Annotated in this window: 64 protein-coding genes and 1 riboswitch (1 of these 65 running past the window's edge); of the genes, 34 read left to right on the forward strand and 30 right to left on the reverse strand. The window is 40.5% G+C overall.

What is annotated here, in order from left to right; all coding sequences use genetic code 11:
• Positions 1–166: 166 nt before the first annotated feature.
• The 3 genes from IIB39_04210 to IIB39_04220 all read left to right on the forward strand — a co-directional run bounded on the left by IIB39_04210 (position 167) and on the right by IIB39_04220 (position 1,497).
• The gene (locus tag IIB39_04210; GenBank protein ID MCH8927903.1) at positions 167–553 is read left to right on the forward strand and encodes a response regulator; all 387 of its coding nucleotides are present in this window, start codon (positions 167–169) and stop codon (positions 551–553) included.
• A gap of 44 nt (positions 554–597) precedes the next feature.
• Positions 598–819, forward strand: a complete 222-nt coding sequence (locus IIB39_04215; protein MCH8927904.1) for a ferredoxin — start codon at positions 598–600, stop codon at positions 817–819.
• Between the two features lie 369 nt (positions 820–1,188).
• Positions 1,189–1,497 carry a hypothetical protein gene (locus tag IIB39_04220; GenBank protein MCH8927905.1) on the forward strand — a complete coding sequence of 103 codons (309 nt, stop codon included), beginning with the start codon at positions 1,189–1,191 and terminating at the stop codon, positions 1,495–1,497.
• A 738-nt stretch (positions 1,498–2,235) separates the two neighbouring features.
• Here the strand turns inward: IIB39_04220 and IIB39_04225 are convergent.
• The 3 genes from IIB39_04225 to IIB39_04235 all read right to left on the reverse strand — a co-directional run bounded on the left by IIB39_04225 (position 2,236) and on the right by IIB39_04235 (position 4,356).
• A complete protein-coding gene (locus IIB39_04225; protein ID MCH8927906.1) occupies positions 2,236–2,634 on the reverse strand; it encodes a hypothetical protein in 399 nt (132 codons plus the stop codon).
• A 309-nt stretch (positions 2,635–2,943) separates the two neighbouring features.
• Positions 2,944–3,204, reverse strand: coding sequence for a hypothetical protein (locus IIB39_04230; GenBank protein MCH8927907.1), 261 nt, complete (start codon positions 3,202–3,204; stop codon positions 2,944–2,946).
• Positions 3,205–3,501: 297 nt separating this feature from the next.
• Positions 3,502–4,356, reverse strand: a complete 855-nt coding sequence (locus IIB39_04235; protein MCH8927908.1) for a hypothetical protein — start codon at positions 4,354–4,356, stop codon at positions 3,502–3,504.
• A gap of 192 nt (positions 4,357–4,548) precedes the next feature.
• Between IIB39_04235 and IIB39_04240 the strand changes: the two genes are divergently transcribed.
• The gene (locus IIB39_04240; protein MCH8927909.1) at positions 4,549–5,226 is read left to right on the forward strand and encodes a CADD family putative folate metabolism protein; all 678 of its coding nucleotides are present in this window, start codon (positions 4,549–4,551) and stop codon (positions 5,224–5,226) included.
• 300 nt (positions 5,227–5,526) lie between these two features.
• Positions 5,527–6,678 carry a hypothetical protein gene (locus tag IIB39_04245; GenBank protein ID MCH8927910.1) on the forward strand — a complete coding sequence of 384 codons (1,152 nt, stop codon included), beginning with the start codon at positions 5,527–5,529 and terminating at the stop codon, positions 6,676–6,678.
• Positions 6,679–6,767: 89 nt separating this feature from the next.
• Here IIB39_04245 and IIB39_04250 read toward each other — a convergent pair whose 3' ends face one another.
• Complete coding sequence (locus IIB39_04250; GenBank protein MCH8927911.1) at positions 6,768–7,028, reverse strand: hypothetical protein; 261 nt, start codon at positions 7,026–7,028, stop codon at positions 6,768–6,770.
• Positions 7,029–7,233: 205 nt separating this feature from the next.
• Here IIB39_04250 and IIB39_04255 point away from each other — a divergent pair, with 205 nt between their 5' ends.
• From IIB39_04255 to IIB39_04265, 3 genes are read left to right on the forward strand one after another with little or no spacing between them, the layout of a single operon-like run.
• Positions 7,234–8,184: a TerC family protein gene (locus IIB39_04255; protein ID MCH8927912.1), complete on the forward strand. Its 951-nt coding sequence runs from the start codon at positions 7,234–7,236 to the stop codon at positions 8,182–8,184.
• Positions 8,185–8,207: 23 nt separating this feature from the next.
• Positions 8,208–8,828, forward strand: a complete 621-nt coding sequence (locus IIB39_04260) for a hypothetical protein (protein MCH8927913.1) — start codon at positions 8,208–8,210, stop codon at positions 8,826–8,828.
• Between the two features lie 35 nt (positions 8,829–8,863).
• A complete protein-coding gene (locus IIB39_04265; GenBank protein ID MCH8927914.1) occupies positions 8,864–9,199 on the forward strand; it encodes a heavy-metal-associated domain-containing protein in 336 nt (111 codons plus the stop codon).
• A 66-nt stretch (positions 9,200–9,265) separates the two neighbouring features.
• On the opposite strand, the gene IIB39_04270 is transcribed toward IIB39_04265, so the two are convergent.
• The 7 genes from IIB39_04270 to IIB39_04300 all read right to left on the reverse strand — a co-directional run bounded on the left by IIB39_04270 (position 9,266) and on the right by IIB39_04300 (position 19,159).
• Positions 9,266–11,986, reverse strand: a complete 2,721-nt coding sequence (locus tag IIB39_04270; GenBank protein ID MCH8927915.1) for a pyruvate, phosphate dikinase — start codon at positions 11,984–11,986, stop codon at positions 9,266–9,268.
• A 229-nt stretch (positions 11,987–12,215) separates the two neighbouring features.
• Positions 12,216–13,124: a hypothetical protein gene (locus IIB39_04275; GenBank protein ID MCH8927916.1), complete on the reverse strand. Its 909-nt coding sequence runs from the start codon at positions 13,122–13,124 to the stop codon at positions 12,216–12,218.
• 93 nt (positions 13,125–13,217) lie between these two features.
• Positions 13,218–14,618 (reverse strand): sodium:solute symporter family protein, encoded by a 1,401-nt coding sequence (locus tag IIB39_04280; GenBank protein MCH8927917.1) that lies wholly within the window; start codon positions 14,616–14,618, stop codon positions 13,218–13,220.
• Positions 14,611–15,267: a thiamine diphosphokinase gene (locus tag IIB39_04285; GenBank protein MCH8927918.1), complete on the reverse strand. Its 657-nt coding sequence runs from the start codon at positions 15,265–15,267 to the stop codon at positions 14,611–14,613. Before IIB39_04285 ends, IIB39_04280 begins: the two co-directional genes overlap by 8 nt.
• Positions 15,264–17,687 (reverse strand): TonB-dependent receptor, encoded by a 2,424-nt coding sequence (locus IIB39_04290; GenBank protein MCH8927919.1) that lies wholly within the window; start codon positions 17,685–17,687, stop codon positions 15,264–15,266. The genes IIB39_04285 and IIB39_04290 overlap by 4 nt, the downstream gene beginning before the upstream one ends.
• Positions 17,676–17,777: riboswitch (TPP riboswitch) on the reverse strand. Its footprint overlaps the gene before it by 12 nt.
• 83 nt (positions 17,778–17,860) lie before the next feature.
• Complete coding sequence (locus IIB39_04295) at positions 17,861–18,220, reverse strand: hypothetical protein (protein MCH8927920.1); 360 nt, start codon at positions 18,218–18,220, stop codon at positions 17,861–17,863.
• Between the two features lie 24 nt (positions 18,221–18,244).
• On the reverse strand, positions 18,245–19,159 hold the full coding sequence (locus IIB39_04300; protein ID MCH8927921.1) for an LD-carboxypeptidase: 915 nt from the start codon (positions 19,157–19,159) through the stop codon (positions 18,245–18,247).
• A 146-nt stretch (positions 19,160–19,305) separates the two neighbouring features.
• Between IIB39_04300 and IIB39_04305 the strand changes: the two genes are divergently transcribed.
• The 4 genes from IIB39_04305 to IIB39_04320 are packed head-to-tail and all read left to right on the forward strand — an operon-like array spanning position 19,306 to position 21,437.
• Positions 19,306–19,950, forward strand: coding sequence for a nucleoside recognition protein (locus tag IIB39_04305; protein ID MCH8927922.1), 645 nt, complete (start codon positions 19,306–19,308; stop codon positions 19,948–19,950).
• Positions 19,951–19,962: 12 nt separating this feature from the next.
• A complete protein-coding gene (locus IIB39_04310; protein ID MCH8927923.1) occupies positions 19,963–20,499 on the forward strand; it encodes a spore maturation protein in 537 nt (178 codons plus the stop codon).
• Between the two features lie 8 nt (positions 20,500–20,507).
• On the forward strand, positions 20,508–21,023 hold the full coding sequence (locus IIB39_04315; protein ID MCH8927924.1) for an NUDIX hydrolase: 516 nt from the start codon (positions 20,508–20,510) through the stop codon (positions 21,021–21,023).
• Between the two features lie 27 nt (positions 21,024–21,050).
• Entirely contained in the window at positions 21,051–21,437 is a 387-nt protein-coding gene (locus tag IIB39_04320) for a DUF302 domain-containing protein (protein MCH8927925.1), read from the forward strand.
• Positions 21,438–21,440: 3 nt separating this feature from the next.
• Here the strand turns inward: IIB39_04320 and IIB39_04325 are convergent, their stop codons facing one another.
• From IIB39_04325 to IIB39_04360, 8 genes are all read right to left on the reverse strand, one after another.
• Positions 21,441–23,276: a S8 family peptidase gene (locus tag IIB39_04325; protein MCH8927926.1), complete on the reverse strand. Its 1,836-nt coding sequence runs from the start codon at positions 23,274–23,276 to the stop codon at positions 21,441–21,443.
• Positions 23,273–24,652 carry a tryptophanase gene (locus IIB39_04330; protein MCH8927927.1) on the reverse strand — a complete coding sequence of 460 codons (1,380 nt, stop codon included), beginning with the start codon at positions 24,650–24,652 and terminating at the stop codon, positions 23,273–23,275. Before IIB39_04330 ends, IIB39_04325 begins: the two co-directional genes overlap by 4 nt.
• 90 nt (positions 24,653–24,742) lie before the next feature.
• The gene (gene mdh / locus IIB39_04335) at positions 24,743–25,666 is read right to left on the reverse strand and encodes a malate dehydrogenase (GenBank protein ID MCH8927928.1); all 924 of its coding nucleotides are present in this window, start codon (positions 25,664–25,666) and stop codon (positions 24,743–24,745) included.
• A gap of 106 nt (positions 25,667–25,772) precedes the next feature.
• The gene (gene rpmA, locus IIB39_04340; protein ID MCH8927929.1) at positions 25,773–26,027 is read right to left on the reverse strand and encodes a 50S ribosomal protein L27; all 255 of its coding nucleotides are present in this window, start codon (positions 26,025–26,027) and stop codon (positions 25,773–25,775) included.
• 12 nt (positions 26,028–26,039) lie between these two features.
• A complete protein-coding gene (gene rplU, locus IIB39_04345; GenBank protein MCH8927930.1) occupies positions 26,040–26,402 on the reverse strand; it encodes a 50S ribosomal protein L21 in 363 nt (120 codons plus the stop codon).
• A 74-nt stretch (positions 26,403–26,476) separates the two neighbouring features.
• Complete coding sequence (locus IIB39_04350; GenBank protein ID MCH8927931.1) at positions 26,477–28,090, reverse strand: Rne/Rng family ribonuclease; 1,614 nt, start codon at positions 28,088–28,090, stop codon at positions 26,477–26,479.
• A 185-nt stretch (positions 28,091–28,275) separates the two neighbouring features.
• A complete protein-coding gene (locus IIB39_04355) occupies positions 28,276–28,998 on the reverse strand; it encodes a hypothetical protein (protein MCH8927932.1) in 723 nt (240 codons plus the stop codon).
• Positions 28,995–29,810, reverse strand: a complete 816-nt coding sequence (locus IIB39_04360) for a hypothetical protein (protein ID MCH8927933.1) — start codon at positions 29,808–29,810, stop codon at positions 28,995–28,997. The genes IIB39_04355 and IIB39_04360 overlap by 4 nt, the downstream gene beginning before the upstream one ends.
• Before the next feature lie 267 nt (positions 29,811–30,077).
• Here IIB39_04360 and IIB39_04365 point away from each other — a divergent pair, with 267 nt between their 5' ends.
• Complete coding sequence (locus IIB39_04365) at positions 30,078–30,626, forward strand: 3D domain-containing protein (GenBank protein ID MCH8927934.1); 549 nt, start codon at positions 30,078–30,080, stop codon at positions 30,624–30,626.
• A 50-nt stretch (positions 30,627–30,676) separates the two neighbouring features.
• Here the strand turns inward: IIB39_04365 and IIB39_04370 are convergent, their stop codons facing one another.
• Positions 30,677–30,955, reverse strand: coding sequence for a hypothetical protein (locus IIB39_04370; protein MCH8927935.1), 279 nt, complete (start codon positions 30,953–30,955; stop codon positions 30,677–30,679).
• Positions 30,956–31,459: 504 nt separating this feature from the next.
• Between IIB39_04370 and IIB39_04375 the strand changes: the two genes are divergently transcribed.
• The 15 genes from IIB39_04375 to rseP all read left to right on the forward strand — a co-directional run bounded on the left by IIB39_04375 (position 31,460) and on the right by rseP (position 45,097).
• Positions 31,460–31,927 (forward strand): Rrf2 family transcriptional regulator, encoded by a 468-nt coding sequence (locus IIB39_04375; GenBank protein ID MCH8927936.1) that lies wholly within the window; start codon positions 31,460–31,462, stop codon positions 31,925–31,927.
• Positions 31,928–31,954: 27 nt separating this feature from the next.
• Positions 31,955–33,034, forward strand: coding sequence for an Mrp/NBP35 family ATP-binding protein (locus IIB39_04380; GenBank protein ID MCH8927937.1), 1,080 nt, complete (start codon positions 31,955–31,957; stop codon positions 33,032–33,034).
• A gap of 21 nt (positions 33,035–33,055) precedes the next feature.
• Positions 33,056–33,352 carry a DUF59 domain-containing protein gene (locus tag IIB39_04385; protein ID MCH8927938.1) on the forward strand — a complete coding sequence of 99 codons (297 nt, stop codon included), beginning with the start codon at positions 33,056–33,058 and terminating at the stop codon, positions 33,350–33,352.
• Positions 33,353–33,453: 101 nt separating this feature from the next.
• Positions 33,454–33,714 (forward strand): sulfurtransferase TusA family protein, encoded by a 261-nt coding sequence (locus tag IIB39_04390; GenBank protein MCH8927939.1) that lies wholly within the window; start codon positions 33,454–33,456, stop codon positions 33,712–33,714.
• A 192-nt stretch (positions 33,715–33,906) separates the two neighbouring features.
• Positions 33,907–34,605 carry an isoprenyl transferase gene (locus IIB39_04395; GenBank protein ID MCH8927940.1) on the forward strand — a complete coding sequence of 233 codons (699 nt, stop codon included), beginning with the start codon at positions 33,907–33,909 and terminating at the stop codon, positions 34,603–34,605.
• Positions 34,602–37,019 (forward strand): outer membrane protein assembly factor BamA, encoded by a 2,418-nt coding sequence (bamA, locus tag IIB39_04400; protein MCH8927941.1) that lies wholly within the window; start codon positions 34,602–34,604, stop codon positions 37,017–37,019. Before IIB39_04395 ends, bamA begins: the two co-directional genes overlap by 4 nt.
• A 28-nt stretch (positions 37,020–37,047) precedes the next feature.
• Entirely contained in the window at positions 37,048–37,557 is a 510-nt protein-coding gene (locus IIB39_04405) for an OmpH family outer membrane protein (protein MCH8927942.1), read from the forward strand.
• A 3-nt stretch (positions 37,558–37,560) separates the two neighbouring features.
• Entirely contained in the window at positions 37,561–38,109 is a 549-nt protein-coding gene (locus IIB39_04410) for an OmpH family outer membrane protein (protein ID MCH8927943.1), read from the forward strand.
• Between the two features lie 5 nt (positions 38,110–38,114).
• The gene (lpxD, locus tag IIB39_04415; GenBank protein MCH8927944.1) at positions 38,115–39,152 is read left to right on the forward strand and encodes a UDP-3-O-(3-hydroxymyristoyl)glucosamine N-acyltransferase; all 1,038 of its coding nucleotides are present in this window, start codon (positions 38,115–38,117) and stop codon (positions 39,150–39,152) included.
• Positions 39,145–40,545, forward strand: a complete 1,401-nt coding sequence (locus IIB39_04420; GenBank protein ID MCH8927945.1) for a bifunctional UDP-3-O-[3-hydroxymyristoyl] N-acetylglucosamine deacetylase/3-hydroxyacyl-ACP dehydratase — start codon at positions 39,145–39,147, stop codon at positions 40,543–40,545. Before lpxD ends, IIB39_04420 begins: the two co-directional genes overlap by 8 nt.
• Positions 40,546–40,547: 2 nt before the next feature.
• A complete protein-coding gene (gene lpxA, locus IIB39_04425; protein MCH8927946.1) occupies positions 40,548–41,330 on the forward strand; it encodes an acyl-ACP--UDP-N-acetylglucosamine O-acyltransferase in 783 nt (260 codons plus the stop codon).
• A complete protein-coding gene (locus IIB39_04430) occupies positions 41,293–42,129 on the forward strand; it encodes a lipoate--protein ligase family protein (GenBank protein ID MCH8927947.1) in 837 nt (278 codons plus the stop codon). Before lpxA ends, IIB39_04430 begins: the two co-directional genes overlap by 38 nt.
• Entirely contained in the window at positions 42,126–42,869 is a 744-nt protein-coding gene (locus IIB39_04435; GenBank protein ID MCH8927948.1) for a hypothetical protein, read from the forward strand. The genes IIB39_04430 and IIB39_04435 overlap by 4 nt, the downstream gene beginning before the upstream one ends.
• Positions 42,870–42,871: 2 nt before the next feature.
• Positions 42,872–44,020 carry a 1-deoxy-D-xylulose-5-phosphate reductoisomerase gene (locus IIB39_04440; protein MCH8927949.1) on the forward strand — a complete coding sequence of 383 codons (1,149 nt, stop codon included), beginning with the start codon at positions 42,872–42,874 and terminating at the stop codon, positions 44,018–44,020.
• An 18-nt stretch (positions 44,021–44,038) separates the two neighbouring features.
• Positions 44,039–45,097: an RIP metalloprotease RseP gene (gene rseP / locus IIB39_04445; GenBank protein ID MCH8927950.1), complete on the forward strand. Its 1,059-nt coding sequence runs from the start codon at positions 44,039–44,041 to the stop codon at positions 45,095–45,097.
• A 38-nt stretch (positions 45,098–45,135) separates the two neighbouring features.
• On the opposite strand, the gene IIB39_04450 is transcribed toward rseP, so the two are convergent.
• The gene (locus IIB39_04450) at positions 45,136–45,507 is read right to left on the reverse strand and encodes a MarR family transcriptional regulator (GenBank protein MCH8927951.1); all 372 of its coding nucleotides are present in this window, start codon (positions 45,505–45,507) and stop codon (positions 45,136–45,138) included.
• A 207-nt stretch (positions 45,508–45,714) separates the two neighbouring features.
• Here IIB39_04450 and IIB39_04455 point away from each other — a divergent pair, with 207 nt between their 5' ends.
• The 4 genes from IIB39_04455 to IIB39_04470 all read left to right on the forward strand — a co-directional run bounded on the left by IIB39_04455 (position 45,715) and on the right by IIB39_04470 (position 47,469).
• A complete protein-coding gene (locus IIB39_04455) occupies positions 45,715–46,134 on the forward strand; it encodes a YjbQ family protein (protein ID MCH8927952.1) in 420 nt (139 codons plus the stop codon).
• Positions 46,135–46,146: 12 nt separating this feature from the next.
• Positions 46,147–46,608, forward strand: coding sequence for a phosphohistidine phosphatase SixA (gene sixA / locus IIB39_04460; GenBank protein MCH8927953.1), 462 nt, complete (start codon positions 46,147–46,149; stop codon positions 46,606–46,608).
• A gap of 19 nt (positions 46,609–46,627) precedes the next feature.
• Positions 46,628–47,176: a phosphatase PAP2 family protein gene (locus IIB39_04465; protein MCH8927954.1), complete on the forward strand. Its 549-nt coding sequence runs from the start codon at positions 46,628–46,630 to the stop codon at positions 47,174–47,176.
• 116 nt (positions 47,177–47,292) lie between these two features.
• Complete coding sequence (locus tag IIB39_04470; protein MCH8927955.1) at positions 47,293–47,469, forward strand: hypothetical protein; 177 nt, start codon at positions 47,293–47,295, stop codon at positions 47,467–47,469.
• Between the two features lie 92 nt (positions 47,470–47,561).
• On the opposite strand, the gene IIB39_04475 is transcribed toward IIB39_04470, so the two are convergent.
• The 9 genes from IIB39_04475 to IIB39_04515 form a co-directional block, all read right to left on the reverse strand.
• Positions 47,562–48,566 (reverse strand): aldehyde dehydrogenase, encoded by a 1,005-nt coding sequence (locus tag IIB39_04475; GenBank protein ID MCH8927956.1) that lies wholly within the window; start codon positions 48,564–48,566, stop codon positions 47,562–47,564.
• Between the two features lie 61 nt (positions 48,567–48,627).
• Positions 48,628–48,954, reverse strand: a complete 327-nt coding sequence (locus IIB39_04480) for a DUF3467 domain-containing protein (protein MCH8927957.1) — start codon at positions 48,952–48,954, stop codon at positions 48,628–48,630.
• A gap of 130 nt (positions 48,955–49,084) precedes the next feature.
• A complete protein-coding gene (locus tag IIB39_04485; GenBank protein MCH8927958.1) occupies positions 49,085–49,936 on the reverse strand; it encodes a pantoate--beta-alanine ligase in 852 nt (283 codons plus the stop codon).
• Positions 49,933–50,742: a 3-methyl-2-oxobutanoate hydroxymethyltransferase gene (gene panB / locus IIB39_04490; protein MCH8927959.1), complete on the reverse strand. Its 810-nt coding sequence runs from the start codon at positions 50,740–50,742 to the stop codon at positions 49,933–49,935. Before panB ends, IIB39_04485 begins: the two co-directional genes overlap by 4 nt.
• Before the next feature lie 12 nt (positions 50,743–50,754).
• Positions 50,755–51,852 carry a tRNA 2-thiouridine(34) synthase MnmA gene (gene mnmA, locus IIB39_04495; protein MCH8927960.1) on the reverse strand — a complete coding sequence of 366 codons (1,098 nt, stop codon included), beginning with the start codon at positions 51,850–51,852 and terminating at the stop codon, positions 50,755–50,757.
• On the reverse strand, positions 51,849–53,021 hold the full coding sequence (locus IIB39_04500; GenBank protein MCH8927961.1) for a cysteine desulfurase: 1,173 nt from the start codon (positions 53,019–53,021) through the stop codon (positions 51,849–51,851). The genes mnmA and IIB39_04500 overlap by 4 nt, the downstream gene beginning before the upstream one ends.
• Before the next feature lie 91 nt (positions 53,022–53,112).
• Positions 53,113–54,036 (reverse strand): universal stress protein, encoded by a 924-nt coding sequence (locus IIB39_04505; protein ID MCH8927962.1) that lies wholly within the window; start codon positions 54,034–54,036, stop codon positions 53,113–53,115.
• Positions 54,033–54,923 (reverse strand): hypothetical protein, encoded by an 891-nt coding sequence (locus IIB39_04510; protein MCH8927963.1) that lies wholly within the window; start codon positions 54,921–54,923, stop codon positions 54,033–54,035. The genes IIB39_04505 and IIB39_04510 overlap by 4 nt, the downstream gene beginning before the upstream one ends.
• Positions 54,907–55,521: a histidine phosphatase family protein gene (locus tag IIB39_04515; GenBank protein ID MCH8927964.1), complete on the reverse strand. Its 615-nt coding sequence runs from the start codon at positions 55,519–55,521 to the stop codon at positions 54,907–54,909. The genes IIB39_04510 and IIB39_04515 overlap by 17 nt, the downstream gene beginning before the upstream one ends.
• Positions 55,522–55,891: 370 nt before the next feature.
• Between IIB39_04515 and rho the strand changes: the two genes are divergently transcribed.
• Positions 55,892–57,151, forward strand: coding sequence for a transcription termination factor Rho (gene rho / locus IIB39_04520; GenBank protein MCH8927965.1), 1,260 nt, complete (start codon positions 55,892–55,894; stop codon positions 57,149–57,151).
• Positions 57,152–57,244: 93 nt separating this feature from the next.
• Positions 57,245–57,671: the 5' portion of a hypothetical protein gene (locus IIB39_04525; GenBank protein ID MCH8927966.1), read on the forward strand. Its footprint extends 230 nt past the window's final position; the window shows 427 of its 657 coding nt (coding positions 1–427); its start codon is at positions 57,245–57,247; the stop codon falls past the right edge of the window.

Genomic DNA, 57,671 nt, shown 5'->3' on the forward strand with positions numbered 1-57,671 from the left:
CCAAACGAAAAAAATTCCAGTTATAATATTTTCCAATCTGTCGCAAAAAGAAGAAATTGAAAAAGGGTTAAAATTAGGCGCCAAAGATTTCATCATTAAAACAAGCGTTACCCCGACTGAGTTGGCTGCAAAAGTTAAAGAGTATTTAAAATCTGCTAAATAAAGTATGGCCAAAAAGAGAGCAAAGATTTTAGTGGTTGACGATGAAAATTTTTTGCGTAATTTTTGGGAAACTAAACTTGACCCAACCGTCTATGAAGTGATCAAGGCGGCTAACGGTCTTCAAGGCATTGCTGTGACTAAAGCGAGGTTGCCAGATTTGATTTTACTTGATATTATAATGCCAGGAGTAAGTGGCTTTAAAGTTTTGCAAGAACTTAAAAAAAACCCTAAAACTAAAGGAATTCCGATTATTATGCTTTCCAATATTGGAAAAGAAGATGAAGTGAAAAAAGCCTTGAAGTTAGGGGCGATAGACTATATCATTAAGTCAGATGTTATTCCTCAAGAGGTTGAGGAAAAGATAAGGCAGTATTTAAAAAAGAAAATTTAAATAAATTGTTTATAAAACAAGATTAAACTTAATTTATATTATATATGTCAATTCCCTACGTAGATAAAAAGGTTTGTATCGGTTGCGGAACCTGTGAAGCAATTTGCCCACAAGTTTTTAAAGTTAACGATGAAGCCTTGGCAGATGTTATTGAAGCAGATTTTGAAGCTCATAAAGAAGCGATTGATGAAGCAATTGAAGCTTGTCCGGTTGACTGCATCAGTTGGAAAGAAGGGGCTAAGCCAGATCTTCCAGCCGAAGCGTAAATTCAACCAGCCCAAGCATAATCCGCAAGAAAAAAAGAAAAAAATAGAATGTATTATTTCAGTTTCCCGATTCTATACATCCCTGTTTTGCATTCAGGGCATGTACCCTTTACTGCATCCCTACCGTTCTTCATCTTAACGGCTTTGGGTTCTACCATATTACGTTTTGATCTACACTTTACGCAATATGCCTCCACTGTCTGTGTGATTGACATGCCTAATTCTTTGTGACTAGGCATAAAAGAACTATGACTGTAACTAGGCACACCATTTGGTCAACACTGGTCAATCATTTTCTTATCCGATGTACGTGATCAGTCCAAAGAAAACAGTGGATATTCTTAAAAATCACAACAAACTAGTCAGAGAATGGCTGAGGAACCAAAGAAAAGAACATCACGATTAACCAAAGTCATCAGAATTATGGCAATGATTATGATAATGTTGTCTGTATCATTCATAATTCTATACATTGCAGGGGCTAACGTACTGGACTGTGAGGAAACAATCAGGGTATTCATACTATATCAGGATGAATATGGATACACTGATGAGGCAATGAAAATCTATGATGCTTGGCTGAACAAGTGTGGATATATGCTAGATGAACAGGAACACAAAGCACTCAATGTTGAACTCTATGAAAACTATGACAAATGGAAAAAATGGAATCCTTAATCAATTGGTCAGCGTAGATCAACCTACTAGATGAAATATTATTTTCTTCCCATTTTAAATTATATGATAAAGAATAGTAGAAAAAATATTATCATCAAAAAGAGCAAGGTGAAAATATGAGAAGGACACTCAGTTTCAAAACTAAGAATTTTAGGTGCAATTATGGTTCTACTGGGAATCACAATACTATTCATTATTCTAAACCCTATATCCTACTTTCAGCATTATACTTCGAGGGGGTTGTCTGTATCTATCAAGGGTCTGTTTAACGAATTGTAATACTCTATATCCAAAATCTTTTTAATGATAAGATAAATATTCACATTTTTATAATCCAAAACGGAGAGGGTGACCAGCCCTCATTCTTTGGTTCACATCTTATGTTACTATTAGAATGTTTCTAAGATACAGTGATTCTGCCCATATGTCAATAAAATGAGTTAAACAGTGGAGTCTCAAAGAGAACCTCCTGAAGTTTTGATTTACGATTTTGAGTATCTTAAAAACGACCGTTTATTAAACACTTCACCACTGTCTCAAAAGCTAATTGTCAGAAACTCTCGTTTCATGAGTTTTGGCACTGCGAATTGTGTGTCATAACCAACGTTTATGGGACAGGTTTAAGGACTTTCGGTATGGGTCGACTTTTGGAGTCGGATTAACCTGCGCAAAACTTTGAATTATATTTTTATTAACTGGAAGTTTTGTAAATCTTGATTAAATCAAACGAGCAATCAGCTAATATGCCCAACCGTAACGTGTGAAATGATTGACATAAAATACGATGGTCTGATTCGACTCATCAACGGTATAAGTGGTTACTTCACCGCCTGTGCCGTCTTCCTGGATCCAGTAGATCTCTATCATATAGGGATCGCCGTCAAATCCGAGAGCGCCATAGTTCATTGTTACTTTTACGTCTACATTGAAGGTCATGCTGGGCAAAAACTCAACCTCTGCCGAGCAGGGGTTCTGGTTGTCCATACATGTAACTTCTACTGTGATCTTGGTGTTATCGTCTACCGCTCCTGCCGGTATCTCTACGATATTACCAAATGTCTTGTTTCCGCCAACCGTGCCGCCTGCAGTGACAGTAATAGTCTTGCCTGCAACTGTTGACGCGTTTAGCGATGTCATTTGCTTCCATGAAGCGGCACTCCACTTCAGGAAGTTGACGTCTGCCAGTGATCTTGCTTCACCTGTAATCGGCGCTGATGCTTTTGCTGCTTCAGGCGCAGTTGTTGCCGCATAGTCGCATGCTACTGAAAACAACAATGCAACAGCCATTAAAGGTAGAAGCAATCCACGCGTACGTGCTTTCATTGGATTTCCCCCTGTTTTGTTAGATTTAAAAATAATATGATTTGTTCTCCCAAACATTATGCGGTTAAGATACTATTTTTAGAATTCTTGACCGTGATTGGTGTCACTAAAGCTGGAAATCAACTAAAATGCCCACCCGTAACGTGTATTTTGATTGTTGTTACCACCGACCGAAGAAGTTCCGTCATCAGTTGAACTCTTCTTGCCGCCTTTTTTGGCAAATGAATCGTTATTTGAATCAATATCATTGGCTGGTGATGCATCTAATGTAGATTGTGCTTCTATTGGTTCCGGTGCTGTTACTGATGCGTAGTCACATCCTATTGAGAACAACAGTGCGAACGCTAATAAAGGTAAAAGCACTTTGTTTGTTCTTGATTTCATTGGGTTTCCCTCGGTTTCTGTCTGATTATTTAGTATGTTGTTTAAGTCTTTATACACTATATGCTCGATTTGCACGGTTAATATAGTATAATCTATATGCTTTGTCAAGGTTTTTTTAATATTATTTTAATATATGTATATTTCGGAAGAAATCTATGGAGTTAATATATTGAATATATAGAACTTAGAGTTATTAAGTTTTTTTAAATAAATTATATTAATTATCTGATTAGGGTCAATCAGATGATATTAGTATGATAACTTACTGATAATAAAATAATTAGGTGCGTTTATCAATTAAAACTGCCATCTAACGCTGAACGGCTTTTTAATCACTGAAAATTTCAATTCGTAATAGGAATGTTCTCTATTATGCTTATCGTGAGCCCTTTTTTCAGAACTGAAGCTTACTTTAATGCTTTCCGGGGCTAATAGTTCTTTTGCCTTGAACCGTTCCTTCACAGAAGAAGAGACGATAACCTGATAACCCTTAGCGAAGGAAGCAAGTCGTTGCGCATCGTTAATTCCGGGACCGAGAACGTTCCAATGGCTATTAATATCACGAAAATCAAAGCAAGTGCCTATATTTACACCATATCTGCATCGAATAAGGTTAGAGCTCTGTCCAAAATCCCGGTTATATCGTTCAAATTGGGTCTGCACCTTAAATATACATTGAAGAAGTTGGGGAATGGCGTTTGTTGCCAGCACTATTATAGTACCGTCTCCGATAGAAATCTTATGCTCAACATCAAATTCTTCTATAGCGTAGTTCAGTTCACATTGATAACGCACAAGTAAATTTAACTGATCGTTTACCGGAAGATGAGAAAACTCTACGAGATCAATAAGAAAAGCGGCTTTTTCCTTTAAAGTTCTTTTATGCTGCTCGTATTCATCAGAATTTAAAAATTCCTGGACTAACTCACCGTCAGGAATAGATATTAATGATTCAACTCCCTCATTAGAGTGCAAAGCAAAAGTTATTGTGGACAAATCATCATTCTTTTCCTGAAAATAACTGGATATAAGAAAGCCGGCTCTTAGCTGTTTCCGGAGTGTTTGCAGCTTCTCCTCGTCAACGGGAAGTGATATTGGTGGAAATGGAGTATCTTTCATCATATGAAATTTTAAGTTTGTATCTTGAATCAAAGATAATTTCGGCTTTATTGCCAATCAAGATGTTTTTTAATTATAATATTTGTAATCGCATTTTATATAAAACCCTTAAAATAGTTAAGTTCACCCGAAATATTATCTTGATAAATAACTGAGATTGGTTTAGGTTTATTTTAGGACGAAAAAATTGAGAAAATATTAAATCAAGAAGGAGCCTGAAATAATATGAATGATACTAAACTATTGGCGGATATAGACCAAGAAATCATGGAAAGAGACCTTTTAAAACATCCATTTTATCAGGCATGGTCTGAGGGCGCCCTTTCGATCGAATCGTTACGCGGATACGCAATTCAATATTATCAGTTTGTTAATATGTTCCCGCGTTTATTAAGCGCTGTCCACTCCAACTGTGAGGATTTAGTTACCAGGCAATCAATTCTTGAAAATCTTGCTGAAGAAGAAAATTTTGAAAAGCCACATCCTGTGCTCTGGTTGAACTTCGCCAAGGCTTTATCGTTATCCACAGAAGAAATAACCAATTCCAAATCTCTTGAAGAGACTGAAAAGGCTATGGAAATATTAACTGATATTTGCAGGAATAGACACTATCTCGCAGGTTCGGCGGCACTTTATGCTTATGAATCTCGAGTACCCGAAATAGCAGGTATCAAGATAGATGGTCTGAAAAAATACTATGGGATTGACGGGGAAAAGGGTTTAGAATATTTTACGCTCCATAAAGAGGTGGACATTCTGCACGCAGAAATATGGCGAAATGTCATTTCAAGCGAAGAATTGAGCGAGGATGTGAGAAATGAAATTATGGATAGTGTGAGAGAAGCTATGTCCGCATATAATATGATTCTTGATGGAGTACAGAGAGAATACGCCTCGGCATAGTACTGTCCGATCAAAAGCCGTTTTCGAGAAGTAATAGTTGTGCAAAATTGGTATATATTTCGTATTTAATTAGTCTGCTGATTATCGTAGATAGGAATTGATTTTTCTAATATTTGAGAAAATCGGCCGTAAAATATCGCCTAAGCTTGAATTCGAATCAGGTTTATCTATAATACAAATTCAGTAATATCAGCTATTTATAGCAACTAATATAGTTCTCTTCATTCACGTTAATTTATTGGCACACAAATTGTACTATTAAAGACGTAAGTATGAATGATGACAGAAATGAGGTTAAAAATGAAAAATAAAATAATAAATATCATATTAATAGTGACAATGGGATTATGGTTTGCTGCATGCAGCGAAGATGAGGCAAAGATAACCGGACCGACTTACGATGATAATGCTCTTGTTTCAATGAGCGTAACTTCTGCTCCGACAATGGATGGTAATGTGGATGCCTTATGGGCTGACGCACGGACTCTTACGTTCGAAAACGTAGTTGTCCCAAACTACTCCTTTTTCTGGAGTGATTATGTGGGCGATACATATAATGTAACGGCAAAATCCGTGTATACTGATACAGACATTTACTTTCTTTTCCAATGGACAGGGGATGCGTCTGAATCACTTCAACGCGAATCATGGTACTTTAATTCAACCGCAAATAGTTGGATGCAAATGCCAAAGAAAGAGCCGGATGAATATGGTGTAAATCCTGCGTATGAAGATAAGTTCGCGGTCATCTGGAACAATAATAACACTATCACAAATTTTAATTCTCAGGGTTGTGGAGTTATTTGCCATGGTGAGTATATGGCGACAAACGCTGATGGTGAATTGGGTGATACGTGGCATTGGAAACGAGTTAGAACAGGTCCAACCAACCTGTTAGACGATAAATACATAGAATTTTCGACCGGAAACGGCAGAAAATCCGATCCCAAAACGAGCGGAGGATACAAGAATAACAAGCAAACGCTGGAAGTGATAACCGCATTAGGCGATACGTTAACATACACTGTCCCAAAATATTGGATACCGGGTCGCACTGATTATCATTGGATTCTTGATACAGAGATCGCAGCCGGAACAGCGAAGCTGATAGTCTCCATTGATACCACAACAATGGCGCTCAGCGATGAAGACGGCAACGGATTATCACCCGGTGATTTTTCTCTTACTTCAAATATCCTCCTGCCGAGCGTATATGTATCAGCGTTCGTAGGCGACAGGGGCGATGTTGCGGCTTATCATAATTATTCCGGTGGGAAATGGAATCTGGAATTGAAGAGAAAGTTGGTAACAGGGAATAACCTAACGGACATTCAATTCGATGATCTGGATGATGAATATTACTTCTCCATTGCAGTTTTTGACGGAGCGGCGATAGCGCACGCAATTCCCGGAGGAATGATAGGGTACACATATAAGCTTCAGTTCGAATAACCTCGAAAACAACAAACCAGAAAAATAAGGCGGGCTATATTATAGCCCGCCTCTCATTTTCAGAAATATATTCTTAAATATCTAACTAATCATTCCGGATCAAGAGATTGGGTTTCGTCAATAAAATTTTTTAAAATCTCAATTGCCTTTTCAGTGGACTCTTTTATATCAGAAGCGGTTTCGCTAACGGCTTCAATGTCAGTACTGTCTTCCAAGATTAACTCGGCTCCGGTTAATATTGGGAAAAGAGTATTATTCAGGTCGTGAGCAGTTTGCCTCGCAAGCTTAAGATAAGCTTTAAAGATCTTTTCCGAACCAAATTGTTCGGCGGTATGATCAAATTTACTCAATATTATATATTTGCATAATAATCGCCTTTCATAAAAATATAAGAAATAGAAAATATGTAATCAACAATCTGAATTATTTAGTGCAAATTAAATTTATAATGATTTAATTAGTCTGCTGAATTGAAAGTAGTTTTAACAGATACCTTTGAGAAATCAAATATTCCTGTTGGAATGCGGAATAACATTTATAATTAAGGAACGGTAAGTGACGCACAGTTTATCATGGTGGGTAGGTTTTAACGTCCTAATATTGGTTCTAATAGCCCTTGACCTTGGCGTATTCCATCGTAAATCCAAAGAAATTTCTGTTAAGGCTGCTCTCTATTGGAGCTTAGGCTGGGTCGTCACTTCTTTGACATTTAATGTTGGAGTATATTATTGGTTCGGCTATCAATCCGCTCTTGAATTTCTTACAGGGTATCTCATCGAAAAGTCGTTAAGTGTGGACAATATTTTTGTCTTCGCCATATTATTCAATTACTTCGGGGTGAAAAAAAGATACCAGCATAAGGTTCTATACTGGGGTATTCTCGGCGCTCTTGTAATGAGGGGCGCTCTCATTGCAGTTGGGGCGGTACTCATCAGCAATTTTCATTGGGTCATATATATTCTTGGAGTATTTTTAGTGTATACCGGAATAAAAATGGCAATACAGGAGGGAATAAGCGTTCACCCCGAGAGGAATCCGGTAATAAAATTGGCGAAAAAATTCTTACCTATGACTAAAGATTATCATGAAGACAAGTTTATTGTAAAAATTGACGGAAAAAGATTTTTTACGCCATTATTAATTGTACTTCTTGTGGTGGAAGTGACAGATCTCGCATTTGCGGTGGATTCCATTCCTGCAATTTTCGCCATAACTAATGATTCCTTTATTGTTTACACTTCAAATGTATTTGCAATTCTTGGCTTGAGAGCTCTGTATTTTGCTTTATCCGGTGTTCTCGAAATGTTTCACTATCTTAAATATGGGCTTGGATTTGTATTATCGTTCGTGGGAGTCAAGATGATTCTTTCAGACATTTATGAAATTCCGATACCGGTCGCTCTGGGCGTTGTTGCCTTGATATTAACCGTCTCGATTGTTGCCTCAATTATGAAACCTCCCAAAATTGCCGCCGAAAGTGAAATTGAGCCGCCCTCAGCTGAATAAGCAACTCTGAATATGATTTAAAAATGATTCAACTATTTATCGGAAGTTTGGTACTGAGCGCGATACATGCGTCTATTCCCAATCATTGGCTGCCCTTAGTAGCAATCAGTAAATCAGAAAACTGGTCAAGACGGGAAACACTCACAGCCACTGCGATAGCGGGATTTGCTCATACGGCAAGCACTATTCTAATTGGCATTGCTATTGGTTTATTAGGATTTAGACTTTCGGAGGCCTATGAATCAACTTTTAGAATAATAGTACCATTTATACTTTTTGGGTTGGGAGCATTGTATATAATTTCAGGCTTAAAGCAATCTCATGCCCACAGTCACGGTGTAGAAAATATTTCCGTAAAAAACAGTAAAACCGCAATTATTATTTCTCTCAGCACTGCAATGTTTTTCTCGCCTTGCGTTGAAATAGAAGTTTATTATCTTTCGGCGGCATTATACGGATGGACGGGAATAATTACGGTTTCACTTGTTTATCTTATAGTAAGCATACTCGGAATGATTCTGTTGGTTGACCTTGGATTGAAGGGAGCAGCGAGACTTAACTGGCATTTTTTAGAACATAACGAAAAAACCGTTACAGGCGTAGTTTTGATACTTTTGGGAATTCTTGCTTATTTCGTATATTGACGTTATCTTAGTCGCTGCCGGAAAAGGAGAGTATTATGAGTAAAATTAAATTAGTTGTCCTTTCTATATTTATTATTGGTATCGGCATTCATTCAAATCAATTACTCGCTTCGGGAAAAGGTGATAGCGATATTGAGACTACAGTTATTAAAATAGAAGGTATGAGCTGCAGCTTTTGCGCAAAGACGGCTGAAAAGTCAATGACATCTGCCGAAGGTGTTGAATCCGTTAAACTCGATCTTGACTCCGGTTTAGCTACTGTTACCTACGACAAGCAAAAAACAAATCCTGAAAAAATTGCCTCTACCGTGAAAAAAGATACCCGTTTTGACAGCGAAGTAGTTACTGCGGAGAGTAAAGAAACAAAATAACACTGTTTCTCTAACTGACAGGTTTTAAGATATAAGCCCAGCAGAGTATGCCGGGCTTATATTATTTCATTTATTCTCTTTTAAGACAGCTTGTGCCGCTGCAAGTCGAGCTACTGGAACTCGATAAGGAGAACAAGATACATAATTAAAACCAAGGCTGTGGCAGAATTCAACGGATAACGGATCACCGCCATGTTCACCGCATATACCGATCTTTAGATCAGGTCGCGTTGAGCGTCCCTTTTCCACACCAATCTTAATCAGTTCACCCACACCGTCGAAGTCTATTGTCTGAAATACATCTCGCTCATAAATTTTCTTCTTTTCATATTCACCAAGAAACGTTCCCGCATCATCACGACTGAATCCGAATGCCATCTGAGTGAGGTCGTTGGTTCCGTAAGAGAAAAAATCCGCTTCTTTTGCGATCTGGTCGGCGGTCAGGCACGCCCTTGGAAGTTCAATCATTGTTCCTATCATATAATCCAATTCAATATCGCTATCGGATAGAATTTTATCTGCCACTTCTTTAACCACGGCTTTCTGGTCTCGTAGTTCTTTCCAATGTCCCACCAGCGGTATCATTATTTCAGGTTTTACGTCTATTCCTGATTTCTTAACCTCTACGGCGGCTTCTATGATGGCACGAGCTTGCATCGCCGTAATTTCGGGGTATGTAAGCCCCAAACGGCATCCTCTATGCCCAAGCATCGGGTTTGTTTCATGCAAAGAATTTACCTTAGCCTGAAGATGTTCGTAACTGACTCCCATTTTTTCCGCAAGATCACGGATATCCTTTTCATCGTGCGGCAGGAACTCGTGAAGCGGCGGATCAAGCGTTCTGATTGTTACAGGCAATCCATTCATCGCTTTATAAATGCCGATAAAGTCCTCCTTCTGCATAGGGAGCAATTTATCAAGAGCTTTTTCTCTGCCTGCTAAATCATCCGCAAGGATCATCTCCCGCACGGCGTCTATCCTATCGCCTTCAAAGAACATATGCTCGGTCCGGCAAAGTCCTATACCCTCGGCGCCGAATGCGACAGCTACTTCAGCATCATGTGGTGTGTCGGCATTAGTACGAACATTAAGTTTTCTCACATCGTCAGCCCACTTCATCAATTTTTCAAATTTTTGGAATATAAGAGATTCTTCCGGTTTCATACTCTTTGTGGCGAGAATCTGAACTATCTCAGACGGACTGGTCTTTATGACACCGAGAATCACGTCGCCTGTATTACCGTCGATGGAAATTTCATCGCCTTCTTTGACCACCGTTCCATCAACACTAAATTGTTTTTTAGAATAATCAACGGTGATTGCGCCGCATCCAGCCACACAACATTTCCCCATACCTCTTGCAACTATTGCGGCGTGTGAAGTCATACCACCTCTGGCAGTTAAGATTCCTTCGGCGGCATACATCCCTGAAATATCCTCAGGGGAGGTTTCTGTGCGGGTTAAAATAGTTTTTACTCCCTGCTCTTTGAGCCTAACAGCTTCAGCCGCTGTGAATACCACCTTACCCGAGGCTGCTCCCGGACCGGCGTTTAGCCCGCGAGCGAGAACTCTATTGTCGGTTTTTGCCTGAGCCAGGTCATTGATGTCAAAAATGGGGAAGAGAAGCTGGTTAAGTTGTTCAGGATCGACTCTGAGCAATGCTTCTTCCTTTGTAATCAGACCTTCTTCCACCATATCCACTGCGATATTGAGAGCTGCCAGAGCCGTCCTTTTCCCCATGCGGGTCTGAAGCATCCAAATTTTACCTTCTTGAATTGTGAACTCGATATCCTGGGTATCCCGATAATGAGTTTCCAGTTTGTTTCGTATATCGTTGAGGTCTGAATAAAGTTCAGGCATTATGCTTTCTAACGTTATCTGCGAATCGTCGGATTTTATCTCTTCGTTGATAGGTTGTGGAGTCCTGATACCCGCAACTACATCCTCACCCTGAGCGTTAACGAGATATTCCCCGTAAAATATATTATTGCCCGTGGCGGGATCACGGGTGAATGCTACGCCCGTAGCGGATGAATCGCCCATATTGCCAAAAACCATCGCCTGTACGTTTACGGCTGTTCCCCAATGGTCAGGAATATGATTTATTCTCCGATATTCGATAGCTCTCGGCAGGTTCCACGACTTGAAAACTGCGTTGATAGAACCCCAAAGCTGATCCATAGGATCTTCCGGAAATGGACTGGCGGTGTCGGTTTTAATTAGCTGGCGATAGCTGTCGACGAGTTCTTTCAGGTCATCCGTGGTAAGGTCTGTGTCCATCTCCGTTCCACGGTCATTTTTCATTTTTTCAATAAGATGCTCAAATTTACTGGGTTCCACACCAAGGACAACGTTTCCATACATATACAGAAACCTGCGGAAAGAATCCCAGGCAGTCCTTTCATTTCCGGTTTTTTTCACGAATCCTGCAAGAGTGCCTTCGTTCATTCCGAGATTCAACACCGTATCCATCATTCCGGGCATCGATTGCCTTGATCCTGAACGCACGGACAAGAGAAGCGGATTATCCGCGTCACCGTATTTGGTACCCATAATTTCTTCGACTTTTTTCAAATGCTCCAGCACCTCAGAATTAAATCCATCAGGCAACGATTCATCATGTTCCATAAAGTAAACGCATGCTTCTGTAGATAATGTAAATCCCGGCGGAACGGGAATACCCAAATTACTCATTTCTGCTAAATTTGCTCCTTTTCCACCAAGCAGATTTTTCATTTCACTGGCGCCTTCAGATTTGCCGCTCCCAAAAGAATAAACATATTTCATCAATTAAGTCCTGTTTTAAATTTTCTTATATTAAACTCGCCTGAAATTTTATTTTCATAAATTTCGATGCGAAAGATAGGCACTGCTGGTTCTAAATGCAATCTGTCTATGCGATAATTCTACTAATATGGATTACTATATTTCAGGCGGGAAGGGATGAGGGTGAATTTTAAGGATATTTGAAAACGGGATAGAATCAGACATCTATCCCGTTTTCAAAATAAATCACTTAGGACCTTACTTCATCTAATATCCTTATTAATGGAAGATTAACATTCAGACCAATTTTCACCTGAATGTCTGATAGTTCTGTTTGGGAATAATAATATCTCATTGCCGTATCAAGAGAAATAAAATCGTGCATAAAATATCTAAGTCCCCATAATACCAGCATATCCTCTCTCAAACTTATAGACGGCGTCCTGGCATCCAAGTGTAATCTTGGAACGGTAGTTACGTCGAATATCATCATTGTGGATGAATTTACCATATTCGTAAATCCAATAAATCCTCCTGTCCTGACTCTTGAACGTTCTTTAGTATCAAAGAATGAATTTGAATCAAAAAACGAAAGGGATAAGTTCCTGTACCTAAAATCTGATATAATCGGTCCAAAATGAAAGGTTGCGTTTTTATACTTTATAGTGCTGATAAAATAAAAAGATGCGAAGCGGGTTTCAAATCCGGCAGTGCGAAGATTTGCACCAGATAATAAGCCATCTGCTGCTATATAAATTCTGTTACTTTCCTGCCCTGCCCAATTTGAACTACGAACCAACCCGGAAAAAGACATTGAAATTGATTTACCGAAATTCACATTTGGAATCACCGCGATTTTCAGAGATTTAGTATCCAATGTAGTGCCGCTGGGGAATATATTGGTGAAAAGTACCTGCTGCGAAATCGCCAACTCCCCGACTCCGCCAAGACCCAATCTGAAATGACTTCTTCCGCTACCCCTGCTATCTACTCCAAACACTCCTCCACCCGATACATTTAGAGAAGCAGATTCTAACATCGAAGCAGTTGGTGATATGAACAAGCGTTGAAGCTTTGCTATATTATTATCTTCTGCCACTGCTTCTACATTAAAAAAAATGAATAATATTGATGTAGCTAAGACTGAACGGACAATCATAAGATTTCCTCCCAACTTTTGATTTCAACTAATATATCTTAAAAAAGTAGTACTGATTTAACTACTGAATCATCCTCTTAGTTCCATATCGAATTAAGAATGTTCCTTTAATAAAAAGAGAAAGTATAGAGCGGATGATAGGGCAAGCCCCGGAAAGATAGGCTCAATAGCGAAGGGATATAAAGGTTCTGCCTGTGAGCCGTTTAAATAACCTAAGGTCAGTTGAATTGCAGCGGCTGTAAAGGAGAGCAGCATAAGCCAGAATGTGGAACGTCCATTCAATTGAAAACGAGGGAAATAACTCGTCACAACAGGGATAAGCAAAGCGGGAATAAACAGGCTTCCAAATGTGTACCATATACCAACGACACTCGGCAGGAAATACGCAATTGTCAGAGCGATGAAAAACGTGGCTATAACTCCAAAACGTAAATAATAAATATCAATATTGAGTGGAACATTTTTTCCGAGCCTACCAATAATATCTTTGCTAATAGTGACTCCAGATATGAGGGCGAGACTATCAATAGTTGACATTATTGTTGAGAGTAAACCGATGAAGAATATGCCCTTTATAAAAGGGGGTAACAAAAGTTCAGCCAGGAGAGGATAAGCTTGTAAGGGTTCAATACCGGGTAAAACCGCTCTGGCATAGAGACCCGCGCTAACAGTCATTAGATCGAAGAGGAACCAAAACGCTATAGAAATAAAAATTCCTTTTCGCGCTGTTGACGAGTTTTTAGCCGCTGCGCACCGCTGATGGAAAGAAGGGTCAACGATCGTCCAGAGTGCGATGAAAAACCATACAATAATATAGGAAAATGATTTGCCGCCACTTAATGTCATATGCTCTGACGGAAGCGTAGAGGTCAAAAATTCTATTCCGCCATATTCATTAATAGCGAACGGCAGCAACAAACCGAACCCAAAAAACATAAAAACGAATTGGAGTTTGTCAGTGGCAACGATCGCGTGAAACCCGCCTGAAAAAACGTATGCCATTGAAAACAGCGCGCCGATAAGAATAGAGAGACCTAAACTCCACCCGAACAGTAGATTTAGTAATACACCGAGCATCAGCACGTGTGCAGCAGGTGAGGAAATAATGAAAATCAGCAGACCGCCGAATAAACCGGAGGCTTTCCCAAAGTTTTCGTAAAGCATTTCAGGGACTGTGAGCGAATTACCTTCGCGTATTCTTTTGGATAGAAAAACAGCAAAAATTGCAGCAAAAAGATAGTATGGAAGCCCAAATATAAGCCAGGTTGATAATCCGTTTTGATAAGAATATTCACCAATCCCGAGAATCCCCCCGTACCATGTCGCCACAAGTGTTGCAACGAATCCGGGAATTGTCAGCCGTCTTCCGGCTAAAAAATAACTTTCGGCAGTATCGTTCTTTTTTTTACCGGCCCGAATCCCCAAAAAAATAACTAAGCAGAAATAGCCGGCGATAATAAACAGATCTATCGAGCTGAATGTTATGCTATTCAAGTAAAGGCGATCCGTCGTTCATTTCGAATAGCCTGAATAAAAACGCGCCATCTCCCTCAATGTCTAAAATCACCGGTGAACTCATTACTTCGTTACTTACTCCGAATGGGCTGAAATCATACGATTCTCCGTTAAGTTCCCATTTCAATCCTTGAGATGTTATTGATGAAATGCCGCTCATAACCATCAGAGATATTTTTCTGCCTATTGGAGATTCAAATGTGAATGATTTTCTAATATAATCAACTTCAGCAAAAGTATTGAGTATGGAAATTTCAACGATTGGCGCATATATCTTCAGCAAGCTGAAACTCGCCATAGTATGATCGGACCTGTTGCCCGTTACTCCTAAAAATATTATTCTGTCTATACCGATAGATATTTCATGGTCTACAGCTTTCATTAAGTCGGTAGTTTGCTCGCTTGTATCCTTTAAGAATTCGATGTCATTATATTTTTTTTGAGTAACGGGGAGCAGAGAATCCATATCCCCTATAATCAAATCAGGAGTGAAGCCTGTTGAAACTAAATGATTTGCGCCTCCGTCAGCGCATATAATTCTATCGGCAGATTTAAGAACACCAGTTATCCTTTCCGAGGCAGTAAAATCTCCGTTGGCGATAATAACCGATATCTTTTTATCTGTCACAATTTGATAACCAGAGTTAAATATGCGTTCCTGAGCGCTGCCGGAATGAAAAAACCTATTCCACTATCCACTGCGCCATGTGTTTCATATTTTCTGTTGAAGAGGTTATTAACGTTTAACTGCAATGAAAGGGGAATTTTGGAGTCAGTGCCGGAAAAATCATAGTTAACAGAAAAATCTGTCACCCGGTAACTATTAATAGATAAATCATCGGACTCTGAATTATCCAGATATTGTTTTCCCACGAATCTCACGTAAACAGAAGAGCTGAACTGTTTTTTTCTCTGACCAAATTTAAAACCGCCAAGATATGAGGGAAACCCTCCAATTTTATTACCTGAACGGTCAATGGGAAACCTGTCGTCAGAGAAAAAATTACCTACTTCATTATATGAAACGAAATAATTATCGTTAAGACTGAAATTTCCTGACAGATAATATCCGGCGCTGAAATTCATTGAGGCATCAAATTCTATTCCTCTGTGAATGGATTTATCAGCGTTAAAATAAACAGGTAAACCAATTTCATCTACCTGTCCGGTAGGAACAATTTCGTTTCTGAAATCCATCCAGAAAAGATTTGTCTTAAGATATGCTGTTGAAGTGCGCCATGTGCTCCCTAACTCGTAATCATATAACGTTTCTTCGGTTACTAATGGAGTATCGAAGTCGAGACTGTTATCAGCGTTGACTCTGAATAACGGCAATATAAACGGATTATCGGCATCATAGATGTCCGCATCTCTCGGCTCACGTTTCGCAATCGAAAAATTTACGAAGATAGACAATTCGTCATTAAGAATTCGATTAATGCCGATACGTGGAGAAAGAAAAGTATAATTCAGATTATATTCATAATTATTTTGAAAAGCGCCTACAACTTCCTGATCAAAATGATTCCTCAAATGCTGAAATTGGAAATCAAGCATCAATTCGGTGAGCTCGTTGAGACCATAAACTCCATGGGCGTAAACGGTGGAGGATGATTTATCCGCCTTGTAGCCGTAATATCTGTTATCGGGAAGAGACTGATTACTTTCTTTTGTCCACACGACTTCGCCCCAATGATCGGAATTGAAAAAACTGAATTCTCCTCCTACCGAAAGAGACCAATTCTCCTTTGTAAGCGTAACACGAGGCAGCCATCCCCATTGAGATTTGTCCACAATCTGTTTACGGACAAGATCGGAAGGATTTTTGTCATTGAGATTATATTGGAAGGGATTTCCGCTTGATTTGTAATCCTGAAAGAATCCGTCTCCCTTGATATGGAACAGCGTATTTTCTATTCTCAATTCATCAGACGCTTTATAATCATTCAAAATTTGATAATGACTTTGAAGGAAATCATCAACCTGATTCTCAAAAAAACCATTATGATCCGCAGGCGAATAATAGTTTGCACGACGACTCTTTTCATCAGCCAGCTCATCTTTCGTGATGCCGAACCATGCGAATTTCGCGACTAATGGTCCGCCGAAAATATTTACGGTGGTGCTCATATCTTTGTCATAGCGTGTGCCGGAAAGGAAGTACGACCAGGCATCCACGCCGGAATCTCTTCGGTAGCCATCTGTTTCTACTTTCGAAAACCTTCCATAGGCAGAGTAATTATTATTAACTATTCCGGTGCCGTAAGAAAAATTCAATCTGCGAGTATTATAATCACCCCATGTGCCAGAAAAGTTCATTCCCGGTTCCACGCCTAAACCTTTAGTCTGAATATTTACGGAGCCTCCGATTGCGGCAGTTCCATAAAGCGAATTTCCTACTCCTCTTTGTACCTGAACATCACGCACATTCGCCGAAAGATCCGCGATGTCATAAAAATAAGTTACGTGATCTTCCGGATCGTTCAACGGAACATTGTTCAGAGTGACGGCAACCCGGGTCGGATCGAACCCTCTAATTTTGATTTCAGAATATCCCATCCCGTTGCCGGTCATTGAATATGAATAAAGACTGGGAACTTCGTTAAGAAGCAGAGGAAGTTCCTGAGATGAATATTTTTCTGATAATGTTTTAGAATCAATATTGCTGAATGCGATTGGCGTCTTGCCGCTGATAGCTCTTGAAGCAGTTATCAATACCTTTTCGCCGGGCAAAATTATAGGAGTTAACGAAAACGATAGAAACGTCTTATCAGGCATGACGCTGATTTTGAGTTTTTTAACTCCGTATCCTATAACACCGGCGCTGATAGTGTATTCGCCAACAGGTACGTTTGGAATGACGAAATCGCCATTCTCATCTGTGGCGGCTCCTAAGAATGTGCCCTCCACGAGGACATTAGCTCCAACTATGGGTGTGTCGTTTTCCGAGTTTAATACGCTGCCGTTGATATCACCTGTGAGTTGTCCTATTGATACTTTCGGGAACGTGATTATGATTATAGATAATAGAATTGCGAGTTTTTTCATTATACCTCCCTCCGCTGGTATTATCCAGATCAGGTTTAAAGGGTATGTTCTCAGGCGAATTAGGCAAATCCGTCACCCCTGTGTCATATTTACAGTATAATATTAATTATTGCGAAGAGCAATAATTGAGAGGTTTTTTTGTGGGAAAAGAGTTAAGGAAAGGTTATTAAATATCAGTGATTATAAACGAAAGTAATAACCTCGGGCGTGAGCTTGAAAAACATAATTAATCCGTAAGCGGTCCAGAGAGCAATTTTAGCCCAGTTCTTTTTCTCCGTTTTCGGTTCTAATGAAATTCCTTCACCGCCGGCTTCACCTTCATCTTTTTGCGTGCGACCATATTCCATATAATATGCCGCACCTAACAGCAATATAGTTGCCGTAACATTGTAAGGCCTGTTTTCGGCAAACCATGGACCTATATTAAATCCGGCAAGACCTATTACATTAAGCGTCGCCGGACCGACGCAGCATAGTGTTGACATAAAACCTGTACCGATTGCAGCGAACGATGCGAGAATACTCCAAATCAAAATTATTTACTCCACATATATAGATTATTTTATTAATTCAAATTGAGGCGGATCAGTGCTGATCTTGGCCATTGCCCCGAAAGGAAGCGTTACTCTTCTGTTGATATGTCCATACGCGAGATTCATCAGGACAGGGAAATCATAATCTTCAAGTGTTGAATCAAGTATTTCCTTTAGAGATTCAACAGAATCTTTATCATTTGGGAAACAGTCCTCGAATTTTCCGAGAACCAAGCCCGAAATCTGATCAAACACACCCTGAAATTTCAAATGATGGAAGTGCCTGTCTAATCTACCTGGATTTTCACCGATGTCTTCCAATACCAAAATAGCTCCTTTAAGGTTCGGCATATAAGATGTACCCAAAAACGGAAGTAAAACTGTAAGCGTACCTCCAATTATAAATCCCTCCGCATTCCCTTTCCGATAAGCAATCAGAGGTTGTTTTGAAGGATTAGGAATCTTAGGATAGCCCATAAGTGTTCGCCAGAGCATTTCTTCCGAAAATAGATTGAAATTTTCGCCCATATCACTTGCTACCATTGGACCGGAGTAAGTAATTAAATTGGATTTCGCCAGAATAGAGCAAGACAACGCGGATATATCGCTGTATCCCACCAATATTTTCGGGTCTGAGCGAAACAAATCATAATTAAGATCGGGCAATATTCTATGTATTCCATATCCGCCTCTGACGCAAAAAAGAGCTTTCACTTCCGGGTCAGCCCAGAAATCGTGTAAGGAATCTATCCGTTCTTCTTTAGTACCAGCCATATTTCCGTTCGCATTTGATAGATTATTGGCAATTTTTACTATAAACCCCTTATCCGTAAGATAGGCAAGACCTTCTTCAACTTTATCTTTCTGTGCAGCTGAACAGGGAGCAATAACAGCGATAGTATCTCCAATTTTGAGAGGAGGAGGGAATTTATAATTCAAATAGCACCATTTGTATACTTACAATAATAGTGAGGAAAATAACTTGGAAGAAATATAATCTCAACAGAAATCGTCTTGCACGTAGAAGATAAAGGTTTTACTTTTGGAAGTAATTCTGTTTGCTGTAACAACAATTTGGAGGGAAGATGATAAATATCGTATGGCTTGGTCTGATTGTAATCGGCATTAGCGTGGCGATAATTAATTCTATAGTGAACGGTGATCTTGAGCCTCTACGGGAAATTACGGCAGCGGCATTTAATATGTCTAAAACATCCATTGAACTTGCAATTGGATTGATTGGTCTTATGATGCTCTGGCTTGGTCTTATGAAGTTGGCAGAAGAATCCGGCTTGATAAATATCATTGCGAAGCTTCTTAGACCAATAATGGTACGCCTTTTTCCTGATGTTCCGGCTGATCATCCGGCAATGGGCGCAATGATAATGAATATTTCAGCGAATATGCTTGGTTTGGCAAACGCCGCGACTCCACTGGGGCTAAAAGCGATGTTAGAACTCCAAAAATTAAATAAAAATGAAGAAACGGCAACTAATGCGATGGTGACTTTTTTAGCTCTGAACTCTTCAAGTGTTACGATAATACCATCAACGATTATAGGAATCCGTGTAGCCACAGGTTCGGCTGACCCCGCGCGCGTTATCGGAACCATACTATTTGCTACAACCTGCTCAACAATCGTAGCGATTACTTTAGCGATGCTGCTGTCCAAAATGAAACGATTTCGCCTGGCAAACGCGATTTCTGAACCGAATGAACAAAAAGCCTAAGGGGAGGGGATAATGTTCCAAAGTATCATTGAAGGAATATCAGCTGTTGCTATACCATTAATAATATTACTTATTCCTCTTTACGCATATTTTAAAAAAATAAAGGTCTACGAGGTATTTGTGGACGGGGCTAAAGAAGGTTTCAATGTTGCTGTAAGGATAATGCCGTTTCTGGTGGCGATATTGGTATCGGTAGGAATATTCAGAGCTTCGGGAGCTTTGAGCTACCTGACTGTTTTGCTGGGTCCGATAACAAACTTAATAGGGATGCCCCCGGAGACCATACCAATGGCATTTATGATGCCGCTTTCAGGAAGCGGAGCAATCGGAGTTATGAGCGATCTGCTTAATACTTACGGACCGGATTCTTTTATCGGACTCGTGACTTCAAGTATGATGGGTTCCACAGAAACAACGTTTTATATCCTCGCTGTTTATTTAGGTTCTGTTGGTATAAAAAACGGAAGACACGCGCTTCCCGCTGCGCTTGGCGGAAATGTCGCCGGAATTCTGGCTGCCGTTTTCATAAGTAATATTGTGTTTAGATAATTTTTAGTATGATAAATAAATTTAAATATTGTCCCTACTGCGGGCATGACGAAATCGAACTGAGTCAAATAGACGGGCGGAAAAGAGAAAAATGTCCAAATTGCGGTAGAGTGTTTTATAAGAACCCTGTTCCATCCGTAGTCGGTATTTCATTCAACGATAAAAAGGAAATTCTTCTTGTAAAGCGGGGAGTGGAACCCGATATTGGTTCATGGTGTCTACCGGGGGGATTCATTGAAATGGGTGAGACCTCGGAGCAGGCTGTTAAAAGAGAGCTGCTTGAGGAGACCGGAGTAAACGTCAACCCCGGAGAAATTATTACGGTAGATACTACAATAGGTGGATTTTACGGGGATGTTGTAGTAATCGCTTATAAGATAGAAATTCGGAAAGGACAGGATTTTATACCGGGTGACGATGCTCTTGAAGTACAGTATTATCCGAAAGAAAAATTACCGAAGCTAACATTCAGAAGCCATGAGCAGATTATTGACACGGCTTATACGATGTTAGAGAATAGTTAAAGTTTAAAAAGAAGGGAGTTTGAAACGATGGAGTACTATATGACAAAAACTGTGGATATGTCATACGATGATGCAATTGAAAAAGTCAGTGAAGAGCTGAAAAAAGTGGGATTCGGAATTCTCACAACCATAGACGTAAAAAGTACCTTGAAAAATAAATTAGATGTGGATTTTCAGAAATATATGATATTGGGCGCATGTAATCCAAGTCTTGCGCATAGCGCACTTCAAGCGGAGATTGAAATAGGTCTTTTGCTTCCGTGTAATGTGATAGTTTATGAGGAAGATGACAAGACCGTAGTATCGTTTCTTAATCCGGAAATAATGGTAAATGTGGCAGAGGATTCGGAGGCATTGACTGAAGTATCTTCAAAAGCGAAGGAACTTCTGACAGAAGTGTACAATAACATTTAGAAATTATTTAAGCACAACAAATTTTTTCGAAAAAGTCCTGCTATTTAATATTAATTTCATAAAATATATTCCTGAGGCAACCTTATGTCCTGAATCGGTTTTATGGAGCCAGGATTCCGTATAGGGTGTAAATCTTGGAAGCAATATTCCCTCGTTTACGGTGGCTATTTTTTGGCCCAAGATGTTATATATTAGAAGACGAAAATCCACTCCGTTGCGAAATTCGGGATTGTCGGGGATTGCAAACCGCAGTGTTGATATACCGGAATACGATGGATTCGGGAATACATTTTGAACCGAAATAATTGTTCCAAATGTAGAATCACATCTCGTTAATCCGCTGAAGTTAATTGCCGCCAAAACATCAATAAGTCCCCAACCGATTTCGTTATTCGGGAATCCGGAGTTGTCGGCAGTGCTCTTCAGAGCGTTTTTTACATCCGCAGGCGACCAACAAGGATTGGCTTCAATGACCAGCGCAGCAGCGCCTGCTGCTAAAGGCGTGGAAAGAGAAGTACCGTTAGAAACTCCGAAACTCGAATCGTTTGAGCTTGAAGCCGATGAAACTAAAACTCCTCTTGCGACAACATCAGGTTTGATCCTTCCATCAGCGGTCGGTCCACGCGAGCTAAAGGGTGCAGGAAAACCGGAGGAGGTAACCGCTCCAACGGCTATAACATCATCACCATCGGCAGGCATCCAAAGAGAAGTGGCTTTCGGACCCTCATTTGCCATTGCCGTAACGACTATAATTCCTTTCGAAACGGCTAAATCAGCAGCAATTGTAATCAAGCCGGTATTTCCGTCAAGGTCAGAAACTGAATAATCATCGTCTGTTCCGTCGAAATCCAGGTAAGCCAAAGATGAGCTGATTACGTCAGCGCCGAGTTGTTCTACCCACTCAGCGGCGGCTATCCAATTGTCCTCCTCCATTTTTGTTTCAGAGGCGATATTTTCGGTTTTCGCAAGGATGAAACTTGCGCCGTATGCAGCTCCTATAAGAGTACCCTCCTGAAAACCGCCTACGGCCGACCATGTGCTTGTACCGTGCCAATGATCGTTTTCCGAGCCCTCATCCTGTACATTGTTATCTCCGCCCACAAAATCTTTTTGGACAATGAGCCTGCCGGAATCAAAAATGTGGCTAAAAGCATTATGAGAGAGCAGGAATCCACTGTCAAACATCGCAATAATAATATTTTTGCCCGTATAACCCGCATTGTGGGCTTCAACAACATTTATCTGATTAAGCTGGTCGAACGAAATTCCGTAATCCAACATCACGGATGAGGAATTCTTCCTGAAATGAATTTCACGTTCGAGATTAATTTTTTGAATAGAATGGCTTAACCGCTGAAGAGGCTGAATGCGGGATATAAATTGGAGCTGATTTAATCTTTCAAGGTTTGCTATCGGCAGCTCCACGCTTACCGCATTAAACCATCTGCTCACCTGCCTGATTTTAGAAATATGAGTCGATATTTCTTTCAAATACGAAGGTTCAACGGGTAAATCAGTGAAATCAAATGTTCTGTTCGGTTTTTTTCGTTTAGAAAGGCTCAAACTGTTTCTGTTAAATTCGTAATCACGAAGCTTTTCGTTTAGGGTTCTGTTATCTCTGATTCCCTTATCGGTGAAAAACAACCAAACGGTGATTGATTCCTTATTATTCGAAACATACTTATTTAGAGAAACGTTTGAATCAGACAAATTTTTAGCACGACCGAGTTCTTTTTGTACATAAGCGAACGATGAGCTTTTTTGGCCGTAAGAAAAATCATTGAAATAGAGAAACAGGAGGCACCAAATGAAAAGGACACCAAGGCGGGATCCATTCAATCTTGGACTTCCTCGAGCCGGGCGGTGAAATGTCTCAATACCGGAGCTTCATAAGTAATTTTCAAGCCTTTTATTTTATCTCGATTCTTGAATAAACTTATCAAAGACTCGGCAACATAGTTCATTTGCATATTAGTATAAACTCTCCTCGGAATCGCAAGTCGTACGAGTTCAAGATCGGGATAAATCGTTTCGCCGGTTTCCGAGTCCGGATGAGCAAACATAAGACTCCCGATTTCCACGGATCTCACGCCCGCCTCCATATAAAGGGCAGCAGTCAAAGCTTGAGCGGGGAATTGGTCCCGAGGAATGTGCGGCAGGAAACCGAGAGCGTCTATATAAATTGCGTGTCCCCCCGGCGGCAGGACAATGGGAATTCCCTTATCGGTCAACATTTCACCAAGATTTTTCACCTGATTAATTCTAAAAGAAAGATAATCTTCGTCTGTAACTTCTTCCAATCCTATCGCCATCGCCTCCAAATCTCTTCCGGCAAGTCCTCCGTATGTGGGAAATCCCTCAACGAGTATGAGAAGATTTGTTATTTGCTCCTTTATTTCTTTTGAGTTTAACGCTACAAATCCGCCGATGTTCACCAGCCCGTCTTTTTTAGCGCTCATAGTGCATCCGTCGGCGTATGAAAAGGTCTCTTGGGCGATTTCGCGAATAGGACGGTCGGCAAATCCTTCTTCTCTTATTTTAATGAAATAAGAGTTTTCTGCGAACCGACAAGCGTCGAGAAAAAACGGAATATCATATTTGTGGAGCAATTCGGAAGTTTCCTTTATATTTTTCATACTTACAGGCTGCCCCCCGCCGGAGTTATTTGTTACCGTAAGCATTCCAAGGGGAATCTTATCCTTACCGTGTTCCTTTAATAGGTCCTCCAATTTATCAAGGTCGATATTCCCTTTAAAGGGATGCAAATTAGACGGTTCTTTCGCTTCGCTGATAACCAAATCCACAGCGATTCCTTTGTTCTTTTCAACGTTTGCTCTTGTGGTGTCAAAGTGACTGTTGTTCGGAATAAAATCTCCTTCCTTCACTACTGAAGAAAAAAGTAAATTCTCCGCCATTCGACCTTGATGAGTAGGAATTACATAACTGAATCCTGTTAACTCCTGAACAACTTTCTCAAAATGAAAGAAATTCTTACTGCCTGCGTAGGATTCATCTCCTATCATTAATCCCGCCCACTGCTTGTCGGACATAGCGCTTGTCCCGCTGTCTGTCAACAGATCAATATAAATACTATCCGCCGGAAGATAAAAAACGTTATATCCTACTTCTTTGATTAGTTTTTTTCGTTCTTCAAGAGATGTGTGCTTAATCGGCTCCACAACTTTAATTCTGAACGGTTCGGCGGGATATTTCATAATGCTATACTCCCAAAAATAAGTTAAGACTAAATTAAATTATCTCAGCGAAAGAAGAAAATCTATAGCGAGAATAATGGAATCCGCCGATTAGAATTCAAGTTGCGTCATGGTATCTTTCACATGCTGAGCAGATTCCTGTAATGCAGCAAGTTCATTTTCTTCTAAATCAATCTCAAGTATTTCTTCGATACCTTTCTCGCCGAGTTTTACGGGAACGCCCACATAAGCACTGTCGATACCATATTGGCCGGTAAGCCACGTTGCGCACGGGAGTATTCTCTTTCTGTCGTTAACGATGGAATCCACCATTTCCACAACGGCGGATGAGGGCGCATAGTATGCTGAACCCGTCTTAAGAAATTTTACTATTTCTCCGCCACCGAATCGTGTACGTTCCAAAATAGGCTCAATCTTATCCTCGCTTAAAAAGAAGCTTAGCGGAATACCGCTGATAGTCGTGTAGCGGGGGAGAGGCACCATCGAATCACCATGCCCGCCAAGTACCATTGCCTGCACGTCTTTTACAGAAACGCCCAATTCCATTGCAATAAATGAACGATACCGGGCTGTATCGAGAATACCTGCCATTCCTATAACCCGGGTGGGATCAAATCCTGAAATTTTCAAGGCGACATATGCCATTATGTCTAAGGGGTTGCTAACTACGAGGATAATTGAATCAGGAGATTTTTGAGCAATTTCGGTGGTGACGGATTTCATAATATCCGAATTGGTTTTGAGAAGATCATCCCGGCTCATTCCAGGCTTGCGCGGAATTCCGGCGGTTATGATAACAATATCCGACCCTTTAGTCTCATCATATCCGTTTGTTCCGATTATCTCACAATCGAATCCCTCGATAGGAGATGATTCGAACATATCCAATCCCTTACCCTGCGGGATACCTTCAACGATATCTACAAGTACGACTTGTCGCGCTAAACCTTTTTCCGCCAATCTTATTGCAGCCATCTCTCCTACATGTCCCGCGCCAACAACTGTGATTTTCATGACTAAATTTCTCCTGTAAAAAATATCCCCGTCGAATTCGACGGGGTATAAATGGCAAAAGCCGGTATTGTTATATCAAAATTATCTGTTACAATCATACTTCAAATTAAGATTCGTAAACGCTAACGTGTTTTTTGTTGTTTCTCTTGGTTTCGTATTTGACGAATCCATCAATAAGCGCAAACAGAGAGTCATCGTTTGCTCTTTTAACATTATTCCCCGCGGCAAATTTAGTGCCTCGTTGTTTTAATATGATGCTGCCGGCCGTGATTTTTTGACCGCCGTAAACTTTAACCCCCAGCCTTTGAGCATTGCTATCCCGACCGTTTTTTGAACTGCCTACACCTTTTTTATGTGCCATTGAATATCCCGCCTATTCCTGTTCAACTTTAGATTCGGTCTTGGCTTTGGATTTAGCGCCAGAGCCATTTGAAATATCGTCAATCCTAATCCAAGTCAATTCTTGCCTATGACCCCTTTTGACTTTATAGCCTTTTCTACGTTTCTTTTTCAGCATGGTAATTTTCTTGTCTTTACCCTGCTTTAAAATTGTGGCGCTTACTTTAGCCTTTGAAACAGAAGGAGTACCGACAACAGATTTATCTCCGTTGCCGAGCATCAAAACTTCATCGAAATCTATTTTGCTGCCCGGATTACCTTCAACTTTTTGCACTGCTATCTCATCGCCAACGACGACTTTATGTTGAAAACCTTTTATAACTACAACTGCATACATATGTTAATTTATAACCTCTTTTTAATTCCCATTCCTACAATAGCTTACTATTTTAATGAGGGGTGAATTTACAGTCAAGACATATATTTTTCTGTTATATCTTCGCCTGATTTTTTAGAAAATATTTTGAAATCGTTCATGCTCAATTCAGAGTCCTCCCGCACCTCAATTTTTACCCAGTATTTCCACATAAGCCGTCGAATTGATTCCTTGCTGTCTTCGGAAAAATGAAAAGCAACCTCGGGATGCAGATAGAATATAAGCCTTCTTTCCATTTTCACCGATTTCATTCTTTTTATCCAACGTTCAATCTTGTTTATAAGAGTGTCTTTGGAAATGACTCTACCCAGCCCGTTACAAACAGGACAAACATCACTGACTCTGTAAAGAAGCCCCGGACCTATCCGCTGACGCGTCATCTGCATCAAGCCGAGTTCTGATAGTTCATATATCTTGTTGCGAGCTCTGTCTCTTACCATTTCCTTGCGCATTAAATGGTATATAGCTTTTCTGTTTTTTTGATCTTCCATATCAATGAAGTCGATTACTATCAAGCCGCCAATATCTCGAAGACGAAGTTGTCTTGCAATTTCGGGCACGGATTCCATATTTATTTTAAAAGAATTCTGTTCATGTCCTTTCTTTCCCTGATAGCGTCCTGAGTTGATATCCACGGTAACCAACGCTTCAGTATGATCGATTAAAATATAGCCTCCGCTCTTAAGCCAAACTTTGCGGTGTTGAGTCTTATCTAATTCTTTTTCGATGTTATATTTGTCAAATATCGGAATGTGCTCGTTGTAAAATTCAAGCTTTTCCAAAAGTTGCGGTGACACATTTTTGAGGTAGGAACCTATCTTGCGATATAATTTTCTGGAATCTACCACCACTCTTTCCACGTCAGCAGTTAGAAGGTCCCTGATGACGCTGAATGCCATTTCTAAATCTTTGAATACAAGAAATGGAGGTTCGTGTTTTTTAATTTCCTTCTCCACTTCTTTCCATTGGTTCATTAGATTTTTAAAATCATTTTCAATGGCGTCATGTGACTTGTCCATTGCGGCAGTGCGTAATATTAATCCAAAATCATCGGGACGGAGTTCTTTTGCTATTTTCTGAAGCCTTCTCTTTTCCTTAAAATTCGAGATCTTTCGGGAGATACCTATCTGCCTGTCGTTAGGCACAAGAACGATGAATCGTCCTGCGAGGGAAATATGCGTTGTGACCCTTGGGCCTTTATCGTAAATGGGTTCTTTGGTGATTTGGACAATTATCTCCTGTCCCGGTTTCGGCATCCATTCACCGCGGACTTTCTTCCCTCTCTTATTGGGTTCCTTCTCTTTATCATAGTCGGATTCAAAAATGTCCATAAAATCGTGCACAGAATCATTAATGTCCGAAAAATGTAGAAATCCGTCGTGATCAAAGCCGATATCGATAAATGCCGCGCGCATTCCGGGATTTACCCGGGCGACTTTCCCTTTGTAGATATCGCCCACCATTCGCGTGTTTTCCGGGCGTTCGAGTAATATTTCCGCGAGAACGTCATTTTCTGTTATTGCTATGCGAGTCTCATTTCGAGATTCGTTAATTATTATTTCTCTTTTAACGTGTTTTTTAGGTTTATACTGCTGCGCGGAGCGCCCACGTTTAAACGATTTCTTCTTATTTTCTTCTGTTAAAGCCATATCCTTTTCCATTTATCCTTAAGCTTCGTTAAGGTAATTATCTTATAAGTGCAATGCAATTTAATTATTAATTTGAGGAATGAATTCCAATTCCTCAGAGCGATAAATGTCAAATGAAGATAAAATCGGGAATAAGAAATTAATCGGACAGAATATTCACCGGTTGTAAAACTCTGAACCTAAAATTAATCTGATTTAAAAATCCAGGTACCTTCTGTTCGTTCAGATTGTTTATTAATATTCATAAATACAATCTTGAGCTTGCCTGATGCAGGTATCCAGCTCTTACCATCAAATTTTTTCTTTGGCAAAAGCAGGGCAAACTGAACTTCCTTTATTTGCGCTCTACGCCATCTTTCTTTGACGGGATAGTGTCCATTCTTGATTAAGGTCTTCTCTTCCGAGACTTTTTTAGGTTCAAATTGGTTTTCATCTTCATCTTGAACAAATATCACCCATTTCTCAGGGTTAACATAGTTTTCTGCGAATGTAGTCCTCATATATATCCAGATTAAATCATATTCATCTAACTTGTAGTGATCACGGTAATTTGCAAGGAAAGTGTCTCTTTCGGATTCTGTTAACCCGCCGAGTTTGGAGTAATAGTCTCCGGATTCACTGATCACTTCGTCATCAATGATTGTTGCGCTGATTTGAAGAGGAAATGACGGTTGCAGTGGGGGAGGTCCTCCCGGTCTGCCAATTCCTTTAAAAAATGCGTCTCCGCCTGTCATCCGAACGCCGGCTCCAAAAACGATAGTATTCTTGGAAATTGCGTCAATATATGAAGAAGCATCCGATTTGAATACAAATTTACCGGCTGCGGATGATTGACCGTAAGAGACTGTACCTTGAAAAATAATAAGAATAACAACAGCTGTTATTCTTCCTGATACAGTATTTATCATGGGGTTTTATCCGATGTGGCCAATGTTATGTTCAGCCAATGAATTTCAGATGACTTCTTAATTTGAGCTCTTCCGATATTCGACCTTCCGGTAGTCTGTAAAGGTCTCCCAATACCGGGGGATACAAGCGACTGTGGAGTTTGAGGACGAGAACGAAAGATATTAGAACCGGGTAAAATCTCAAATCCAACTATCAATTCAGCCCCGGGACCATCCGGCGCGCCTAATATTTCTTTTCCATTCGCGTTAAGCGGAATAATAAAGTCCAAAATAATCTGTTTATCGGTGAGTTTTCGACTGATAGAAAAACCGCGTGTTCCGTCAGGCTCAATTAAATCAATGCTCCCGGAATCAGGGTTGAAATAAAGTATCTTTGATTCAGAAGTTTTGAGATAATTGGAAACCCTGACTTTTTGGGTATCAGAAAGAATACTCTTAAAACCGCCCCATCCTGTTATGGAGGAGAATTGGCTTTTGAGAAATGGGTGCGTTATTTTTCTGACTGGAAACTGAAATCCGGTTTTTTTTGAATGAGAACCGTCAGAGTTAAGCCAAAGGTTGAGAATCGATTGTGCGTATTTTCTGTTTGTAGAGTCGGCTGTTATAATTACCTGAAAATACAAAAATTTGTTGTTGTTTGCCGCTCTGAATTCGAGATTTTTATAAACTTCTAATAATTGCAGAGATGAAGTATCATAGCTTGTTTCACTCATGTATGAGGATGGCAACGGCGCTGTTGTACAGCCGGAAAGTGTGGCCAAAGCTACAGTGGAAATAAATAACAACACTATCTTGTGTGTGAAACTTTTCATTGGGGAAAGTTATCGGTGGAATGAGTAATAGTCAAGTTAGATTGAAATAGAACTGAAATAATGATGAAAATAAAAAAGATGAACGAGATAAGGAATATAATATTTTACTTGGAATTTAGAATAGTTGAATCCATATTATACCATATATTGTATATCCGTAGTAATATATACTATGGATATGCAAATATCTCTAAATAAACTAAGTTTACTCTGAATGAAAATTTATAGAGATAACTTGGTAGCGTGAAATTGTGAATGAGGGAGAGGATGATAAATAGAACGGCGTTCTTTGGAGCTCTAACTGTTTTTCTGATTACAGGTTCAGGTATGAAGTTTAGCGTTGATTACAACGCCACAAGGGAACTAAATACACTTCAAGAAGAAAATCGAGAACTTCTCTCTAATCTGGTTAAGATAGAAAAGACACTAATCTGGCTGGGGAAGGAACAAAAGCGAAATCCTTATAAAGGATTAACCCGAGTAGTTTCCACAGCATATAACTCAGATATTGACCAGACGGATTCGACACCCTTTATCACTGCAAGCGGTGAGCGGGTGGGAGAAGGAACAATTGCTTTGAGCAGAGATATGATCCGGGCTGAAAATGCGTTTATGGCGAAAATGGGTTACAATAATGCAGCTACAATCAGCTTTGGTGATACAATTGATATTGTTTATGTGAGAAGAATGGTGGTTCATGACACAATGAACAGGCGATATAGTGAGAGGGCAGATATTTGGATGAACTCTGAAAGTGATGCCAGAATGTGGGGTGTAAGAGATGTCTTTATTATTCCGGTCGGAATGAATAATTAAGATTACAAATTAAGAAGCATTAATGTGACCGGCAGTTACTGCCGGTCTTTTTATTTCGAAGATTTTTTATTTTGTTTTAGGAGTTCACCAAATTCATATCCAAGCGATCCTGAAGTGGCAATGACGGTTCTACCCTTTTCGACGAGAGGACCGGGAATTTTATCCCACTTTGCATCCTTGTCATAAAGAAAAAACATATCCCATGCTACAGATGCGTTAACGTCGGGAACAATATTCTTTTTGAAAAAAGTGCCGCTGATACGGGTTTGATCCCAGAAATGATGTACCCTTAAGTCAGGAAGGAGAGCTACTGCCCCTGGAACAGCCAACCTTGAGTCTCCACGTATAACAGGCATCCACACAGCATAAATTTCAAAATCAGCATCGGGATATTTATCGAGAATATTTTTTTGTACCCACCGGGCACCACGAGCGCAGACTGGTCACGTGGGTGAAAATAGTAAAAAAAGTCTGATTTTACCGGTGTCTTTATTAAATAACTTTTCCAGGGTATTAATGCTTTTAAGATCATTGAATCGCGCTTCACGATATTGCGTCGAGACAGGAGGAGCTGCAATCGAATCGACCGAGAAAAGCAAAATTGAAACGATCAGCAGGAAATATTTATTTTTTATGTTTAGCGTTTTCACAATAATGTCCAAAGGTATTATAATTTTATGAGTCCTGAAAACTATCTGTGAATGCGAAACAAGTCAAGCGGTATATTGACTTGAATGAACATATCTTTAAGCGGCTGCTCAGGTGAATATGCAAAAGGAATAATAACTTGCAATTAAATGATGCATTGAATTATATTTAGAATCGGACAATTGTTGTCCGAATTAAAAAGGCGATTGGATATAATGGAATTTACTTCAAAAAGTGAACACGCAATTCATGGTTTATACTATCTGTCGAACAAGCCGATTGACGAGGTAATTTATGTGAGTGAAATTGCGCGCGAACAAAACGTGTCAGAGAGCTATCTTGCCAAGATATTTCAGTCACTCGCAAAAGCGGACCTCGTAAAATCATATCGCGGATCCAAAGGTGGTTATACCCTGACTCGAAAACCTCAAGATATAAACCTCAAGGAAGTAATTGAGGCAGTAGAAGGGATAGTCCCTATATTTAATTGCAGCGGAGTAAAATCTAGTTGTTCGGTCAGCATTCATTGTATGATTCAAGAAACATTCAGTGAAGCTGAAGCGAAAATGTTTGAGGTATTAGAAGGAGTTACTATGCAAGGTATCTCCGAACAACTTCAGGGTCAGAGTATAGTAATCGATAACAACTATTAGTCCAATTTCAATATTGAATAGGTTAAAATGAATAAAGAGAAAGCATTAGAAATATTAAAAGGGATTAAATATCCCGGTTTCAGCAGGGATGTAGTTTCATTTGGAGTGGTCAAAGACGTAGAGATTGAAGGTAGCAATGCCGTTATCTCGGTGAATATTACTACAAATGACAGTGAGAAAAAACAAGATATAATAGATTCAATCAAAAACGCTCTTGTAGAATCAGGTGAAATAAAAGACGTTCAATTCAATGAATCAGAGGCAATAAAGCGCCAAACGACACCGCAACAGCAGGATCAATGGGCAGGACAAGCCTTAATAAGCGGAGTAAAACATACGATAGCTGTTGCCAGCGGAAAGGGTGGCGTTGGAAAATCGACCGTAGCCTCCAATCTGGCTGTTTCACTTTCATTAATCGGGTATAAAGTAGGGCTTCTCGATTGCGATGTTTATGGACCGAGCGTGCCGACCATTATGGGAATCAAGGAGAAACCCGGAATAGGTGAAAATAGAAAGATTATTCCGATAGAAAAGCATGGAATCAAACTTATGTCACTGGGGTTATTATTGGACGACGATTCTCCGGTTATCTGGAGAGGACCTATAGTGGCGAAATTAATAAGCCAATTTGTAGATGATATAACATGGGGTGAGCTAGATTTCCTCGTGCTGGATCTGCCTCCGGGTACAGGGGATGTCCAGCTCACTCTTGCCCAAAAGGTAAAACTTACAGGTGCTGTCATAGTAACAACACCGCAAGATTTAGCGCTGCTTGATGCGGACAAAGGTGCGGCGATGTTCCGCCAGGTGAATGCGCCGGTATTGGGTATAGTGGAAAATATGAGTGGATTTCAATGTCCACATTGTAATGAGCAGACTGATATATTCGGAAGCGGAGGAGGCGAAAGAGAGGCGCTGAAACTGCAAGTGCCGTTTCTTGGGAAGATACCTTTAGAGCCGGGGGTGCGGAAAAGCGGCGATGATGGTGTACCCATATCTCTTTCAGATAAGGAATCCGCGTCAGCTCAGGCGTTTATGTATTTAGCGAAGAAAATCGAAAACTCTGTAGAAGTAAAAGAAAACAATGCTGTCCTTGAGACGGCATAAAAATATGATTGGAGGAATGATATGTTAGTCGAAGCCGATATACTTGATGCGTTGAAAGATTGTTACGATCCGGAGATTCCTGTAAATATAGTTGATTTAGGTCTTGTCTATGATGTGGATATAGAAAAAAAATATGTATTGATTACAATGACTCTTACGGGACAAGGGTGCCCTATGAGCGCTCAAATATCTTCGGATGTAACCGGCAGATTGCGGGCATTGGATGGTGTGGAAGAAGCCGGAGTCAACATAGTATGGGATCCGCCATGGAACCCCTCAATGATGAGCGACGCAGCGAGGGAAAAATTGGGATTCTGAGCATCAGATGATCAAATAGCAGTTTAGAGCCCCGGATTTATTCCGGGGCTTTATGTTTTATACTCTTTGACTAATCTTAACTAATTAATTATATTTTCACCATGAAGTTTACACCTGACGTGGAATTGGACACATTAGGATTAATATGTCCGTATCCTATCATAGAAACATCAAAGCTCATCAAGCAGATTGATGATGGGAGTCTGTTGGCGATTAGCGCCGATGATAGAGCTATTCTTTTGGATATGCCGGCCTGGTGCCACAGTAATGGTCATGAATATCTTGGACACGAAGATTTGAACAATAAGAAAGGATATATCGTATACGTTCGAAAAAGGAACAAAATCGTTTCTGAGGATTAAATAACATAGCATGGACTTGACAGACAAAGAACATACTCTATTACGGTTGACATTGAAATTTATGATAAGTAAAATAGTAGGCTGAAGTTAAATAGGATTTTTGAACCATTGAAAGCCCCGAATACAAAAGACGGTCTCATACAAGATAAACTGAAGGCATTAGGCGATCTACCGCGTCATATTGCGATTATTATGGATGGAAACGGCAGATGGGCTAAATCGCGCGGACTTCCCCGATTTGCAGGACACAGGGAGGGAATAAAGTCGGTCAAAGAAATAGTTGAGGCTTGCGGTCAATTGGGAGTGGAAAATCTTACACTTTTCACATTTTCTGAAGAAAACTGGCAGCGTCCAAGAAGAGAAGTTTCCGCATTAATGAAACTTCTTCTGCGTACAATACGTCGAGAATTAACAGACTTGATGGAGAACGACGTAGTAATTTCAACGATCGGTAAATTAGATGACCTGCCTTCTGACGCTGCAAAAGAAATGAGAAGAGCCACTGAATCGACTAAGAACAATAATGGATTGAAGTTACATCTCGCATTATCATATGGCTCTCGAAGCGAGATAGTTAATGCGGTCAGAAATATAACGGAAGCTGTCCAAAAGGGAACTATCAAGATTGGTGATATAAATGAAAAAATGTTTGCCGACTTCCTGTATACTAAAGATATACCTGATCCGGACTTGCTTATCAGGACAAGCGGTGAAGCGCGGATCAGTAATTTCCTGTTGTGGCAGCTCGCATATACGGAGTTATACATAACAGATACTCATTGGCCTGATTTCAGGAGGACGCAGCTGTATGATGCGATAACTGATTATTTCGGTCGCGAGAGAAGATTTGGATTGGTAAGCGAGCAACTACAAGAATTAAAAGAGGTATGAAAGAGTTTATGAAATCGAATGCGGGAACGAGTAGTACAGATTGTGGAAATAGAAATATATTATCAGGATTGAAGCTATTTGCGCTTCTCTTAATTCTTCTATATGCTGTTTCTCCGATTCAAGCTCAGGAAAAAGTTAAGATATTCAATGTTGATGTGATGGGTAATAAAGGTGCTTCTGCGAATGTCATCATCAGAAATTCAGGGCTTGTTGCAGGAAAATCAATATCGGGTGATGATATCAAAGATGCTATTACTCGTTTATGGGCAATGAAAATATTTGCCGATGTCCAAATTTCAATTGAAAAGCAGGTGAGTGAAGGACTATTCCTTCTGATAAAGGTAGAAGAGTATCCCAAAATTGATAAATACGAGCTCAAGGGGAATAAAAAACTTAATGATGATAAATTGGAGGATGCGGTAACTTTCTTCAGGGGTCAGCGAATTACTCCTCATATGGAGATAAGAACAATTCGTGCATTAAAAGAGATATATCATAAGAAGGGTTATTTACTCGTTGAAATAAGCACCGAGCGCATTCCGGCTGAAAAAGAAGATTATATAATTGTCAGGTTTAATATAAATGAAGGTTCGAAGGTTAAAATCCGTGGAATAAAGTTCAAGGGCGCAGAAAATTTCTCGGAAAGCAAACTGAAAAAACAGCTGAAAAAAACTAGGGAAAAAGGGACTCTACGCTTCTGGAGATCCGGGAATTTCGATAAGGAAGAATATGAAGCAGACAAAAAAAATCTAATTCAATTCTATAAGAATAATGGCTTTAGAGATGCTGAAATATTGAAGGATTCTTTATATTACGATGAAAAAAGAGAAAAGCTTTACTTGGATATAACGATACGAGAAGGTAAACGATATACGCTTGGAAAATTAACTTTTAAAAATAACAAATTATTCACAGAGGATGAATTGTCAATAGCATTGGGATTGAAAGAAGGAGATGATTACAGCGCTGAGAATATAGATTTTGCAGTATTTGACAGACTAACCGGCATTTATATGGATAAGGGAAATCTATATGTAAATATTGATCCGAAACAAAGTCCGGTAGGAGACGATGTTGTAGATATAGAATTTGTTATAGATGAAAATCAGAAAGTTTTCGTTAGAAATATCAATATTTATGGAAATACCAAGACTAAGGAAAAAGTCATTCGGCGAGAAATGAAGATATTCCCCGGCGATGTATTCAGCAGATCGAAATTAATGCGGAGTCAAAGGGAAATATTCATCTTAAACTATTTCTCGAATGTTATTCCTAACATTAGGCCTGTTGATGAAGACCAGATTGATATTGAGCTGTCGGTAGAGGAGAAACAGACCGATAGAGCAAATGCCTCAGCCGGATTCTCACAAAGGGACGGAGCTATCGGCTCAATAGGCGTGGATTTCAATAATTTCATCGGCAATGGACAGGTTCTTTCATTCAGTTGGCAATTTGGCAGCGTGTTCAGATCATTTTCCATTGGATTTACCGAACCTTGGCTGTTCGACACACCTACATTGGCTGGTTTTCGAGTATTTTCCACAAGAAGAAGAGGAGTGTTTTTCCCGCTTGACCAATCAGAAATCGGAGGGTCTGTGAATTTAGGGAGAAGATTCAGATGGCCGGATGATTATTTTCGTGGCAACGCATCATTCCGATTTGCCAAGAGAAAATTTGACAACATCACTGACAGGGGAATATTGGATCAATTAGTGCCACCCTCAAGAAGCGCTGGAATAAGCGATGACGAAATTGGAAATGTGGTAATTGAAACTCAGCAGAGAAGATTGACATTTGTATTAACAAGAGATAGCAGAGACAGACCCGAATTTCCGACGCAGGGATCCGTGTTCACCCTCGTTTCGCAAATTTCAGGTGGTCCCATCGGGGGAGACGAAGATTTTTTCAAATCTATCTTCAGTGTGGATTGGTACACCCCATTATTCTGGAAATTTGTATTATTGAACAGATATAAATACGGCGCGATTAGGACGTTCAGTTCGGATGCGTTCATCCCATTTGATGAATTCTTCTTTATGGGTGGCAGTGGCTTGACAATTGGAGAGCCATTGCGAGGTTATGATGACCGGACAGTAGGTCCTCCGAGTCCTACTTCAAGCGTATTCGCTCTTGGCGGTAAAGTATTATCAAAGTTTTCTATTGAATTAAGATTTCCAATTGCCCCGAACCCTGTCATATTCGGGCTGTTGTTTTACGAGGGAGGCAATACCTGGATTGACATAAAATCAGCGAATATATTCGATTTACGGAAATCGGCGGGCTTTGGGATGAGAATGTTTATGCCGCTTGTCGGTCTTATCGGATTTGATTTAGGATTCGGTTTTGATGATCTTTCTGTTCCGGGCGTAAGAGAAGGCTGGAAGGTACATTTCCAATTTGGAAGACAATTTTAAAAGTATTTATAATTAGGGAGATAAGATATTGAACAAGATGAAGATTATTCCGGTGTTGCTGATAATGATGAGCGTGGAAGCATATTCCCAACAGGTGAAAATCGGCTATGTTGACAAAGTAAAAGTGCTCACAGAATTAGATAGCTGGAAAGATGCGGACAAGCGTCTGATGAAAATGAAAGAAGATGCGGAATATGAACTGATTGGTATGACAACTGAAGCCGATAGCCTTAATAAAGTATTACAGAATCAAATGATGCTTACCGACGCAATGAGAACTCAAATTCAGAGTCGAATAGTAAAACTGTCGCAAGATTATCAAAGAGTAGGTGTCACCCGCCAGCAGGAGCTGATTCAGACTGAAAATTCATTAAAATCGCCAATCTTAAAAGCATTCGATGAAATAGTAAGAGACCTCGGTATAAAAGAAGATTTTACATTTATCTATGATAATACCATAAACAGTATAATGTTTGCATCCGGAGGAAGAGATTTAACCGAGCAGGTGTTGTTTGAACTTCGAAAGAATTATAAATAATAAATGCCGATGAAAAAATATAATAAAGTTCTTTTAGTATTCGTAACTATTTTCTTCTTCTCCGACCTGACCTACGCTCAAGGAAAAATAGGTTATATTGACAGTGAGCTGATATTCGAGCGTTTTGAAGAATTTAAATTTGCGCGCCAGAAATTTGAGCAGGATGCGGCAAATGCGGAAAAAGATCTTCAGAAATTGTGGGCGCAGCTAGACAGTCTGCAAATCGAAAGAGAAAAAGGGAGATTTACATGGAGCAGGTCCCGATTAGCCGATAAGGACAGCGAGATAGCGGCAAAGCAAAATATTATTCGAATGTCTACTGAAAATATATTTGGTCCGGGTGGAACAATATATAAATCCCAGCGCCAAATATCACAAAAAGCGATGGATGATATAATCATCGCATTATCTGAAATTGCGGCTGAAGAGGGGTATGATATGGTACTGGACGCGGCTCGGGGCAGCATACCTTTTAAGAAATCTGAAGACAACCTTACCGATAAAGTGGTTGAAAGGTTGAGAACCGGAATTGGCAAGACAGGTGGGAATTAGTAAATATGTCTATAAACCTTTCGGAGCTGAGCGATCTTCTCCAAGGGACTCTTATCGGGAAAGGGTCGATAAGCATTGATGGGATTGCCGAGATAAAATCTGCTGTTTCGGGACAGATAACATTTATAGCGGGTAAGAAATATGAAGCACAGCTTGCTGAATCTAAAGCATCTGCGGTTATTATTTCTTATGAAATGGATTCTCCTTCAATCCCGGCAATTCTTGTATCTGACATCCAGTTGGCTAAGGCGAAAACATTACAATATTTTAATCCCTCTGAAGATGTGGAGGCTCATATTGACACAAAAGCCATAATTGATGAAGATGCCGTTATAGGAGACGGATGCTATGTGGGCGCGGGATCTGTAATAAAGAGCGGAGCCGTTTTGGGGAATAAATGCAACATTATGGAAAATGTGTTCATAGACTCGGGCGTCAGACTTGGAGATGAGTGTGTAATAAATCCGGGTGTTGTATTATCATATAAAGTTACAATCGGTAACAGGGTTAATATTGGAAGCGGAACGGTAATCGGTGGAGAGGGATTTGGATATCTTCCGGACGGAAACATTATTATGAAAGTTCCGCAAGTAGGGAATGTTGTCGTTGAAGATGATGTCTCCATTGGAGCGAACTGTTGTGTTGATAGAGGAACTATGGGTACGACGCTGATTCGGAAGGGAGCCAAACTCGATAATCTGATCCAAATCGGCCACAACGTGGAAATCGGGGAAAATACTATTATGGCAGCTTTCGCAGGAATCTCAGGAAGCACTGTAGTCGGCAGCGGAGTACTGATGGGTGGGCAGGTAGGGATAATAGGACATGTTAAAATTGGAGACGGAGTTAAAATAGCGGCGAAATCAGGCATAATGAAATCATTTCCTAAAGGAGTAACTATTTCAGGAATACCCGCTCGTCCTCATAAGGAAAATTTGAGTAAAGACGCAAATATTGGCAGAGTTCCGAAGTTGTCAAAACGAATAAAAGAGTTGGAACAGGAAGTTGACAATTTAAAAAATAGGCTTAACAAGAATGAGTGATTATCAAAGAACTATCTCAAATCCGGTACATTTTTCCGGAATAGGTTTGCACACGGGATTAAAAAGCAGAGTTACGTTTAGACCGGCTCCGGTTAATCATGGAATTAGATTTGTACGGACGGATATGGAAAATAGCCCGGAAGTTATTCCCCATATTAAAAACGTTGTAGACCTCCAGCGCGGGACAAGCATTGAGCAGAAGGGAGTCCGCATCCATACGGTGGAACATGTCTTGAGTGCATTAGCGGGGCTGCAAATTGATAATGTCTATGTTGAGCTGACAAATAAAGAACCTCCGGTTGGAGACGGTAGCGCTAAACCATTCGTTGATGTGTTGCTGAAAGCCGGTATTGTAGAACAATCAGCGCTACGGGAATATCTTTACATAGATGAGCCTATAACTGTAGTCCAGCCAAACCGCGATGCCGAGATAGTGGTATTACCATCAGACGAATTCAGAGTAACATTTCTTGTCGATTACGAAAATTCCGCAATTGGAAAGAAATATACTTCTATGTACTCGCTCGAAAAAGAATATGTGAAAGAGTTCGCCCCGGCGAGAACATTTTGCTTTCTTCATGAAGTGGAGGAATTGCACAAGGCAGGTCTTATAAGGGGTGGGAATTTAAATAATGCCATAGTAATTGTCGATAGAAAGCTCCACAAAAAAGACATTGAGTCATTAAAAAAACTTTTGAGCATTAAAGGAAAAGTTAGTGTGCCAAGCTCGGGCATACTTAACGGGAAAAGATTGAGATTTGAGAACGAACCCGTGAGGCACAAAACGCTCGATCTTATCGGGGACCTGGCACTTCTCGGCGTTCCGATAAAAGCACATGTCCTTGCCGCTCGAAGTGGGCACGAAGCGAATATCGAATTGGTGAAGAAACTTTTCAAGTATCAGGAAAAGAAAAAACTTGCAGCAAAGTTCCAATCGAGCAGCAAGAGCGGAGAAATAATTGATATACGGGCCATTGAGAAAATCCTACCGCACCGCTACCCGTTCCTTCTCATAGATCGCATTATTGATATAACTCCCGGAAAAAAAGTTGTCGCTATCAAATCAGTCACAAGAAACGAACCTTTTTTCAATGGACATTTTCCTGATCGTCCTATATTTCCGGGTGTCTTGATTGTTGAGGCGATGGCTCAAGCAGGAGGTTTTCTCTTATTAAATTACGATGAAAATCCCAGTGGGAAACTCGTTTACTTTACCGGAATAGATAATGCCAAATTCAGAAAACCGGTGATTCCGGGAGACCAAATGAGACTTGAGGTCGAGGTGATCAAAATGTACAAATCCACAACTAAAATGAAAGGGAAGGCTTACGTCGAAGGCAAAGTGGTGGCATCAGCTGAAATGACCGCTATTATTGTTGACGCTGAAAAGTAACGATGTCTGTAGAAGTACACCCAACCGCCATAGTTCATAAGAACGCCGAATTAGGTGATGGGGTCATTGTAGGCCCTTTCACCGTTATAGAAAAAAACACGGTCGTAGGGAAGGGTACCAAAATATCCTCTCATGTCTCTATAGCCGATGGTTGTCGAATTGGAGAAAATTGTATTATCCATAAAGGTGCCGTATTGGCATCTGTGCCGCAGGATCTAAAGTTTGAAGGAGAGGAGACGATCCTGGAGGTTGGAAATGGCACAACGATAAGGGAATTCGTAACGGTGAATAGAGGCACTTCAGCCTCAGGAAAGACCGTAATAGGAAAAAACACGTTGATTATGGCGTATGTCCATATTGCTCATGATTGTTTAATAGGAGATAATGTTATAATAGCGAATTCAGTAAATATGGGCGGCCACGTCGAGATTGAGGATAATGTTACCGTTGGAGGTATGGTGCCGATACATCAGTTTGTTAAGATAGGAACATTTGCGTTTATCGGCGGCGGGTATAGGGTTCCAAAGGACGTGCCTCCATATGTTCTTGCCGCAGGAGAGCCGTTGGTATATAGAACATTGAACCTTATCGGATTAAAACGTAGTGGTTTTTCCCGCGACGCAATATCAAAATTATCCAAGGGTTACAAATTGATCTATAATAAGAAAACTTCTTTGGAAGAAGGTCTTTCGCAGTTGAAGAGCAATGGCGAACTGACAACGGAATTGCAAAAGGCAGTAGATTTTTTTGAGAGTTCATCCCGTGGCATTATCGGTTCGGAATAATTGGCGACTGCTGTCTAAAGGCAGCTCATCCGGTGCATATAATATGGCGCTTGATTATGCGCTCACTCAGGCAGGTGATGAAAATAACATATTGCGATTATATGGATGGAACCCTCGTGCTATTTCCATCGGATTCCATCAATCCCCATACATTGTTGACATAGAACGGTGCAAGAAGGATGGAATAGATATTGTGAGAAGACCAACGGGCGGCAGGGCGATTCTCCACGACAATGAAGTTACGTATTCACTTATATTGCGGGGCGGCGAATTTAATTTTGAAGAAGTATATTCTAAAGTTCATCTCGCAATAGCGGCAGCTATATTAAAATTAGGTATTGAGGTTAATTTAGTTGATACAAAACCGTCTAAAGGACAATTGAACCCGGGTTCGGGAAAAAGCACCTGCTTTACTTCAGCGGCAAAAACAGAATTGGAATACAAAGGTAGAAAGATAGTTGGCAGCGCAGGAAGGCAATACAAAGAAGCGCTTCTTATTCACGGTTCGATATTATTAGGAAGCGAGCATAAGGATATAATTAATTACCTGCACCTGCCGGATAAAAAACGAAATATTGTAAGATCGGCTCTGGCTTCAAAAACTTCCGATCTTACCACGATATTAGGTAGGCGGGTAGATGCCGAAAAAATGGTTGAGAATTTGATAAAATCGTTTTCAAATATATTTCAAGCCAAATTTAAAGAATACTTCCTGTCCGAAGAAACAGTGGATAAAACCCGGGAGTATCATAACAAATTTGATCTGTTGTATGAATCGTCCAACGCAGAAGCTGCATGAAGTGGCGTTCGATTTTAACAGGCGTAATTTTACTGATTAGTTCTAATATCGGCGCTCAGGATCTTGATTTAAATTCTCAATCTGATGCGTTTTTCAGGTCTAAAGTTGACCCGTTAGCGAAAATGTTACCCCTGATAATGGGTGGATTCTTCTCGGGAGATGTGGGTTTTTTATCTTTGGGTCAATTCCGGTTAAGCGTCCATAATGCGCTGAACCTACCATCTGATAAGCTTTCTGTGGGAGCTATGGAAGGGGTAACTCAATTTAATCTCCCCATATTTTATGCGGCGCTTGGGATTGATCCGCGCGTCGAACTATCGGGGAAATTTGCAACCGGGAATATTGGAAATCGAGCAGTGATTATTACCGGATATGGGATTAGATATTTGATATTTTCGGATGAAAGCGGAAATAATGCGCTTTCGTTCGGGACTATGGTGAACGCATTGCGAGGTCCTGAAGATTTCAGACTGTGGGATATGACCGTTCAGTTCGAGTACTTGAGATTATGGAAATCGAGATCAATGAAAGCTTCAATAGGAGCGGATTTTTCGGAAATGCGAATAGCCGTAGAAGCCGGAAAAAATCTCCTTTTGGCCAAAAATGAGAACATTGAACGTACAAAAATCTGGCTTGGATTAGGTTTTGTGCAAAATATCGGATCGGCTCCATTTATATTCCTGCAAATCCAACAAGGGGATGCGCGGCGAATAAATTTTGGATTCGGTATGAGGTTCTAACGATGGAAAAATCTCTCTCGGTTCTCGGTTCGACAGGTTCCATTGGAGTAAATACCCTTAAAGTAGTGGAAGCATTAAGCGAGACCATCAGCGTACGTTACCTTGCAGCCGGTCGGCAGTGGGAAAAATTAGCCGGGCAAGCGAAGAAATTCGGAGCAAAAGCGGTAGCGATAGTTGATGAGAATGCCGCAAAACCTCTCAAAGATGCTCTCGGAAGCAGCATCGAAGTCCTCTCGGGAAGAGCGGGAGTATCCGAACTTGCGTCCCGCGATGATGTGGATATAGTCTTAAACGGTATTGTCGGCAGCGCGGGATTGGAACCTACCTATAGAGCGGCGGAAGCCGGCAGGACTATTGCCCTTTCCAATAAGGAAAGCCTGGTGATGGGCGGAGAATTGATTCGGAATCTAATGGAGAAAACGGGAGCCAAGCTTTATCCCGTTGACAGCGAGCATTCTGCCATATGGCAATGCCTTGTTGGTGAAGATATCAAGAGTGTAAAAAAATTGATTCTGACAGCTTCAGGTGGTCCGTTCAGAGAAAAACCGATTGACGAATTTAAAGATATAACTGTTGAAGAGGCATTGGCGCACCCTAACTGGAAGATGGGGAAGAAGGTTACAATAGATTCTGCTACTCTTATGAACAAAGGGCTTGAGGTAATTGAGGCATATTGGCTTTTTAACATCCCGCAGGATCGGATTGATATTGTAATTCATCCGCAATCAATTATACATTCAATGGTTGAATTTCGGGATGGATCGGTGAAAGCGCAAATGGGACTGCCGGATATGAAGTTACCGATTCAATATGCGCTGACCTATCCCGAAAGAAATGCAATGGCATGGGAACAAACGGACTTTAGCGCCGTAGCTACACTGACGTTTGAGGAACCGGATTTTCAAAAGTTTCCCTGTCCCATATTGGCATTTAAAGCGTTAGAATCGGGTGGTACGGCATCCGCGGTGCTAAACGTTGCCAACGAAACAGCAGTGAATCTGTTTCTTGAGGAAAGGATAAAATTCACGGACATAGCCGGTCTGATTGAGAAGACTATGGAATCAACAGAGATAATAAATAATCCGACATTAGAAGAAATTCTTGATATAGAGGAACGCATTAGTGAGAAGATCCGAAGTGACCGGACTTAATCAAATAAAGAGGTAAATTTGTTAACGACGATAATAGCAACAGGAGTAGTTCTCGGAATATTAATTCTTATACACGAATTAGGGCATTTTCTTGCCGCGAAGATTTCAGGAGTTAGAGTAGAGCGATTTTCCTTAGGGTTTCCTCCAAGACTTGCCGGAATAAAAATAGGAGACACGGACTACTGTATTTCATCGATTCCTTTGGGAGGCTACGTAAAACTCTCAGGAATGATCGATGAATCGATGGACGAAGAAAATATTAAGGGTGAACCGTGGGAGTTTATGTCAAAAAGCCCCCTTCAGAAGATTTTCATAATATCTGCGGGAGTGATTATGAATATAATTCTCGCTATAATAATTTTTGCTATCCTCACATTTGCATCCGGCATAGGAGAAGTAGATCAAACTACAGTAATCAGTTCAGTTAGGGATGATTATCCGGCAGGAGCTGCAGGTATGCAGGCTGGAGACAAAATTCTCTCAATTGACGGAAATGAAATAAACAGCTGGGATGAGTTGACCGACTATATACATTCCCGCCCAGATCTTGAAATTGAAGTTGCATGGCTGAGGGACGAGGCTATATATACCGAAAAAATCACAACCCGTTCAGATATGGTTCCGGTGGATGGTGCGATTAAAGAACTTGGTATGATAGGCATAGGACCGACCATTAATGTCAGGGATGCCGGTTTGATGGAATCAATTGGCAGCGGATTTACCAGGACTTACTTTTGGGGGAAATTTACTCTTTTATCTATAAAGATGTTAGTATCCGGGGAGCAGTCATTTAAAGCTGTGGGAGGACCGATATTCATTGCCCAACTTGCCGGACAATCCGCAAGAGCAGGTATGGATAGCCTGTTTCAGCTCATAGCGATATTAAGTATTAATCTTGCTATATTGAATATACTACCGATCCCTGCGTTTGATGGAGGACATTTAATTGTAATATTGATAGAATGGGTAAAAGATAGACCTCTTTCAATCAAAATAAAGATGGCAATTCAGCAAGTTGGATTCGCATTGTTCCTTGTAATGGCTGCCCTTGTGATTTACAATGATCTTTCCAGATAGAGCAGAACCGGTAATTTTAGAACGTCTATCAGCTGATTCTATAATCCGCCGAAAGTTTTACTGAGTATCTCTTTGAGCATCCTTCTTTCTCTCACGGATAAGATGGATTCTAATTGGTCGGTAATTATTCTCTCAATCTGAGGAATTATTTTATCAGAGAGATTTCGCCCCTTATGAGTAAGAATTACTTTGTGAAATCGTTTGTCTTCTATCACGGTTTCACGAGATAGGAAGTCTTTTTCCACCATCCTTACCAGAACACCTGTAGTATTTCCCTTACTCCATTGTAACTTTTCGGTAATTTCTTTTTGGGTGAGTCCTTCGGGATTAACCCAGAGCAACGCTAAAGCCTCATATTGTGGTAAGGTGAGATTAAATCGTTTGTACTGCTTGGCAAGCTTGATTTGCATTGCGGACTCAATTCGAGAAATATTTTTCCATGATAACAGGGAATCATTTAAATTTCTTCTTACTTGATTTTTAAATAGTTTCATAATTTAGTGGTTTAAGTATAAACTATTATTTTTGGTTGTCAAGTAAAAAGTCTTTCAATTTACTGAATTTTCTCTTACCGTATCATCAGTAATAATTATTCAGCATAGCATTTAGGAGCGAAAATGAAATTTCTCACAGAAAAGTTTGTTTTCAATATCCCTTCACGACGCGGATATGTTAATATTACATCTAAAGTAGAAAACCTTGTGAGATTGTCAGGAGTGAAGGAAGGGCTCGTACTCTGCAACGCTATGCACATTACTGCGTCTGTTTATATAAACGATGATGAATCAGGATTACTTGAAGACTACGAAAAATGGCTGGAAATAATTGCGCCACACGAACCTGTCAATAATTACAAACATAACCGTACCGGAGAAGATAATGCCGATGCGCATCTTAAACGACAGATTATGGGCAGAGAAGTTACTGTAGCAATCACTAACAGTAAATTGGATTTAGGCCCATGGGAACAGATATTTTATGCGGAGTTCGATGGGAAAAGGCAAAAAAGAGTATTAATCAAGATAATCGGTGAATAAGGGCATGCAAAGATGAGATTATACTTACTGCGACATGGAGAGGTGGCGGAGAACAATGACGGCGGAGAATCCACTCTAAGTGAATGGGGAAAATTTGAAGTAGGTAAAACCGGAACAGAGATTGCTGCACGCATTGACCGCTTGGATATTATTTTTCATAGTAAAAAATTAAGAGCTAAACAAACTGCTGAGGTAATCCAGTCAACAATGAAATTTAATACTACAGTTCCATTGAACGAAATGGAAGGATTAAATCCAAACGATTCCGCAGCTGAGATTGCAAAGTGGGCAGGTGAAATACAGAATGATATTATGCTTGTGGGTCATTTGCCGTTTATGGATAAATTAGCAGTATTGCTACTCAAGGAATCAGCGGAAAAACATTCAATATCCTTTGGAATTGCTTGCGTTGCATGCTTGGAACGGGGTAACTCAGGTGATTGGTTTCTGATGTGGTTTTTCAATCCGAAATAATCAATTTGATTAAATTGTTTTGGATTTCTTACACACCATTGATATCGCTATATTTAATTTTCTAAACGGGACTCTTTCTAATCCTGTTTTTGATTTTATTATGCCTATTATTACGGAACAGAATATATGGGGGATTCCTATCGCACTGGCGGCTGTTACGGGAATTATAATCGGCGATAAAAAAACAAAGTTTATAATGTTAGGAGTTATTTTAGCAGTCGGATTGGGCGATCATATATCCAGCGGTATTATCAAACCTTTAGTAGGTCAATTGAGACCGTGTAAAGAATTGGCGGAATTGAATTTAAGAATTAATTGTGGCGGTAAATTCGGATTCATATCAGGTCACGCTACCGGGACGATGATAATGGCTACCTGGTTTGGTTATCATTACAAAAAGTGGATGCCATATTTTATAGCATTTGCGTTAGTCGTTTCATTTTCAAGAATATATGTAGGTGTACACTGGCCCTCTGACGTTTTGGGTGGGATAATCTTAGGATTTGCGGTGAGCAGAGGCTTCATTTATGTTTGGAATAAATATTTAGTTCGAAAAATTGGTGGTTAATTCCTTTATTATCAATAGTATATTTTCCTTGTGATTACTTTTAAGTGATACTATATTTTGTCGAAGCAGCAAAACCATTTAATAAATATTGATTTAATGAGTAGTGGGAGAGTGAAATGATAGGAAAAAACCCTATGGCATTTGGAATTCTTCTGGGATTAGGCGGATTATTCGTTCTCTACACCTGGTGGGGAGATAAAACAGGTTTTGGCGTTTACGGTATGGCGATGGGATTCTTTTCACTTGCTATCGGATTGTGGAATATTTTGGAAGCAACGAAGAAAACAGAGTGATCTTTAATCGAACGCGATAAACGGGTTCAACGCAACATCAGTAGTTACCGCAGAACAGCTATCTGCGGTTTTTTATTTCCGTCAACATTTAGTTATGAAGATATTAGTTTTATCAGGTCCACAGCACGATTACAATATCCCGCTTCATTATCAAACCATCCGATGATTTTTACGAAGTCAGGTTTCAGTACTTTCGTTAAGGGCGCATCGAATATGGCAGAAGAAGTGTCCCCAACGATATCAGCAGAGACAAGCGGCGATTCTTCATATTTTAAAACACCCTTCATATAGCCCTCGGCCGCTATTTTCATCACATTTTGTATATCTTCCAATGTTACATCTGTAGCAATATCCAAAGCTAAGTCAACGAGAGAGCCGGCAGGAACTGGAACACGATAAGCTATTCCGTCAAGCTTCCCCTTAAGTCGCGGGATAATTTGTTCGACAGTTTGCACGGCCCACGTAGTTGTGGGGATTATGGAAAGTGCCGCGGATCGTGCTCGTCGCATATCCTCATGCGGATAATCAAGGAGACTTTGATCAAGAGTGTATGCGTGGACTGTTGTTATAAAACCTCCTTTGATGGTAAAACTATCTTCCATTACCTTACATAATACAGCAGCCGAGTTGGTTGTGCCGGATGCATTTAGTATAATTTTTTCATCACCGGTAAGAATATCGTGATTCACACCAAAAACTATGGTAGCGTCAACAGGATCGGTACTAGGTGTCGTCAGGAGAACCTTTTTCGCTCCGGAATTTATATGTATATCCAAAAATTCTCTGTTTCTGGCAATTCCGGTTGATTCAATTAGAACATCAATTCCATAGTCGCCCCATGGAAGGTTTCCTTCTTCTTCACGAAGTGAAAGGACTGGAATACTTTGTCCGTCCACAATGATATTTTTATCATCGTGAGATATTTCGCCATCATAAATACCATGGATTGAATCATATTTCAAAACAGTTGAAAGGCTGAACGCATCAGCTCTATCGTTAATTACCACAAATTCAATATCGGCGTTCCGAAGTTTTGCCGCTCTGAATATAGTTCTTCCTAATCTGCCAAATCCGTTTATAGCTACTCTTGTTGCCAATCCAGTCTCCTTGTTATTATATTTTTTCTGTAGATTAAAGTAAAATTATTAGAGTCTAACATCAAGCCTCAGCCACAGGGTCTGAGCTTGATGGAGGAGGGAACTCCGACCCGCCATCACTTTTAGGCTGGTGCATAGTGATACTTCCATATTGATTCTCATAACGTCTAATATTTTCCTGTAACGCATTCAAAAAAGCTTTTGCGTGCATCGGAGCAATTATTATTCTTGATTGAACATTAGCTTTGGGAACGCCCGGTACTACCCTACAAAAATCAAACACAAATTCAGCCGGTGAATGAGTAATAAGAGCTAAATTTGCGTACTCTCCGTCTGCTTTTTCCTGTGGAAGTTCGATTGACAGTTGTCTTTTATTTTCCTTATTCATTTCTGCCTCAAATATGATTGATAAATAGTAATCGCCTATTTGGCAGCCTAACTTATCATTATTCTATTTGTATATCAAGCCAAAAGCAGGTTATTATCTCAGAAATGGCTGGAAATAGTTGCGAAAAAGGTTATACGGCCGCACCGAGTAAAATATTGTCAATGAGTCGCGTTTTATCGAATAGAACCGCGATAACAATAAGCGCGCCATTCTCAGTTGATTTCAGCGGTAAAAGAGTTTTTTCGTCCACAATAGCTGCGTAATCTATGGTCGCGAGATCCGCATTTTTAAATTCAGAAAGTATATTTTGATGCAGTTTAACCGCGTCAAACTCTCCATTTTTGTGGTTTTTTTCGGCTGATCGTAACGATTTATATATTATGGCTGCCTGACTGCGGGCTTCGGTAGATAAATATGTATTACGAGAACTCATTGCGAGTCCGTCATTCTCCCGTATGGTGGGACAGACAATTATTTTTATATCGAAATTTAAGTCTTCAACCATCTTTTTGATTATCAATGCTTGTTGTGCGTCCTTCTGACCAAAAAATGCTAATTTAGGGTTTATTACATTAAAAAATTTATTGACGATAGTCGTTACACCCTTGAAATGGGACGCTCTCGATTCGCCCTCTAAAATGTCACTTAGGTCTTTTACAACTGTAAAAGTGCTAAAGCCATTGGGATATATATCCTCTGCCGATGGATTGAAAATCAGTTTAACTCCCAACTCCCGGGCGAGATCTTCGTCACGGGCAAAGTCCCTTGGATAGCTTGCAAGGTCTTCTGATGGGGCAAATTGAGTAGGATTAACGAAGATGCTAACGATAGTTTCATCAGTAGATTCGAGCGATTTACGGATTAAACTTAAATGTCCGTCGTGAAGAGCGCCCATAGTAGGAACAAACCCGATATTTACCCCATTACTCCTGAGAGAGTTAGAGTAAGATTGCATCTCAGCGACAGATCTGATAATCCTCATTCGTAAGATTCAGCGCTGCTGGGATAGCTCCCATTCTTCACATCCACACAGAATTTTTTCACAGCGTCGGAAATGGTTTTTCCTACTTGAGCATAACGCCTGACAAATTTAGGTTCAAATCCGGCGTAGTTCCCGATGAGGTCGTTTATTACGAGAATTTGTCCATCGCAATGCGAACCTGCGCCGATTCCAATTGTGGGAATTTGAATGGCGTTTGTTATGTCCGTAGCGGTTTTGGTCTTAGTCGCTTCAATGACAATTGCGAACGCACCCGCATTCTGAAGAGCAATGGCATCTTCGATAAGCTCATCGTGTGAAACGGAAGTTTTTCCCATTACCTTATACCCACCGAACTCATTTACTGATTGAGGTGTCATACCAATATGACCGAACACAGGTATCCCTGAATCCACGAGCGCCTTTACAGTATCGGCAGACCTCTTCCCACCCTCTATTTTAACACCGTCAGCCTGTCCTTCCTGCATAAAACGCGCAGCGTTTATTTTTGCGGTAGGAATATCAGATTGATATGATCCGAACGGCATATCTCCGATTAACATCGCTTTAGGACTCGCCCTCGAAACCCAGCGCGTAATGAAAACCATCTCATCCATCGTAATCGGTAGAGTGGTTTCATGACCCGCTATAACCATTGCGGCTGAGTCCCCGACAAGTATGAGGTCAACACCCGCGTCATCAAGCAGGAGAGCGGTGGAATAATCGTATGCTGTGAGGCAGACGATCTTTTCCCCGTTTTTTTTCATCCGGTGCAGCGTTTCAACGGTTACTTTCTTTCTTTTGGCCATTAGATAATCTTCTTATTGTGTTGCATTGATGACGCCTCCCCCGATTAAACGGTCAGAATCATAGAAAACTGCCGATTGTCCGGGCGTAACAGCTTCCACAGGGCTTTTAAATTCGACGCTCCATTCGCCATCGGATTTCTTCCGAACCATCGCTTCATTACCTTTGTCATGGTATCTGATTTTAACGTTAGCGTTAAATTTATCACCATCTCTTGTATTATCAATAATATTTACATCCGCGAGTGAGAATTCTGTGGACATAAGCTCCTCTTTCGACCCGACTCTGATGGTGTTATCCATTGAATTGATCTCAGTGACATAAGCGGGTTCGCCCAGTGCGATTCCGAGTCCCTTTCGCTGTCCGATAGTGTAATTGGTATAGCCTTGATGAATCCCAAGAACATTTCCTTCCGTGTCGAGAATATCGCCGTCCGGTACAAGCTCCTCGATGCCTTCAACATTTTCTCGAATGTACCGTCTGTAATCGTTATCGGGAATAAAGCATATTTCAAAGGATTCAGGAGTTTTAGAAGTGCGTAGTTTCGCCTGTTCAGCCTTCAATCGAACTTCAGGTTTGCTAAGTTCGCCAAGCGGGAACAACGTTTTTTCAAGCTCGGACTGCTTAAGTCCCCATAGCGCGTAAGTTTGATCTTTATCTGAATCAATGCCCATTCGAAGTTCGGCAGCGGATTTGGAATCTGCACGATGAATTCGGGCATAATGACCGGTAGCAACAAAGTCCGCATCAAATACTTCTGCTTTTTCGAGGAGTGTCTCCCACCTGACGAGAGAATTGCATCGGACGCAAGGATTTGGAGTATTACCACGTAAGTATTCGGATTTGAAATTATCTATTACTTTTTCGTGGAAAAAATCAGATACATCAAAAACGTAGTGAGGAATCTCCAACTGAGCCGCCACCATTCGAGCGTTCTCGATAGAGCCGAGCGAACAACAGGAACTTTCCGAACTGAGATTTCCTCCTGCACTTTCAAATTCCCAGTTCTTCATAGTCACGCCGATTACGTCATAACCCTGCTCTATGAGAATTAATGCCGCCACTGAACTGTCAACTCCGCCGCTTAACGCCATTATGACTTTCTTGTTCATTGCGCTGCAATCTGAGGCGTTGTTTTTCGGAGTCTTATGACCTGCTCCTTAATAGCTTGAACCACAAGTTCCACATCTTCCTCGTTGTTTTCTCTGCCGAAAGTTATCCGCACTGTTCCAATTGCCTCTTCGTCGTTTAATCCGATAGCTTTTAATACGCTGGAAATTTTTACCGCGCCTGAAGAACAAGCTGCGCCTGCTGAGGCTGAAATCCCCTGAGTATCAAGGTTCATTAAAAGCGCTTCTCCGTCGATCCTTTCAAAAGTGAGAGAGAGATGACCGGGAATACGATGAGTCGGATGTCCGTTTAGGCTCACACCACCGACTTTTTCGGAAAGGAGTTCAAATAAATTTTTTGCCATATTTTTCACAGACAGGGAATCCGACTTCAACCGTTCGGCGCGAAGCGCGGCTGCTTTGCCGAAGCCGACGATGCCCGGAACGTTTTCCGTTCCACCTCTTCTGTCACGCTCCTGATGACCGCCGAACATAATCTGGTCAATCCCAACGCCCGAGCGGACGTAAAGAGCTCCGATTCCTTTAGGACCGTAAATTTTGTGGGACGAAACACTTGCCAGATCCACATCCAATTCTTTCAGGTCAATGGGTACTTTACCGTACGATTGCACAATATCCGTGTGTATCAATACTCCGGCTTCTTTTGCTATACCGGCGAATTTGTGAATAAGGTTAATAGTGCCGATCTCATTATTGGAATGCATAAGAGAAATAAGGATGGTCTCAGGAGTTATTTCCGCTTCAAGGTCGTGTGGATGGATGCTCCCGTTCCGGTCTGTAAAAAGGTACGTAATTTTAAATCCTTCTTTTTCCAACACTTTGCAACTGTCTAAAATAGCGGGATGTTCTGTTTCAGCCGTTATGATATGATTGCCCTTATCCTTCAGCGAATGGGCGATGCCAATTAGTGCCCAATTGTCCGCTTCAGTTCCGCCACTTGTAAAATGTATTTCGTCAGGAGATGAGTTCATCAGTCCGGCCACTCTCTCCCTGGCTTCCTCTATGAGAAACTTAGCGTTTCTGCCGTCCGCATGAGTACTGGAAGGATTGCCCCAGCCTTCGCTCATAGCATGGCTCATAGCAGCTATAACCTCAGCGTCAACAGGTGTTGTAGCGCTGTGGTCGAGATATATATGTTTATTCGGTTTCATCATTAATTCTCAGCCAAGCAATTTATGAATTCGTTATATCAGATGCAAGAATGGGAGGGGTATTAAGGATCATTAAAATCCGTACTTATTTTTACTTTGGAGAATCATCCGTTTTTTTAAGAACCATAACGGGACAATTTGCTCTATGCACAACCTTGTTTACCGTACTTCCCATAAGGAGCCGCTCCAAACCGCTCTTACCCAGCGAAGGAATGATAATGAGGTCAATGCCTTCTTCGTCAGCGTATTCAATTATTTTCCTTCCCGGTCTCCCGTGAACTACTCTTGTATAAACTTCAATGCCTTCCAGCGGAGCGTTTGATGTGAACTCGTGAAGGGCTTTTTCAGCATAATCGAGCTGGCTATCTAAAAAATCTTCTTCCGAACCGTCACCCTCATTTGTATAACCTGAGAGGTCAATAGGCTCTGCTACGTGAAGCAGCGTCAGGATAGCTCCGTAGCTTCTTGCCATTTCTGCGGCTCTCCATAATGCGTTGACTGATGTAGCGCTAAAATCAACGGGAAGCAAAATGGAACGGTAGTTTGGATACGGATTTTCCTTGCCGTCACTTCCACATCGAACCGTCATAGTAGGACAATCAGAAAGTCTGATTATCTTTTCCGCCACGCTTCCCATAATGAGCCGCCTGATGCCTGTTCTTCCATGCGTCCCCATGACTATCAAATCCGACTTATGCTCGGCAGCATAATTAATAATTTCATTCGTAGGCGAAATACCTCTCCTGAGCACCTTTTCTATTAAAACGGGAGTTTCAATCATTCCTTCTTTCGTATGGAGCATCTCTTCGGCGGATGTCATAATCTGGTCATAAGATTTGGAATCCTCGGAAAATACCGATTCGATTTTCCCTCTGTCGCTTTCATGCACGGTAACGACATGCAGCATTGTCACCGCGCCCTGAAAACGCTCAGCGATAGTAATTGCCTGATATAGGGCGGCATTAGCGCAGGGCGAAAAATCGGTAGGCAAAAGTATTTTCCTAAAATTGCTCACTTAGTTTCCCATCGGTCTAATATACCATTTTTAAATCTAATTCTGACAGATGGAGTTCTGTCATAGTGCCAAATTTCTATCAGGTCATCTTTCTCTTTATGGTTGGCAAAAGATATGGGTTTGCCCCACGAGAGAAGCACTGCTTCGCGGGACATTTTCTTGGTAATAGCTTCATTTTCGATATTTAACCAAAGTTTCTCTTTCCACTCGGGATGAGTCAGTCTCGGATTTACTTTATGAAAAACATTTTCTATAAACTGCGGAGGTGATTCAGGCGATAGATTCAATTCGGAAAAATTCATATTAATAAAAACTCTTCTTCCATCGGGTTCAATGAATGTAAGTCTGATAGGTTTCCAGGCGTCATTGCTCCACTCGATATTCCAAAGGAACAGAGGCTCGAGATTTGTGACTGCCTGAGGTATTTCGTAGGCAAGAACGGAATCAAAAGTATAAAACATAGAGCGGTTATTCCAGAGAATAGCGCCGGTTAGTTTCATAGCTTTTTTGAAATCCTTAATGAAGCCGACATCGGGAAGGTGACCGTCAAAGCTCATGGCGTAGAGCGTCGTGTCGGAATCAACAATGTCCACAGTAACGAAATACGGATCAAACTGGTCGTCTCTTTTCAGGTCAACAATAATTCCCTTTCTGCCGTAAACCTGCGATGGAGAAGGATTTATATTTTTAATCGGAGAAAGCGACCAAGATTTATAAGGCTCCTTAATTGAAGAAGTATCAATAGGGAGAAAAAATATTTCTTCACCAAGCCACTCAGAAACATTATTGTCGAAAGTCGAATTTTGGGAATAGGCGCTGGAGAAATTAAAAAGCATCAGAATTATCAGAACCATCCTAAAAATTTGAGAATTATTCGATTGTATCATCAGATGCAGCTAAGTGTTTCGTATCGTTAAGAATAATAGCTCTGGTTTCCATAGAGCCCATAACTTCCAACCGATTTATACAGGCGTTGCTCTGACCTATTTCCCAGATTTCCGCGAGTGGCATGGGAAGCAGCATATCGAGTAATATAGTATTGAGACCTCCATGCCCCATAATTAGAATATTCCCTCTCTGGTGTCCGTTCGTAAGATCTAAAAGGATAGGTTTTACTCTAATTTGTATATCCAGAATAGATTCGCCACCTTCAGGTTTATATTCCAAGTGAGACAAGCCGCTTTTCTCCTGAGCCTTAAAATATTCATCCCAGCTCTTGCCCTCCAGAATTCCTAAATTTCGTTCACGCAAGCTACTTTCCGGTACAAGCACTGCGCCAATCAGGTCGCTGATGATTAAGGCTGTATCGATTGCTCTGTCCAAATCAGACGAGTGAATTGCAGTTATGTCCTTATTCCGCAAAGCCTCGCCGAGTAATCGTGCCTGCTCAAAACCTTTTTCGTTGAGATTTCCGGGAGTTCTTCCTTGAAGTATTCCACTTACGTTTTCTTTTGTTTGTCCGTGGCGAGTAATGTATAGATGCATTATTTATTCCTGATAGAAAGTTAATTTATAATCATTTTATTAAATAAAAAAGCTGGACTTAGCTATAATAGCATCTAATGGAAATAAATTCAGTCATCAGGAATTGAGGATTTTTATCTTGACAACAGAATAAATAAATGTAAATTAAAAGCGCTACAGAACTTTGTTTCAACTAACTGCAAAAAAATTCATAAACAATATCTAAGCGGGAAACAATAAACATAGACGAAAATAGGATAGACTGAATTAGGAACACCTGCCGAAAGACTTAACAAATTTTTTAAAACATTTTAAATGTTATCTAAAACGCAAAAACTTTTCTGAGTGGCGTTCGAACAATCGAAACTAAATTTTAAAAGGATAGGAATTAATGGGAATTGATATAAAAAAACTTCAAACGATGAAAATATCGGAGCTTTCCAAAATTGCGTTAGAGCTGGAGCTACCGGAGGCTTCGAGTAAGAAAAAACAGGAAATTATATTCGGAATACTTGAAGCTAAATCCGATAAAGAAAGCCAAATACATTCAAAAGGTGTCCTGGAGATATTGCCGGACGGATATGGATTTTTGCGATCAGTAGATTACAATTATCTTCCCGGACCTGACGATGTTTACATATCACCTTCACAAATAAAGAGATTTAGCCTTAAAACCGGAGATACGGTTTCCGGGCAGATAAGACCGCCTAAAGATAACGAGCGATTTTTTGCGTTGCTTAAAGTTGAAAAGGTCAATGACGAAGATCCCGAAAAATCGAGGGAAATAGTCTTATTCGATAACTTAACCCCTCTTTATCCCGACGAAAAAATTGATCTTGAGTGCGAACCGAACGGATATTCAATGCGAATTATGAACTTGCTTACTCCTATAGGCAAGGGTCAGCGTGGACTTATCGTGGCTCAGCCGAAGACAGGCAAAACGATTTTGCTTCAAAAAATCGCTAACAGCATAACGCGCAATCATCCTGAAATAATATTGATTGTGCTGCTTATAGACGAGCGCCCTGAAGAGGTAACAGATATGCAGCGTTCGGTGGATGCAGAAGTGGTTTCATCAACATTTGACGAACCGCCGGAAAGGCACGTCCAGGTTGCCGAGATGGTTCTTGAAAAATCCCGCCGACTCGTTGAGTACGGCAAGGATGTTGTCATACTTCTCGATAGTATAACACGCCTTGCAAGAGCGCATAATACGGTTGTTCCTCACAGCGGGAAGATTCTTTCCGGTGGTGTGGATTCAAATGCTCTCCACAGACCTAAACGATTTTTCGGAGCTGCGAGAAATGTCGAAGAAGGGGGAAGTCTTACGATTATAGCAACTGCATTGATTGACACGGGAAGCAGGATGGATGATGTAATATTTGAAGAGTTTAAGGGAACAGGAAACATGGAACTTGTTCTCGATCGCAGGCTCAGCGACAGAAGGATATATCCTTCCATTGAGCTAAACCGTTCCAGTACACGAAAGGAAGAGCTTCTCCTGTCCAAAGAAGAGCTGAACAGGCTGTGGATATTGAGGAAATTCTTAAGCGATCTTAACCCGGTGGAGGGAATGGAATTTCTTTTACAAAGGATGAAACGTACTAAGAGTAATAAAGAATTTCTTGCCTCTATGAGTGATTGGAACTAATATAAGCAGAATTCCCCCTGATATTTAGGGACTTCCATATTACATAATTCGGTGCCGGAAATATACGCCGAGGCTTTTAAGGGGGCCTTATCGATGAAATCAATTCATATCGATATTATTAGAATCAACATAGGTGCGTCAAGTAAAATTTCGAGCCATCACTTTAGGGCATTTATGCTTAAAAGATTTGCCGACAGCGATTTAGCAAGATTATCTGAGGGATATGCGGAAAAAGTAAAACAAATTCCATTGATCCAATATAAAATAATTGATGATAGTCCGTTTATTTATGCTATGGAAAAAGGAGTAGAAGCAGTAAAAAAAATTCTTCCTGATCTTACGGAGCTTTATTTAGGGCATAAAAATTACCCCGTCAAAGAAATTAACGAAGAGGAATCGGACGCTGAAATAGGTATGAGCCAAAAGCGCAGAAAATATTTTTTTGAAACTCCCTGGCTCGCTTTCAGCGAATTGGATTATAGTGAGTTTAAGTATCTCTATCAGGAGGAGCGTTCAGCGG

The sequence above is a fragment of the Candidatus Neomarinimicrobiota bacterium genome, from assembly GCA_022573815.1.
Taxonomy (GTDB): domain Bacteria; phylum Fidelibacterota; class SORT01; order SORT01; family SORT01; genus JACZTG01.

Coding starts and splice junctions, on each gene's coding strand:
- IIB39_04210 (MCH8927903.1), top strand. CDS start 167: ATGGCCAAAAAGAGAGCAAAGATTTTAGTGGTTGACGATGAAAATTTT.
- IIB39_04215 (MCH8927904.1), top strand. CDS start 598: ATGTCAATTCCCTACGTAGATAAAAAGGTTTGTATCGGTTGCGGAACC.
- IIB39_04220 (MCH8927905.1), top strand. CDS start 1,189: ATGGCTGAGGAACCAAAGAAAAGAACATCACGATTAACCAAAGTCATC.
- IIB39_04225 (MCH8927906.1), bottom strand. CDS start 2,634: ATGACATCGCTAAACGCGTCAACAGTTGCAGGCAAGACTATTACTGTC.
- IIB39_04230 (MCH8927907.1), bottom strand. CDS start 3,204: ATGAAATCAAGAACAAACAAAGTGCTTTTACCTTTATTAGCGTTCGCA.
- IIB39_04240 (MCH8927909.1), top strand. CDS start 4,549: ATGAATGATACTAAACTATTGGCGGATATAGACCAAGAAATCATGGAA.
- IIB39_04245 (MCH8927910.1), top strand. CDS start 5,527: ATGAAAAATAAAATAATAAATATCATATTAATAGTGACAATGGGATTA.
- IIB39_04260 (MCH8927913.1), top strand. CDS start 8,208: ATGATTCAACTATTTATCGGAAGTTTGGTACTGAGCGCGATACATGCG.
- IIB39_04265 (MCH8927914.1), top strand. CDS start 8,864: ATGAGTAAAATTAAATTAGTTGTCCTTTCTATATTTATTATTGGTATC.
- IIB39_04270 (MCH8927915.1), bottom strand. CDS start 11,986: ATGAAATATGTTTATTCTTTTGGGAGCGGCAAATCTGAAGGCGCCAGT.
- IIB39_04275 (MCH8927916.1), bottom strand. CDS start 13,124: ATGATTGTCCGTTCAGTCTTAGCTACATCAATATTATTCATTTTTTTT.
- IIB39_04290 (MCH8927919.1), bottom strand. CDS start 17,687: ATGAAAAAACTCGCAATTCTATTATCTATAATCATAATCACGTTCCCG.
- IIB39_04305 (MCH8927922.1), top strand. CDS start 19,306: ATGATAAATATCGTATGGCTTGGTCTGATTGTAATCGGCATTAGCGTG.
- IIB39_04310 (MCH8927923.1), top strand. CDS start 19,963: ATGTTCCAAAGTATCATTGAAGGAATATCAGCTGTTGCTATACCATTA.
- IIB39_04315 (MCH8927924.1), top strand. CDS start 20,508: ATGATAAATAAATTTAAATATTGTCCCTACTGCGGGCATGACGAAATC.
- IIB39_04320 (MCH8927925.1), top strand. CDS start 21,051: ATGGAGTACTATATGACAAAAACTGTGGATATGTCATACGATGATGCA.
- IIB39_04330 (MCH8927927.1), bottom strand. CDS start 24,652: ATGAAATATCCCGCCGAACCGTTCAGAATTAAAGTTGTGGAGCCGATT.
- mdh (MCH8927928.1), bottom strand. CDS start 25,666: ATGAAAATCACAGTTGTTGGCGCGGGACATGTAGGAGAGATGGCTGCA.
- rpmA (MCH8927929.1), bottom strand. CDS start 26,027: ATGGCACATAAAAAAGGTGTAGGCAGTTCAAAAAACGGTCGGGATAGC.
- rplU (MCH8927930.1), bottom strand. CDS start 26,402: ATGTATGCAGTTGTAGTTATAAAAGGTTTTCAACATAAAGTCGTCGTT.
- IIB39_04350 (MCH8927931.1), bottom strand. CDS start 28,090: ATGGCTTTAACAGAAGAAAATAAGAAGAAATCGTTTAAACGTGGGCGC.
- IIB39_04355 (MCH8927932.1), bottom strand. CDS start 28,998: ATGATAAATACTGTATCAGGAAGAATAACAGCTGTTGTTATTCTTATT.
- IIB39_04360 (MCH8927933.1), bottom strand. CDS start 29,810: ATGAAAAGTTTCACACACAAGATAGTGTTGTTATTTATTTCCACTGTA.
- IIB39_04365 (MCH8927934.1), top strand. CDS start 30,078: ATGATAAATAGAACGGCGTTCTTTGGAGCTCTAACTGTTTTTCTGATT.
- IIB39_04380 (MCH8927937.1), top strand. CDS start 31,955: ATGAATAAAGAGAAAGCATTAGAAATATTAAAAGGGATTAAATATCCC.
- IIB39_04385 (MCH8927938.1), top strand. CDS start 33,056: ATGTTAGTCGAAGCCGATATACTTGATGCGTTGAAAGATTGTTACGAT.
- IIB39_04390 (MCH8927939.1), top strand. CDS start 33,454: ATGAAGTTTACACCTGACGTGGAATTGGACACATTAGGATTAATATGT.
- IIB39_04395 (MCH8927940.1), top strand. CDS start 33,907: ATGGATGGAAACGGCAGATGGGCTAAATCGCGCGGACTTCCCCGATTT.
- bamA (MCH8927941.1), top strand. CDS start 34,602: ATGAAAGAGTTTATGAAATCGAATGCGGGAACGAGTAGTACAGATTGT.
- IIB39_04410 (MCH8927943.1), top strand. CDS start 37,561: ATGCCGATGAAAAAATATAATAAAGTTCTTTTAGTATTCGTAACTATT.
- lpxD (MCH8927944.1), top strand. CDS start 38,115: ATGTCTATAAACCTTTCGGAGCTGAGCGATCTTCTCCAAGGGACTCTT.
- IIB39_04420 (MCH8927945.1), top strand. CDS start 39,145: ATGAGTGATTATCAAAGAACTATCTCAAATCCGGTACATTTTTCCGGA.
- lpxA (MCH8927946.1), top strand. CDS start 40,548: ATGTCTGTAGAAGTACACCCAACCGCCATAGTTCATAAGAACGCCGAA.
- IIB39_04435 (MCH8927948.1), top strand. CDS start 42,126: ATGAAGTGGCGTTCGATTTTAACAGGCGTAATTTTACTGATTAGTTCT.
- IIB39_04440 (MCH8927949.1), top strand. CDS start 42,872: ATGGAAAAATCTCTCTCGGTTCTCGGTTCGACAGGTTCCATTGGAGTA.
- IIB39_04450 (MCH8927951.1), bottom strand. CDS start 45,507: ATGCAAATCAAGCTTGCCAAGCAGTACAAACGATTTAATCTCACCTTA.
- IIB39_04455 (MCH8927952.1), top strand. CDS start 45,715: ATGAAATTTCTCACAGAAAAGTTTGTTTTCAATATCCCTTCACGACGC.
- sixA (MCH8927953.1), top strand. CDS start 46,147: ATGAGATTATACTTACTGCGACATGGAGAGGTGGCGGAGAACAATGAC.
- IIB39_04470 (MCH8927955.1), top strand. CDS start 47,293: ATGATAGGAAAAAACCCTATGGCATTTGGAATTCTTCTGGGATTAGGC.
- IIB39_04480 (MCH8927957.1), bottom strand. CDS start 48,954: ATGAATAAGGAAAATAAAAGACAACTGTCAATCGAACTTCCACAGGAA.
- IIB39_04485 (MCH8927958.1), bottom strand. CDS start 49,936: ATGAGGATTATCAGATCTGTCGCTGAGATGCAATCTTACTCTAACTCT.
- panB (MCH8927959.1), bottom strand. CDS start 50,742: ATGGCCAAAAGAAAGAAAGTAACCGTTGAAACGCTGCACCGGATGAAA.
- mnmA (MCH8927960.1), bottom strand. CDS start 51,852: ATGAACAAGAAAGTCATAATGGCGTTAAGCGGCGGAGTTGACAGTTCA.
- IIB39_04500 (MCH8927961.1), bottom strand. CDS start 53,021: ATGAAACCGAATAAACATATATATCTCGACCACAGCGCTACAACACCT.
- IIB39_04510 (MCH8927963.1), bottom strand. CDS start 54,923: ATGATACAATCGAATAATTCTCAAATTTTTAGGATGGTTCTGATAATT.
- IIB39_04515 (MCH8927964.1), bottom strand. CDS start 55,521: ATGCATCTATACATTACTCGCCACGGACAAACAAAAGAAAACGTAAGT.
- rho (MCH8927965.1), top strand. CDS start 55,892: ATGGGAATTGATATAAAAAAACTTCAAACGATGAAAATATCGGAGCTT.